This window comes from Absiella sp. AM29-15 (assembly GCF_003434225.1).
Classification (GTDB): Bacteria; Bacillota_I; Bacilli_A; order Erysipelotrichales; family Erysipelotrichaceae; genus Hoskinsella; species Hoskinsella hominis.
The window spans coordinates 1-57,671 of sequence record NZ_QVFL01000011.1 but is presented as its reverse complement, the minus strand read 5'-3'; the positions used below and the strand labels follow the sequence as shown (position 1 = coordinate 57,671).

The 57,671-nt window shown below is 33.1% G+C and carries 56 protein-coding genes (1 of these 56 running past the window's edge); 47 read left to right on the top strand and 9 right to left on the bottom strand.

Annotated elements, in window-relative coordinates; genetic code table 11:
- The 3 genes in view from DW761_RS11955 to DW761_RS11945 are tightly spaced (at most 37 nt apart) and all read left to right on the top strand, a layout consistent with a single transcriptional unit that may run on beyond the window.
- Positions 1-333: the end of a hypothetical protein gene (locus tag DW761_RS11955; protein WP_117518299.1), read on the top strand. 519 nt of this gene lie to the left of the window's left edge; only the last 333 of its 852 coding nucleotides appear in the window; the start codon falls outside the window, past its left edge; it ends in the stop codon at positions 331-333.
- A gap of 17 nt (positions 334-350) precedes the next feature.
- Positions 351-968, top strand: a complete 618-nt coding sequence (locus tag DW761_RS11950) for a hypothetical protein (protein ID WP_117518298.1) — start codon at positions 351-353, stop codon at positions 966-968.
- A 37-nt stretch (positions 969-1,005) separates the two neighbouring features.
- Positions 1,006-1,575: a hypothetical protein gene (locus DW761_RS11945; protein ID WP_117518297.1), complete on the top strand. Its 570-nt coding sequence runs from the start codon at positions 1,006-1,008 to the stop codon at positions 1,573-1,575.
- A 466-nt stretch (positions 1,576-2,041) separates the two neighbouring features.
- On the opposite strand, the gene DW761_RS11940 is transcribed toward DW761_RS11945, so the two are convergent.
- Positions 2,042-2,899 (bottom strand): YitT family protein, encoded by an 858-nt coding sequence (locus DW761_RS11940; RefSeq protein WP_117454802.1) that lies wholly within the window; start codon positions 2,897-2,899, stop codon positions 2,042-2,044.
- A gap of 180 nt (positions 2,900-3,079) precedes the next feature.
- Between DW761_RS11940 and DW761_RS11935 the strand changes: the two genes are divergently transcribed.
- The 11 genes from DW761_RS11935 to DW761_RS11885 all read left to right on the top strand — a co-directional run bounded on the left by DW761_RS11935 (position 3,080) and on the right by DW761_RS11885 (position 14,369).
- A complete protein-coding gene (locus DW761_RS11935) occupies positions 3,080-4,990 on the top strand; it encodes a BglG family transcription antiterminator (protein ID WP_117454803.1) in 1,911 nt (636 codons plus the stop codon).
- Positions 4,991-5,002: 12 nt separating this feature from the next.
- A complete protein-coding gene (locus DW761_RS11930; protein ID WP_233509591.1) occupies positions 5,003-5,710 on the top strand; it encodes an RDD family protein in 708 nt (235 codons plus the stop codon).
- 247 nt (positions 5,711-5,957) lie between these two features.
- Complete coding sequence (locus DW761_RS11925; RefSeq protein ID WP_117518296.1) at positions 5,958-7,322, top strand: PTS sugar transporter subunit IIC; 1,365 nt, start codon at positions 5,958-5,960, stop codon at positions 7,320-7,322.
- Positions 7,323-7,594: 272 nt separating this feature from the next.
- Positions 7,595-7,933: a PTS sugar transporter subunit IIB gene (locus DW761_RS11920; RefSeq protein ID WP_117454805.1), complete on the top strand. Its 339-nt coding sequence runs from the start codon at positions 7,595-7,597 to the stop codon at positions 7,931-7,933.
- A complete protein-coding gene (locus tag DW761_RS11915) occupies positions 7,930-8,454 on the top strand; it encodes a GrdB-related putative oxidoreductase (RefSeq protein WP_117454806.1) in 525 nt (174 codons plus the stop codon). The genes DW761_RS11920 and DW761_RS11915 overlap by 4 nt, the downstream gene beginning before the upstream one ends.
- Before the next feature lie 147 nt (positions 8,455-8,601).
- The gene (locus tag DW761_RS11910) at positions 8,602-9,666 is read left to right on the top strand and encodes a M42 family metallopeptidase (protein WP_117518295.1); all 1,065 of its coding nucleotides are present in this window, start codon (positions 8,602-8,604) and stop codon (positions 9,664-9,666) included.
- A gap of 12 nt (positions 9,667-9,678) precedes the next feature.
- The gene (locus DW761_RS11905) at positions 9,679-10,770 is read left to right on the top strand and encodes a M42 family metallopeptidase (RefSeq protein ID WP_117518294.1); all 1,092 of its coding nucleotides are present in this window, start codon (positions 9,679-9,681) and stop codon (positions 10,768-10,770) included.
- A 398-nt stretch (positions 10,771-11,168) separates the two neighbouring features.
- A complete protein-coding gene (locus DW761_RS11900) occupies positions 11,169-12,440 on the top strand; it encodes an ATP-binding protein (RefSeq protein WP_117454809.1) in 1,272 nt (423 codons plus the stop codon).
- A 119-nt stretch (positions 12,441-12,559) separates the two neighbouring features.
- A complete protein-coding gene (locus DW761_RS11895) occupies positions 12,560-13,216 on the top strand; it encodes a LytTR family DNA-binding domain-containing protein (RefSeq protein ID WP_117518293.1) in 657 nt (218 codons plus the stop codon).
- On the top strand, positions 13,213-13,803 hold the full coding sequence (locus DW761_RS11890) for a hypothetical protein (protein WP_117518292.1): 591 nt from the start codon (positions 13,213-13,215) through the stop codon (positions 13,801-13,803). Before DW761_RS11895 ends, DW761_RS11890 begins: the two co-directional genes overlap by 4 nt.
- Positions 13,800-14,369 (top strand): hypothetical protein, encoded by a 570-nt coding sequence (locus tag DW761_RS11885; RefSeq protein ID WP_117454812.1) that lies wholly within the window; start codon positions 13,800-13,802, stop codon positions 14,367-14,369. Before DW761_RS11890 ends, DW761_RS11885 begins: the two co-directional genes overlap by 4 nt.
- 33 nt (positions 14,370-14,402) lie before the next feature.
- Here the strand turns inward: DW761_RS11885 and DW761_RS11880 are convergent, their stop codons facing one another.
- The 3 genes from DW761_RS11880 to DW761_RS11870 are packed head-to-tail and all read right to left on the bottom strand — an operon-like array spanning position 14,403 to position 16,800.
- Positions 14,403-15,653 (bottom strand): sensor histidine kinase, encoded by a 1,251-nt coding sequence (locus DW761_RS11880; RefSeq protein ID WP_117518291.1) that lies wholly within the window; start codon positions 15,651-15,653, stop codon positions 14,403-14,405.
- Between the two features lie 2 nt (positions 15,654-15,655).
- Positions 15,656-16,357, bottom strand: coding sequence for a LytR/AlgR family response regulator transcription factor (locus DW761_RS11875; protein WP_117518290.1), 702 nt, complete (start codon positions 16,355-16,357; stop codon positions 15,656-15,658).
- A 20-nt stretch (positions 16,358-16,377) separates the two neighbouring features.
- The gene (locus tag DW761_RS11870) at positions 16,378-16,800 is read right to left on the bottom strand and encodes a hypothetical protein (protein WP_117454815.1); all 423 of its coding nucleotides are present in this window, start codon (positions 16,798-16,800) and stop codon (positions 16,378-16,380) included.
- Between the two features lie 249 nt (positions 16,801-17,049).
- Between DW761_RS11870 and DW761_RS11865 the strand changes: the two genes are divergently transcribed.
- Genes DW761_RS11865 through DW761_RS11855 form a run of 3 tightly spaced genes read left to right on the top strand, consistent with a single transcriptional unit; the run spans position 17,050 to position 18,826 of the window.
- Complete coding sequence (locus tag DW761_RS11865) at positions 17,050-17,703, top strand: LytTR family DNA-binding domain-containing protein (RefSeq protein ID WP_117518289.1); 654 nt, start codon at positions 17,050-17,052, stop codon at positions 17,701-17,703.
- Positions 17,700-18,275 (top strand): hypothetical protein, encoded by a 576-nt coding sequence (locus DW761_RS11860; protein WP_117518288.1) that lies wholly within the window; start codon positions 17,700-17,702, stop codon positions 18,273-18,275. Before DW761_RS11865 ends, DW761_RS11860 begins: the two co-directional genes overlap by 4 nt.
- Complete coding sequence (locus DW761_RS11855) at positions 18,275-18,826, top strand: hypothetical protein (protein ID WP_117518287.1); 552 nt, start codon at positions 18,275-18,277, stop codon at positions 18,824-18,826. The genes DW761_RS11860 and DW761_RS11855 overlap by 1 nt, the downstream gene beginning before the upstream one ends.
- Positions 18,827-19,282: 456 nt before the next feature.
- Here DW761_RS11855 and DW761_RS11850 read toward each other — a convergent pair whose 3' ends face one another.
- Together DW761_RS11850 and DW761_RS11845 are read right to left on the bottom strand one after the other, a co-directional pair.
- Positions 19,283-20,197: a dipeptidase gene (locus DW761_RS11850; RefSeq protein WP_117518286.1), complete on the bottom strand. Its 915-nt coding sequence runs from the start codon at positions 20,195-20,197 to the stop codon at positions 19,283-19,285.
- Complete coding sequence (locus DW761_RS11845; protein WP_117518285.1) at positions 20,198-21,964, bottom strand: M3 family oligoendopeptidase; 1,767 nt, start codon at positions 21,962-21,964, stop codon at positions 20,198-20,200.
- Between the two features lie 215 nt (positions 21,965-22,179).
- On the opposite strand from DW761_RS11845, the gene DW761_RS11840 reads away from it, so the two are divergent.
- From DW761_RS11840 to DW761_RS11745, 21 genes are all read left to right on the top strand, one after another.
- A complete protein-coding gene (locus tag DW761_RS11840) occupies positions 22,180-22,509 on the top strand; it encodes a PTS lactose/cellobiose transporter subunit IIA (protein WP_117454818.1) in 330 nt (109 codons plus the stop codon).
- 29 nt (positions 22,510-22,538) lie between these two features.
- Positions 22,539-22,859, top strand: a complete 321-nt coding sequence (locus DW761_RS11835; protein ID WP_117454819.1) for a PTS sugar transporter subunit IIB — start codon at positions 22,539-22,541, stop codon at positions 22,857-22,859.
- Positions 22,860-23,039: 180 nt separating this feature from the next.
- Positions 23,040-24,605 (top strand): AAA family ATPase, encoded by a 1,566-nt coding sequence (locus DW761_RS11830; protein WP_158552730.1) that lies wholly within the window; start codon positions 23,040-23,042, stop codon positions 24,603-24,605.
- A 99-nt stretch (positions 24,606-24,704) separates the two neighbouring features.
- Positions 24,705-26,423: an AAA family ATPase gene (locus tag DW761_RS11825; RefSeq protein WP_117518283.1), complete on the top strand. Its 1,719-nt coding sequence runs from the start codon at positions 24,705-24,707 to the stop codon at positions 26,421-26,423.
- A gap of 245 nt (positions 26,424-26,668) precedes the next feature.
- Positions 26,669-31,642: a M60 family metallopeptidase gene (locus tag DW761_RS11820; RefSeq protein WP_117518282.1), complete on the top strand. Its 4,974-nt coding sequence runs from the start codon at positions 26,669-26,671 to the stop codon at positions 31,640-31,642.
- 4 nt (positions 31,643-31,646) lie between these two features.
- Positions 31,647-32,846, top strand: a complete 1,200-nt coding sequence (locus DW761_RS11815) for a hypothetical protein (RefSeq protein WP_117518281.1) — start codon at positions 31,647-31,649, stop codon at positions 32,844-32,846.
- Positions 32,847-33,076: 230 nt separating this feature from the next.
- Entirely contained in the window at positions 33,077-34,996 is a 1,920-nt protein-coding gene (locus DW761_RS11810; protein ID WP_117454824.1) for a BglG family transcription antiterminator, read from the top strand.
- A gap of 10 nt (positions 34,997-35,006) precedes the next feature.
- On the top strand, positions 35,007-35,630 hold the full coding sequence (locus DW761_RS11805; RefSeq protein WP_117454825.1) for an RDD family protein: 624 nt from the start codon (positions 35,007-35,009) through the stop codon (positions 35,628-35,630).
- An 84-nt stretch (positions 35,631-35,714) separates the two neighbouring features.
- Positions 35,715-36,044, top strand: a complete 330-nt coding sequence (locus DW761_RS11800; protein WP_117454826.1) for a PTS lactose/cellobiose transporter subunit IIA — start codon at positions 35,715-35,717, stop codon at positions 36,042-36,044.
- Positions 36,045-36,125: 81 nt separating this feature from the next.
- Positions 36,126-36,464 carry a PTS sugar transporter subunit IIB gene (locus DW761_RS11795; RefSeq protein ID WP_117454827.1) on the top strand — a complete coding sequence of 113 codons (339 nt, stop codon included), beginning with the start codon at positions 36,126-36,128 and terminating at the stop codon, positions 36,462-36,464.
- A 38-nt stretch (positions 36,465-36,502) separates the two neighbouring features.
- Positions 36,503-37,915 (top strand): PTS sugar transporter subunit IIC, encoded by a 1,413-nt coding sequence (locus DW761_RS11790; protein WP_117454828.1) that lies wholly within the window; start codon positions 36,503-36,505, stop codon positions 37,913-37,915.
- 44 nt (positions 37,916-37,959) lie between these two features.
- A complete protein-coding gene (locus DW761_RS11785; RefSeq protein ID WP_117454829.1) occupies positions 37,960-38,481 on the top strand; it encodes a GrdB-related putative oxidoreductase in 522 nt (173 codons plus the stop codon).
- A gap of 129 nt (positions 38,482-38,610) precedes the next feature.
- Positions 38,611-39,909: an ATP-binding protein gene (locus DW761_RS11780; RefSeq protein WP_117518280.1), complete on the top strand. Its 1,299-nt coding sequence runs from the start codon at positions 38,611-38,613 to the stop codon at positions 39,907-39,909.
- Between the two features lie 83 nt (positions 39,910-39,992).
- Positions 39,993-40,724 (top strand): Fic family protein, encoded by a 732-nt coding sequence (locus tag DW761_RS11775; protein ID WP_117518279.1) that lies wholly within the window; start codon positions 39,993-39,995, stop codon positions 40,722-40,724.
- Positions 40,725-40,837: 113 nt separating this feature from the next.
- Complete coding sequence (locus tag DW761_RS11770; RefSeq protein ID WP_117518278.1) at positions 40,838-41,932, top strand: DUF871 domain-containing protein; 1,095 nt, start codon at positions 40,838-40,840, stop codon at positions 41,930-41,932.
- Positions 41,933-42,077: 145 nt separating this feature from the next.
- Entirely contained in the window at positions 42,078-42,215 is a 138-nt protein-coding gene (locus tag DW761_RS21450; RefSeq protein ID WP_178695039.1) for a hypothetical protein, read from the top strand.
- 91 nt (positions 42,216-42,306) lie between these two features.
- A complete protein-coding gene (locus tag DW761_RS11765) occupies positions 42,307-43,254 on the top strand; it encodes a hypothetical protein (protein WP_117518277.1) in 948 nt (315 codons plus the stop codon).
- 41 nt (positions 43,255-43,295) lie between these two features.
- A complete protein-coding gene (locus DW761_RS11760; RefSeq protein ID WP_117518276.1) occupies positions 43,296-44,261 on the top strand; it encodes a hypothetical protein in 966 nt (321 codons plus the stop codon).
- A gap of 27 nt (positions 44,262-44,288) precedes the next feature.
- Positions 44,289-45,158 carry an ABC transporter ATP-binding protein gene (locus DW761_RS11755; RefSeq protein ID WP_117518275.1) on the top strand — a complete coding sequence of 290 codons (870 nt, stop codon included), beginning with the start codon at positions 44,289-44,291 and terminating at the stop codon, positions 45,156-45,158.
- A complete protein-coding gene (locus DW761_RS11750) occupies positions 45,155-46,267 on the top strand; it encodes a hypothetical protein (protein WP_117518274.1) in 1,113 nt (370 codons plus the stop codon). The genes DW761_RS11755 and DW761_RS11750 overlap by 4 nt, the downstream gene beginning before the upstream one ends.
- Positions 46,264-48,393 carry a hypothetical protein gene (locus tag DW761_RS11745; protein ID WP_117518273.1) on the top strand — a complete coding sequence of 710 codons (2,130 nt, stop codon included), beginning with the start codon at positions 46,264-46,266 and terminating at the stop codon, positions 48,391-48,393. The genes DW761_RS11750 and DW761_RS11745 overlap by 4 nt, the downstream gene beginning before the upstream one ends.
- A gap of 439 nt (positions 48,394-48,832) precedes the next feature.
- Here DW761_RS11745 and DW761_RS11735 read toward each other — a convergent pair whose 3' ends face one another.
- A complete protein-coding gene (locus DW761_RS11735) occupies positions 48,833-49,639 on the bottom strand; it encodes a MerR family transcriptional regulator (protein ID WP_117518271.1) in 807 nt (268 codons plus the stop codon).
- Positions 49,640-49,723: 84 nt separating this feature from the next.
- On the opposite strand from DW761_RS11735, the gene DW761_RS11730 reads away from it, so the two are divergent.
- From DW761_RS11730 to DW761_RS11710, 5 genes are all read left to right on the top strand, one after another.
- Positions 49,724-50,356, top strand: a complete 633-nt coding sequence (locus DW761_RS11730; RefSeq protein ID WP_117518270.1) for a GNAT family N-acetyltransferase — start codon at positions 49,724-49,726, stop codon at positions 50,354-50,356.
- A 5-nt stretch (positions 50,357-50,361) separates the two neighbouring features.
- On the top strand, positions 50,362-51,612 hold the full coding sequence (locus tag DW761_RS11725) for an ATP-binding protein (RefSeq protein WP_199485632.1): 1,251 nt from the start codon (positions 50,362-50,364) through the stop codon (positions 51,610-51,612).
- A gap of 90 nt (positions 51,613-51,702) precedes the next feature.
- Positions 51,703-52,542 carry a prenyltransferase gene (locus DW761_RS11720; protein WP_233513092.1) on the top strand — a complete coding sequence of 280 codons (840 nt, stop codon included), beginning with the start codon at positions 51,703-51,705 and terminating at the stop codon, positions 52,540-52,542.
- Complete coding sequence (locus DW761_RS21445) at positions 52,526-52,861, top strand: transporter (RefSeq protein ID WP_233513091.1); 336 nt, start codon at positions 52,526-52,528, stop codon at positions 52,859-52,861. The genes DW761_RS11720 and DW761_RS21445 overlap by 17 nt, the downstream gene beginning before the upstream one ends.
- Positions 52,862-52,869: 8 nt before the next feature.
- On the top strand, positions 52,870-53,112 hold the full coding sequence (locus DW761_RS11710; protein WP_117518360.1) for a DUF3781 domain-containing protein: 243 nt from the start codon (positions 52,870-52,872) through the stop codon (positions 53,110-53,112).
- A 42-nt stretch (positions 53,113-53,154) separates the two neighbouring features.
- On the opposite strand, the gene DW761_RS11705 is transcribed toward DW761_RS11710, so the two are convergent.
- Both DW761_RS11705 and DW761_RS11700 read right to left on the bottom strand, forming a co-directional pair.
- Positions 53,155-53,427, bottom strand: a complete 273-nt coding sequence (locus tag DW761_RS11705; RefSeq protein WP_117518267.1) for a DUF3795 domain-containing protein — start codon at positions 53,425-53,427, stop codon at positions 53,155-53,157.
- Positions 53,428-53,488: 61 nt separating this feature from the next.
- Complete coding sequence (locus DW761_RS11700; protein WP_117518266.1) at positions 53,489-54,238, bottom strand: RNA polymerase sigma factor; 750 nt, start codon at positions 54,236-54,238, stop codon at positions 53,489-53,491.
- Positions 54,239-54,411: 173 nt separating this feature from the next.
- Between DW761_RS11700 and DW761_RS11695 the strand changes: the two genes are divergently transcribed.
- From DW761_RS11695 to DW761_RS21030, 4 genes are all read left to right on the top strand, one after another.
- Positions 54,412-55,371, top strand: coding sequence for a N(4)-(beta-N-acetylglucosaminyl)-L-asparaginase (locus DW761_RS11695; RefSeq protein WP_117456177.1), 960 nt, complete (start codon positions 54,412-54,414; stop codon positions 55,369-55,371).
- Positions 55,371-56,477 carry a Sapep family Mn(2+)-dependent dipeptidase gene (locus DW761_RS11690; protein WP_117518265.1) on the top strand — a complete coding sequence of 369 codons (1,107 nt, stop codon included), beginning with the start codon at positions 55,371-55,373 and terminating at the stop codon, positions 56,475-56,477. The genes DW761_RS11695 and DW761_RS11690 overlap by 1 nt, the downstream gene beginning before the upstream one ends.
- 11 nt (positions 56,478-56,488) lie before the next feature.
- Positions 56,489-57,229 carry a copper homeostasis protein CutC gene (locus DW761_RS11685; RefSeq protein ID WP_117456181.1) on the top strand — a complete coding sequence of 247 codons (741 nt, stop codon included), beginning with the start codon at positions 56,489-56,491 and terminating at the stop codon, positions 57,227-57,229.
- A 197-nt stretch (positions 57,230-57,426) separates the two neighbouring features.
- The gene (locus DW761_RS21030) at positions 57,427-57,588 is read left to right on the top strand and encodes a hypothetical protein (protein WP_158552370.1); all 162 of its coding nucleotides are present in this window, start codon (positions 57,427-57,429) and stop codon (positions 57,586-57,588) included.
- Positions 57,589-57,671: the final 83 nt, after the last annotated feature.

Below are 57,671 nucleotides of genomic sequence, written 5' to 3'. Positions count from 1 at the left end.
AAGATGGCTCAGGATCCAAGAAATGATGAACGATACAATTTCAATATTGGCTATCTTACCAGATCAAAACAAGCGAAAATTAAGTGGGAGAATGAAATACAAGCTCAAAAAATAGGCAAAGAATATTATCCGCTAATCGAATTAGATGATGGAAGCATATGTCATTTATATGTAGAATTTGATTCCTCACACAAGTATTGTCGAGTAAGCGTTCTATATAAATATGTATATGATGAATTGTTGAAAAGTGGTAGTACATTTACGATTTCAGAAGAAACACGCACGAAAGGAAAAACCGTTTTATGCCCTGTAGGAACCCTGACCATTTTATAGAAGATAGAGAATACAATATGGATGAATTTGAAAATATCATAAATCAAATCAAGACAATTTGTTTATCAGTTGTAAAACATACTTATGAGAAGTCAATGAAGCAAGCATATGATTTAATAAGAAAGCTTCATGATGCAGGATATACAAAAGATGAAGTCTATCAGGCACTGCTTTCCTGTCAGGCAGTATTAAAGGATGGTCTTTCCTATGATTTTATATGTGATTTGATGGATTATGTAGTTGGATGGTGTGCTACAGAGCTTCAAATATGGAAGGATGAAAAAGACAGCTTAAAAGAATTTTACGATTACCTATCATCAGATGAAGAATTGATGTATGATATTCGTATGCATGCGGAATGGAATGAAGCATCTTTTTCTAAATTAAAACAATTGATTTATGCTATCATGCAAGAATACGAAGATAAGCCATATGATCACGAATTGATATCGTATATGCAGAATATTCCAACGATTGTCCATATGTTGTCACAATTTCAAAAATGCTCACAAAAAAATTTAGAAGAAGGATATACACAGGAAACTTATTTGAAAATGATTTCAAATAAAATAGATGAATTAAACCAGTTATATGACATATTTATGAATTCATTAGCGCAAAAAAATGATAAATGAAGGAAAATAAAATTAGAAGGAGAGGAAATATAGTTGTATGAAGCTTTTTATCACAAGTGTTACAGCACAGGGCACCAATTGTGTATCCTCTTTGATACATGAATTATCACCATTAGAAAAACAAGCACAATCCTGGGATTTTCCATACAATATCATGATTTGTATCAGATGTGGAAAAAATGTTGGGAAAACATTTCAACGTTTTGAGAATAAAGATCAGGTCCTTACTTTGGATATACGTGAAGAAGATGAATTATTTCGTGTGATGTCTAAAAATGAACAACGGGAATATTTAGGCAGGCGCATCTTCTCTTATATGGAAGAAAGCATAAAGAAATATCCCAAGGTCGCAACTACACACCAACAGGAAGCATTCATGAAGAATGTGAAGCAATGGATGATGGCACATGACTGGCTGCATGGAAAAATCGACCAGGTAAGAACGCTTCTACAAAAGGAAATGGGAGCTTATGAAATCAGTGAACAAATGCATATGCCACTTGAAGAAGTGGAAGATATTTGGATTCATATGTATGAAGAAGATAAACGAACAACTACACATTCAGATAATATCAAAGAAGGTAAAAATTGGGTGTGGAATGTATGAAAAAAGATTTTTCATATCTTTAGGAGTAATGACATATGAAAATCTATCAGGGAAAAACAGCATGGTGGTTGATACTTATTTTTCTTGTTTATAATCTTTTACTATGATTGACACATATAAAAATTACACCTTTTTTGCGTTGTTATGCTGGTTTTGATTTATGCATTGAATATCTTTTGGATACTTTCAACAGAAACCGGATAGAATTATATGACACATATAATTTTCTATTATGGATTTTCTAAACTAGTCATTCAGATTTCAAATATCAAAAGATAGAAAAAAGCAGAAGTGCGATCGCTTCCTCCGCAAATTCTTTAGACCGTATTCCTATTATCACAAAGGGTATGGATTTCTATGTGTCCTTAAAAGAAATGAAGATTTTATAAATCAAATACAGAAGAAACGATAGGGCAGAAAAACTGCCCTTTTCCGTTATAAAAAAAGAAACAGCGATTTGCTGTTTCTAATCCATTGGCTGTTGATAAAATCCTCCATAGAACTGTTCTGTACGTAAGACATTGACGATTGCGTGTGGATCTACTTCCTGTATACAATGAACAGCATCAGATATTTCATAAGAAGAAATAACGGTAATCAATAGGTACATTTTTTTCTTACTAAACCCACCATATCCCTGGATACAAGAGATACCATGACGGAAATGGTCAACATAGTTATCCACAACATTTTCAGGATCTTGTGTTGTAATCTGCAAGGTTACACGTTCATAACGGTGATGGAAGGTAGAAATCGTCTTAGTGGAAATAAACTGGAATACGATAGAATAACCAGCATAAATCCATCCAAACATATAGCCAAAGATACACAGAATCAAGGCATTGAAGATAAATACCTGTTCCCAGATAGAACGATTGATCTTATTGGATACATAAAGTGCGATAAAGTCAGTACCCCCGGTACTTGCATTGGATTTTAATGCCAGTACTACACTGATACCATATAAGAATCCACCGAATACAACATTTAGAATCAAATCATTGAACAAAGGATTAAATTCACATACTTTCAATAATAAAGATGTCATAAAGAACTGTATTGTGGATAATAAAGTAAACTTCTTGGATATACTTTTATAACAAGCCAGCGCAACTGGGATATTTAGTACCAGAATACATACAGATGTAGAAATAGAATGTCCGTATAAGCTTGCTATTTTATCAATCAGGATCGCTACACCTGTGAAACCGCTGCTTAGTAAATTGCTGGGCTGAATGAATGCTTTGATGACATATGTCTGAAGCAGAGAACTCAGCAATACCCCTCCTAAACACAGCAGAAATCGAATTTTTTTATTTTTCATCTTCTATTCTCCTCTTCTTTTTCATGTACCATTATAATCGTTGAAACGCAAAACAAGTCGAAAACATCTTCCTAGTCCTAGGAAATTCTTACTACGGAAATTTCCTAGCAGTTAGGAAACCAAGTTGGGCTTTTCCCTTTTAAATTTCATTATAATATAAATGGAAGGGGCGTGCATACAATGGCATTGAATAAACGACAAGAGAGAATCATTGCGATGATGAATGACGCGAATGAATGGATTACAGGAAAAGAATTGAGTAAACTTTTGAATGTAAGTGATCGTACCATTCGCAGTGACATGGACGCTATCAACCGATACTATGATGAAAACCTGATAGAAAGCAATTTACGCTATGGATATCATCTGAACACAGAAGTATTTCGTACATTAGATATTGAATTAGCTGAACCCATTCCTCAAACACCGCATGAACGCTGTGTATATATCATACAGGAGTTGTTGTTTGAAAAGAATGAATTAAATATCACATCGTTACAAGATAAAGTTTTTGTGAGTGAATACTCGATTGATAATGACATTAAACGTATCAAAAAAATGATAGAACCATATCCACAGCTGAAATTGGTAAGAAGCAAGAATTTTATCCATTTAGAAGGTGCGGAGGAAAGTAAACGTAAATTATATAAAGACTTGCTGGCAGAAGAAACACAGGGAAATTTCCTGAATTTAAATAACCTTGCGGCATTATATAAGGATTTTGATTTATTATTGATCAAAGATATCCTAGAACAGACATTAGATAAACATAACTATCATGTCAGAGAAATGGCATTTCCAATGTTGATGATTCATGTAGGCATTGCGATAGAACGAATTATCCGAAGAAACTACATACAGACGGATCGCAAAAATGAAGAATTAAAACAAAGTCAAGAATACAAAATTGCAGAAGAATTTTTCCACAGTGTGGCTAAGAAAATCCGTATAGAAATCGTAGATGATGAAGTTGCCTTATTGGCATTATTACTGATGGGAAAGAAAGGAACCAATTATACCAAAGACTTGGTTTCCATGAGTCATTCTATGAGCAGTGATGAAATCGTAGAAGGTATGTTGGAGATTATCCATAATGATTTTGACATCGATTTTTGTCAGGATTCAGATTTAAAGATAGGCTTAAAAATGCATATGCAGTCATTGATGGAACGCCAGATGAAGCATGTGGAAGTATCCAATGTATATTTACAGGAAATCAAACGTAAATATCCTCTGGTATTTGAAATGGGGGTACGTGTTGCCCGTTATCTGGAAGAACAGCTGGGTGAAGAAATTAATGAAAATGAAATTGGTTTCTTATCTTTGCATTTAGGTTCTGCTTTTGAAAGAGCAAACTTATCAGGGAAATACCGTGTTGTTATGATATATCCACATGATCAGGCACTTAGCAATATGTGTGTGCGTAAGGTAGAAACTCGCTTTGGGGAACGAATGGGAATTGTGGAATGCTTGAATTTCTTTGAAGAAAAAGCCATTCTGCGTATCAAACCAGATTTGATTTTAACCACCCTGCCATTAAAACATGACTTAGATATCACAACCATTCAGATTTCACTATTCGTGAATCTAGAAGATGAAAGTCGTATTTTTCAGGCATTAAACTTATTAGATAAAAAACGATTCCAAAAAGAATTTCAGGAAGGAATCAAAGGTATGATCGATCCAAAGTTCTTTTATACTGATTTAGAAGCAGCCAGCAGTGAAGATGTCATCAATTTTATGTGTGATAACTTATATGAAGCAGGCTATACACCAAAGGATTTTAAAGAATCCGTATTAAAAAGGGAATCTATGTCACCAACTTCCTTTACCTATTCCTTTGCGGTACCACACAGCTTTGATGTCTTGAGTAAAAAATCAAATATCTCCGTAGCGGTACTGAAAAAACCGATACCATGGGGTGCATTTGATGTGAAACTGGTTATTCTGTTGGCAATCAATGAAGAAGACCGCTATATGTTAAAGATGTTTTTCGACTGGCTGTCTAATGCAGTATCAGATGCCAATCGCTTTGCGACACTGTTAGAAAGTAAAGACTACAATGATTTTATCAATCGTATCGTAGAATAAGGAGGATATGCGATGATGACAAATACAAAGAAAGCAAACAAAATATATAACGAGCCAAAAGGCAAAAGCAAGAAAGTATATAATGAACCAAAGCTGGGCTTCATTGATCGTTTAACTGTAAAGTTAATGAGTAAACAAGGCTCTAAACTGGATGAAAACTTTCCACCTGTTGGTAATCTTCGCCGTTTCTTTGGCTATCTGATGGATTTCTTTTTAGCGAATGTACTGGCTGTTATTCCTCTTGTATTTATTGAATCAAGAGTAACAGGCTCTACAGAAACCACACAGGTACTTGCTGGGTTGCCATTACCATACGTTTATCTGATAACTGCATTGGTATTCTTATTGTATATCCTGTATTATGTTGTCATTCCTTTAAAGGTATGGCCAGGCCAGACACCCGCAAAACGTTTATTGAATTATAAAATTGTGATGATGGATGGTAGTGATGTCACATTAAAAGCATTGTTATTACGTAATGTATTCGCTATGACATTTGTCGAAGGTGCTGCATTTACCACAACTTATGTGATCCAGCTGGTAGTTTTGACTGCTGGTATCGATTATCCTAAATTTATTTCTTATGTATGTTACTTCATGACATTGTTATCTATTGTTGTAACATGGACAAATCCTAACCGTAGAATGCTGCATGATTTTATCGGCGGTACAAAAGTCTATCAGTTAGAGCATAAAACAGGAAACTATAAAGCATTTTAATCCTAAGGCAGCATTTCCGTGCTGTCTTTTTATTAGGAAAATTTTTGGCAGCCTTATATTATATGATTTCATATATAACCGATAAAATAGGTATATAAAATATATAATAAGAAAGAAAAAATGATTTCCTATAAGTTAGGAAATGTTTTTCATCCCACGGAAGGTATTTACCGATTATAATAGGAGTGTAAAAAATTTAACGCGCGTAAATAAATTTTTTAAACAAACAAAACGAGGAGGAAATAAAATGTTCGACAAGCTAGAAAAACTATTAATGCCAATGTCCGATGTTTTGAGTAAGAATCGTGTCCTGATCGCTATCCGTGATGGTTTCTTGATTGCTACTCCATTATTGATCGTTGGTTCTATCTTCTTGCTGATTGCTAACTTCCCAATTCCAGGATGGGAAAACTTCTGGAATGGCGTATTGGGTGCTGGTTGGGAACAGTGGTTTAAAGCCGTATCACGTGCAACATTCAACTGTACTGGTTTATTAACATGTTTAGGTACTGGTTATGCTATGGCCAGAGAATTTGGTGGAGATAAAATTCAGGGTGCTGCTGTTGCCTTAGTATCTTACTTCATCATGATGCCTACTGTATTAGATGCTGTAAATGACGATGGAAAAGTTGTATTAGAAGGTGCTTTCGCTGGTCTGTCATTTGATTACATCGGACCTGATGGAATCTTCATGGCACTGGTATGTTCTATTCTGTGTGTATTATTGTTCATCTGGGTATACAAAAAGGGATGGACAATCAAAATGCCAAAAGGTGTACCACCTGCAGTAGCTGATTCATTTGCTGCTTTAGTTCCAAGTGCTGTTGTTATGATCGTATGCTTCTTAGTACGTATCTTATTCGAAATGACTCCATTTGAAACTGTTCAGGGATTTGTATTTACAGTATTACAGACACCTATGAAGGGCTTAGGTGACACATTAGGTGCGAACGCATTATATTCCTTCATGTGTACATTCTTATGGTTCTTCGGTATCAATGGTCCAGCTGTAATGAACTCTGTATACTTCATTGGTAACGTATTAACTGCTGATCAGTTATTAGCATTTGAAGCTGGTGTACCAAATGAAAAATTACCATATATCTTTACAAACCCATTCTCTAACTTCTTCTGTAACTTCGGTGGTGGAGGAAGTACCTTGTCACTAGTTATCTGTATGTTGTTGTTCTGTAAATCAGAACGTATCACAAAACTTGGAAAATTAAGTATCGTTCCTGGTATTTTCGGTATCAATGAACCAATCATCTTCGGTCTTCCTATCGTATTAAACCCAGTTATTATCGTACCATTCATCGTTGTTCCAATGATGAACCTGATCTTATCTTACTTAGTTGTCAGCTGGGGTATCGTACCTAAGACAACTGGTGTTAACCTTCCTTGGACTACTCCAATTGGATTCTCTGGATGGTTATCAACAGGTAGCTGGATCGCATCTGTATGGCAGTTCATTCTGTTATTCTTAGGATGCTGTATCTACTATCCATTCATCAAGGCACTTGATAAGACATACCTTGCTGAAGAAGCTGAAATGGAAAATACTGAAGAAGAAGATGACTTCTCATTTGATGATCTGTCACTAGACGATCTATAAGATAAAAACGTATACGATTTGAGTTATCGATAAATTTTGGAAATTTGCTTAAAAATGTGCGTTTAAGTAAAAAAAACATCCATTTATCTGAAAAATGAACGTGTATACAAACCTATACTTTATGAGACAGGTAGTGCTTGCTGCCTGTCTTTCTTATGAAAGTACATCGTTTTGATGTAAAATATGACTTCCTAAGTATTAGGAAACATAATTGAAGTTATCCCTTAAAAAAAGGGTTATAATGATAATGTAAAAAGGAGGTGCCTCATCACATGAAACGTATCTATCTATTCTGTGATCAGGGAATGTCAACAAGCCTATTGGCCAGTCGTATGCAGGATGTCGCAAATACACATTTGCTGCCAATTGAAATCTTAGCATTTTCCAATAAGAAAATACAAAAGATTGTGGATGAAAAACATCCAGATGTTATTTTACTTGGACCGCAGGTAAAATACATGTTTCAGCAGGTTGTTGATAAATATGACAAAGAAACGCCAGTTATGCTGATTGATCAGGATGATTATGGCATGATGGATGGAGAAAAAGTGCTGAAGAAGGCATTGCTTCTATTGAAAAAGAGAAAAGAACAAGGAGAACAGGAAAAATGAAAGTATTAATGATATTTGACCAGACACAGGCTGGATTAGGTGGAAAAGAAAGTCCAGATCTAAAAATGGGTGGTAAACCAATGCCTATCGGTTCTTGCAACATGTTTGAAAAAACTTTAAAAGATATGGGTGGTACAATCTGTGCAACATTATGGTGTGGAGATGGAACTTTTGCGGAAGATCCAGACACAAATGCTAAGAAATTTGCCGCAATGGTTAAGAAAATCAACCCAGATGTTGTTATCTGTGGACCTTGCTTCAACTATGGTAATTATGCAATGATGGCAGCAAAAACAGCTGAAACCATCAATGCTCACTTAGATGTTCCTGCATTTGCAATCATGTCACAGGAATGTGAAAAAGCAATCAACGAATTTAAAGATAAAGTAACAATTCTGAAAATGCCTAAAAAAGGTGGCACAGGCTTGCCTCAGGCATTAACAGTAATGTGTGAATTAGCAAAAGCATTAGTAGAAAAAACAGATACAAGTGCAATTATCGCAGAACACGCATATCACTAATCGTATCCAATTTAACCAAGGAAGGACAGCTGCTAAAAGCTGTTTTTCTTTTTGTTTTCACTTCCTAATCTTTAGGAAACGATATTCAAATACGCCCCTGAAAAAGGTCGTATAATACATATGTAAAAGGAAAGAAGGTAACATGATATGTTAGAAAAACAAACACTGGATTTAATGGAAGAATTAACACAACTGATTGGTATTGCAGGGGATGAAAGAGCAGTATCTCAGGCAATGAAAAAACATATGGAGGCATATGCAGATGAAATCATTTATGATAATTTAGGATCAATATTCGCAATAAAAAAATCTAAGAAAACAAACGCACCAAAAGTAATGGTATGTGGACATATGGATGAAGTAGGATTTATGATCACAAGCATCAAGAAAAACGGGCTGCTTGGTTTTATCACCATTGGTGGAATTGATGCCCAAAGTCTTCACTCACAAAGAGTAAGAATCAAAGCAAGCAATGGAAAAGAATATGTAGGTACCATCGTTGCGGATAATGATGATATTAAAGCATGTGATATCAAGAAAATGCTGATTGATTTAGGCGCAGAAAGTGATGAAATGGTAAGTGAATGGGGAATCCATGTAGGAGATAGTGCAGTATTAGATGGACCTTTCACTGTGTTGCCTGGTGGTAATCGTATCCTTTCTAAAGCATGGGATGATCGTTATGGCTGCATTATGGCAATTGAGCTGCTACAGGCATTAAAAGATGTAGAATTAGATGTTGATTTATATATCGGTGCTACCGTTATGGAAGAAGTAGGTATGCGTGGAGGAACAACTGCTACTGGATTAATTCATCCAGATATGGGAATTGTGATGGATTGCTCCTTTGCTAATGATGTAACAGGTAAAGAAAATGCCGTTGGACAAATGGGTAAAGGTATCCTTGTTCGTTATTATGATAAAGGAATGATGCCAAATCGTATGTTGTTGGATACATTGGTAGAAACATGTGAAAAAGAAAATCTGCCATATCAGTACTTCTATAATATGGGACAAACGGATGCTGCATGGGTACACAAATTATTTGCAGGATGCCCTACTTTAAGTGCATGTATCTGTGGAAGAAATGTACATACAGGAAACTCTATGATTGATGTACGTGATTATGAAAGTGCAAAAGCTGCTGTACTTTCTATCATCAAATCTTTGGATGAAGAAAAAATCAATGCGTTCAAAGCAGAAAACCGATAAGAGGTGAGTGCAATGAAAGAAGCTTATGGAGAAATGAATCTAGAAATGATCAAAGAGCTGAGCGAAGCTCATGGTATTTCTGGATGTGAAAAAGAAGTCAGCCGTGTTATGAAAAAATGGCTGGAGCCTGTCGCAGATGAAATCACTTATGATAACATTGGTTCTATCATTGGTCTACAAAAAGGAAAAGAAAATGGACCAAAAGTAATGATTTGTGGACACATGGATGAAGTAGGGTTCCTGGTAAGAGAAATTGATGAAAACGGCTTTATCAGAATGCTTCCAGTTGGTGGCTGGTGGGGACATGTATTACCTGCACAAACATTATATGTTACCACCAAAGAAGGTAAACGATACCATGGTGTGGTAGGTTCTAGTGCACCTCATGGATTACCTGCGGAAGTAAAAGAAAAGGTCATCAAACCAATCGATATGTTCTTAGATCTAGGTGTAGAAAGCCGTGAGGAAGTATTAGAATTAGGTATTCAGATTGGTGATATGATCACACCAGATACCAAATTTGAAGTCATGAATAATCCAAACTATCTGATGGGAAAAGCATGGGATGACCGCTTGTGTGCAGCACTTGCTGTAGATGTATTATATCGTATTCAAAAGGATGCACATGATGCCAATGTATATGCGGTAGGTACTGTGCAGGAGGAAGTTGGTTTGCGTGGCGCAAGAACAGCGGGTAATATGATTCATCCTGATGTTGCGATTGCATTAGATGTCACAACGGCTATGGATACACCAGTAGATCAAGGCGATATCAAACTTGGCGGCGGTGTTGTATTAAGTGTTATGGACGCCGGTATTATTGGACATAAAGCATTACTTCATGAAATGGAAGATATCTGCCGTGATTTAAATTTAGATATCAATTATGATATGATGACTGTTGGTGGTACAGATGCGGATAATATTCATAAAGCACATGCTGGAATCATTACAATGACTTTGAGTATTCCAACACGTTATATGCACTCTCATCGTTTGATTATCCATCGTAAAGACTATGTGCAGACAGTAGAAGCAATCGCAGAATTCTGTCGCAGAGTCAACTGGGATAAAATCAAAGAAATGAATCAGGGCATTCGTTAAATAGAATAAAAGAAAAGGTGGCAATGAAGTTTGTCACCTTTTGGCTTTATATAGGAATCATATGTTGTAATCGTTTTTATCAAAAGCATCTTTCGCTGGTTTTGTTCGACCTTCGATCATATCTTTATAGCCTATTTCTGATTCTGAATTTAAATCATCTTCTGATATAGTATTCATATTCACGATTTTGCATGTTTTAATGAAACATCACAAAGTACTTTAGTGAAATACCACAAAACACTTTAATGAAATACCACAAAGTACTTTAATGAAATGCCACAAAATACTTTAGTGAAATACCACAAAGTACTTTAATGAAATGCCACAAAGTACTTTGATTACTGTTGACATGCCTTTAATAAAAGAATAAAATAAAGCTAAGAATGGAGGATATCATCATGAAAGAAAAAGTATATTTACCAAGAATAATTGACGATATTCTTCCTAATTACCTTGAGGCTTTTGGTGCAGTTTTAATTGTAGGCCCAAAATGGTGTGGGAAGACAACAACAGCAATGCGATTTGCGAAAAGTGATATCAAAATGCAAGATGTGGAGAAGTCAAACGATTACTTGAAGTTAGCTGAATTAGCACCAAAAAGACTGCTAGCTGGAGAACCTCCACATTTGATTGATGAATGGCAAATGGCTCCGGTTTTATGGGATGCAGTAAGAAATGAAGTAGATGCCAGAGGAGAACCAGGTCAATTTATATTAACAGGATCGGCAGTACCTAAAGATGATGGCATGCATCATACTGGTACAGGAAGAATTGCAAGGATTGTCATGCATCCTATGAGTTTATTTGAATCAAAAGAATCAAATGGTAAAATTTCATTAGTAAATTTACTGAATGGAAATATCGATGTGAATGGTATTGAATCACAATTAGATATTGAAAGTTTGGTTTATGCGATATGTCGGGGAGGATGGCCTGCATCCATGGGTATATCAAAACAAGCTGCATTGTTAATACCTCAAGCATATATTGATGCTGTATGTGAAAGTGATGTTTCAAGAATACAAGAAGAATTAAAAAATCCTACAAGGATACGGGCGATTTTACGCTCATATGCAAGGAATATATCAACATTGGCATCTAAAACCTCTATAAGAAAAGATGTAATTGCGAATGATATAAACATTTCAGAAACAACATTTTTTAATTATATAACAGCATTACAACGACTATATATCATAAAGGATATTGAGGCATGGTGTCCTTCAATACGTTCAAAAACTGCTATACGTTCTAATACAAAGAAGGGTTTTGTGGATCCATCATTGGCAGTAGCTGCATTGGGGTTATCTCCTGATCAATTATTGAATGATATGAATACACTTGGCTTTATGTTTGAATCATTATGTATTAGAGATTTACGAATTTATTCACAAAAGCTAGGAGGAGAAATATCTTATTATCATGATCGATATGGTTTAGAATGTGATGCTGTTATTCATATGCGTGATGGAAGATATATATTAATTGAAATGAAATTAGGAAGTCGTGAGATTGAGGAAGGGGCTTCACATTTATTAAAACTTTCAACACTAATAAATGATAATGGATTAACACCACCAAGTGTTTGTATGGTGTTGACAGGTGGAAAGTATGCATACAAGAGAGAAGATGGTGTTTACGTGATACCAATTGGTTGTTTAAGAGATTAATAATGGCGATTTGCCATTATTTTTTTGCCATTCAGGTACAAGAAAATACCGCTCATTAGAAAATATATTTACAAGCTTAAAAATCTGATATACTTAAGTCAGGAAGGGAGGAGGATACCATGTTTGATATAGGGATATGGTGTGATGATGAAAATTTAAAAGCTGAAATCAACGCACAGGTGGAAGCATTTGAAGATTTTCGTATTCAAAATGAAACAGCACGTTTTGATATTCTCATCATTAATATATCTGATGAAAACTATTCATTAGCGAAGATTTCCTCGATTCTTCAAGAAATGAATGGTAAAACGATTTTGGTGTTACTAGCAAAAGACAGCGCACCATTATTAGATATTATGGGTTTATATGTATATCAATATATCCTCCATGAACAGCTTGTCGAACGGCTTCCTTCCTGTTTAAACAGCATTCAATCCTATCTGATGAATATTACGTCTGTTTGTATACATCATGCACAGGGAAAACAATATATCGCAATTCATGATATTTATGCATTTACATATGAAGAGGGATTCGTCTATCTTTATCTTCAAAATAAAAAAATATCAACACAATTTACTTCTTTGGAAAAAGCCATGAATCTATTGAATAGTGATTTCGTATTTGTCAGCCGGCAGACAATTGTATCACTGCCAAAAATAGATTTGATTCAAAAAGATCGTGTGATATTAAACAATGGAGAATCATTTGGTTTAAGTAGAAGAAGAAAATCACAAGTGATTGCGCAATGGGAAAAAAGAGGTGAGCTTAAATGAAAAAGATTTCATATGGTGAGATACCAACAAAAGAAAAAATACGTCATAGTTTATTCGTTTCAACTGCGATATTATTATTTGTAGGTGATATGTTCTTGATATTGATCTGGGGATTATTTGAAAACTATTTTCCATATTCAAGTGCATTGGCATTGCTTATTGTGATTGGATGTCCATTTATATATTTCTATAAACAGCATAAAGAAAATAAACAGGTGATTGAATTTGATGAAGAAGGGTATACCATTTATCGATATCCTAATCAATTGTATTTAGCGATATTCCAAAAGAGAGAACCGAAGCAAGAATATCATCGTTATGATGAGAGTACGTATTGTAAATTATCTTATGAAAAAGCAGACAACCATCATCATAATGATTACAGCATTCGTATTGAATTTGAGGGTAAACAACCTATACGGTTATTGCCAGGATATTTATCAAAAACCAATCTGAAATATTTACTGCTGTTACTATCAAGCAAGAATAAAAATTTTGAAGATCCTTATCAGTTACAATTATGTCTAACACAAGAGCATGTACAGATTGATACATATATCCATCGGATTGAGGAGGAATTCGCATGAAAACTACAGATTTTTTACAAAAAGCAAAGAAATATATTATCTATGCTAATATTTTGCCAAAAGGGCAACATCGTTTGTATACGACGCCACTTATGATTCAATATACAGTAAATACGATGCGCTTTGTTTTGATGTCAAGGATTACATATGATGAACAGGAAATGATTTTATATGATTATGGTGGAAAAGAACCATATATCACAATTGATTATTCTGAAATCAAAAAAGTCGGTGTTTTTGCGACAGCAAGAATCGTGAATACTGGACACTTACCTGGGCAACAGTTTCATGTTGTATTAAGAATTATATGTGATCAGGGGGATTTTGAAATAGAAACATGTGATGAAGATCACGCTTTACAGATCCTTCATTACATACATAGCAGGGATATTCCAATTGTGGATCCATATAAGATTGTGAAAATCATGATGATGACAAAAGATGAGAACCATGGGTTTTATAATTATATGATAAAACATTTCACGGAAATGGCAAAAACATATGGCTTGGAAAATCCAACAATTGATATTACAAGGAAAGCTAGAAAGTTCAATAAGCAAGAATAGACGAAAAGAAAAAGCAACGAATGTTGCTTTTCTTTAGCTATTGTTGAAGATGATTGTAGATATGAATACACTCTGCTCTTTATCAAATTTAAATGTAGCACTTCCATCATATTTTTCTACAATTTTCTTTATATTTGAAATACCATAACCATGTTCGTTTTCATCCTTTAATGTTTCAAAGTTTTCTTTTACTTCAAGGCAGGGATTGATGACTTTTAACACAACCAGATCATTGGTTTTATCAAGCTTGATTTTGATAAAATGACCATTTGTACGGATACAGCTTTCTATAGCATTGTCCAATATGTTAGAAAATACAATGTTGAAATCAAATTCAGTAACTGGAGATACATCCTTAATCTTTATATCATGCTTAATTTCTATTGTGTTTGTTGTCAATGCATCCTTATTTGCATGTAAACATAAATCGATTAACTTATTGCCTGTTAAAACGAAACTTTCATCTTTTTTTATTTCTGTGGATAACTCATTCAGATATACTTTTAATTTATCCCAATCTTCATCATACACATATGCATTGATCATATTGATATGTTTCTTAAAATCATGAATAAATTTCTTTGAGCTTTCTACTTTCTCTTCCAATAACATATAATGTAATTCCTGACTTTTTTGTTCTTCATCTTTAATTTGTCGATCTTTAGATTGCATTACATGCGTGAATTTGATACTGATTAAAACATTGAGGACAACGATAATACAAGAAATAATTCTACAGATAATAGAAAGCATTGGTTCCATATCAAATAGATTAGATTGCATCATCGTATAGATGATAAATACAGATATGGTAGGAATAGATAGAAAATATCCATAATGAATCTTATCATCGTTCCTCTTCACATTGCTTAATTTCGCAATTAAATAAGCTAGTACGCCAAGTATCGTTTTATTATAAACGATGATCAAGAGCGATTGTAAGATATCATTATAAGAACTGATGAATTTGTAAGATATCTCTATTAAAACATAAGAATTGATATCTGCAAGGAAAGTTGAGATTAAGAATAAAATAATGAAAAATATTTCTTTTTTTAAGGTATCATGAAAGAAAAGATAAATAATACCTATATAAGTCAAAATACTAAATACAAAATTGACGAGTGTTAAATGAAATATACCCGCAAAAGTCTTTAACAATACAAACGCAATAAGAAATACATAATCTGTTTTATTTGAAGATACCTGTGTAAATAATTTTTTACCGTACCAATAAAATATCAATGCGAACAGTAAATTGTCTATGAAATTCGTGATTAACATAATTAAAACCTCTCTCCAATAGAATTAAAATAATCCGCTTTAAATTCTATTTTATATTTTCTACTTAATATTAGTTCTTCATCATTAGATAGAATGATTGAATCACTATTTAGTTTACGAATCATGCGAAGATTAACAATATAAGCTTTATGGCATTGAGAAAAATAATAATTACCCAATAAAGATTCCCATTCCTTTAAAGTTAAAGTCGTAGCGATTTCATGATCTTTGAAGTGAATGATGGTTTTTCTATCACGATATTCAATATATAAAATTGCATTGATATATATTTTATAAGGACTAATTCGTTTATCTAAAATAAACTTACTATCTATCATATCCTCTTTTAGAATGTTTGTTAGTTCATAATTAAATTCAATTTTATCTATTGGTTTTAAGAAATAACCATCTGCTTTCACACTATATCCAGTGCGCATATATTTCGGGGAATTGGTAATGAAAATAATCTTAGAATCACGATTATATACTCTTAATTTACGAGCGACTTCAATGCCATTCATCTTTTCCATTTCGATATCTAATAAAATGATATCAAAGCTGATGACAGAATCTAATAAAAGAGAACCATCTAAAAACTCTTCAATTTCATATGTCAATTGTAAAGCGTCTAACAAATTTACTGTCAGTTCTTTTATGATTTTTATATCTTTGATTTCATCATCACAAATCGCAATTCTTAGCATTCATACCACTCCCCATGTTGTTAATTTATTATATTCGCATCTAGTACAAAATCACAAGCGATATCTCTATCAAAAGCAATTGTTTCTCCCTCAAATGTTGTAACGGTACCTGTGTATTTTAAAATTGTTTGCTTGTCTGTTACTTCTATTGCTAGTTTTACATCAGAACCTTTGTAGTTCTCAATGATATCATGATAAATCTTTTCGTATTGACTTTTAAATTGAAGCAACTTCACATCTACAGCAGATGCGATTTTAGGTGTTCCTCGCGGCGCAATTACAATAGAAGGCATTTGAATTTTATACTCATCGCCTTTGCCAAAATCAGTGACCTGAATATCAATTTCCGGATGATATGCACACCATACATAATAGCCACCCGTTCCACCTATTAAAATGATAATGATCCCAATGATCAGGATATACTTTTTATGTTTTTTCATGTTGTTCACCTTTTCATTTCTTTTAAATCTCTTTTGTAATAAGCTTTATATCTTGTGTTTGAAGTACTTCTATAAGTATCTTACACTATATGTTTTATATTTAAAATAGCGATTGTACAAAATACAGGCGGGATGTACAAGATACAATAGAAACCACTTGTTGGAAATTATCTACCACTGATAGGTATTTTATGCGTTATCTTTCTATATTTCTGTTATACTTTCTGTAGAAGAAAGGAGGGAGGCTATATGTTTACCATAAGGATTTGGTGTGACCATAAGGAACGCTATCAACAAATGAGAAAAATTATATCATCCATTGAAATATTTCGAGTACTAGATTCCGATAAAAGGTGTGATGTTTTACTGGTAGATATTGCGGATACCACACATACGCCAAATCAAGTTCTTCCAATTTTAGAAAAATTAAATGGAAAAACGATATATATACTTTTTGCTGATGATAGCGCAAAACTTTTGGATATAATGGGTTTATATGTATATCAATATATCCTACATGATCAGATAGAACAAAGGCTTCCTTCCTGTTTAGAAAGTATCTCAGCCTTTCTAATGAATGTTTCTACCATATGTGTACACCAACATGGAGAAATCATGTATATCAAAATTAAAGAAATCTATGATATCCAATATGAAGATGGAATCGTCTATATTGATATGGAACATGAACGCTATACTACACAATATACATCATTAGAAAAAATAAAGAAGCAGTTGGATGACAGCTTTCTTTTCGCAAACCGTAATACGATTATACAAGTAGGATTCATTACTGCAATTGATGCTGTTAGTATCACATTATCCAATCAGAAAAAAGTCACTTTATCAAGAAGACGAAAGAAACAAATTAGTGATGAATGTGCCAGGAGGTGGAAGAAATGAGACCCATCATTTATGGAACTGTACCATCTAAGAAAAAAATACATAGTGATATTTTAATGCAAAGTGGAATTGAAATACTAGCTTTATCGATGTTCTATGTATTTTACAGCCTCGTATTTCCGCTTCCAATCTATTGTTTCTGGATACTTTTCATAAGTGTTATGATAGGAGGCGTTTTAATTAAACAGCATCGGCAAAATAAAGTGATATATGAATTTGATGAAGAGAAAATCAAATTCATAAAATACTCAGATTGGCTGTATTTTGATTATAGAAATGAAATAGAAATGATACCTTACAAAGATATCGTGAAGTGTGATATCGGATATTGTAGAAATCATAAAAAATCTAAATATGGATATAGTGTACAATTAATACTATATCTGGAAAATAGATCAAAGATTATAGTATTAAATCCTGCAAAATTAAGTGAAACAAAAATGCGGGAATTATTAAGAATATTGAATGAAAAAATGAAATATGTAAACGATCCATATCAAATTTATTTATGTTTGCTTCAAAATTATATACGCTTTGATATGTATATAGAGCGTATCGAAGGGAGGAAATGATGATGAACATCAATGAATTTATACAAGAAGCGAAACGCAGTATTATTCTCGCAAATATTCTGCCTAAAGGAGAACATAAAATATATCAAAATCCTTTGTTTATACAATATTCTTTGACAACGATTACCCATAATATCAAAGTGAATATTGTTTTTGACCAAGATGAAATGGTGATATCTGATTTTTTTAGCAATGAAACGTATGCGACTATAGATTATAAAGAATTGACGTATGTAAAAGTGAGTGCATGTGAACGAATATATAGTATTCCACATGTACAGCAATTGATTGTTTTACATTTGAAAACAAAAGTTTTGGATATGCTAATCGAAACAAAGGATACAGATTATGTGCTTTACTTAATATCTGCAATTCATAAAAAAGGAATCGCCATTGATGATCCATATGGAATTGTTCAAATTTTGTTGAAAACGATAAAAGAAGAAGATGGATACTACCAATATATGAATGAACATTATCGAGAAATTGCTAAAAAATATGATTTGGATCTTCCTAGAATCAGTGTATATCGTAAGGATGCAAAAGGATGAAAAAGCACATAAAAAGAGCAGATTTAAATTTCTGCTCTTTTTCTACTTCAGTAGGTCATTCAATGTATATTCATTAGAACTAATTTTAGAAATTCTTGTATACTCTTTTATAGAACGTATCAAATCCTCAGAATTTTGGAAATAATTATATACGAAATCATAGCTTTTCACGTTTTTTAATTTTAAAAAATCTTTGCAGAAAATACTGCGTTTCTTTCCTGATTTCTTATATTCATTATATTTGTTTTTTTTCTAAAATCCTTATAATGTAATTTTATTTTTAAAACATTTGAATACACCTTTTTGTGATTATCTACAGATATCATGTTAATAATTATCAAATATGAGCAGTGTAGACGATAATTTGAAAAATAACAACGACTTTTCCGTTGTTATTTAAAAAAACTTGATAGAAAAAACCAGAAGCGATATCTGTGTATTACTTCTGGTTCATTTCTAATATTTAAGATATGTTTCCATATAACGATTTGCATTATAGAAACAAATATCTTCAACTTCTTCCTGACTATATCCACGCTCAATAAGTCTGTTCGCAAGATTTTGTATATGGGCAACACTGTCTAATCCTTTTACCATGCAGGTAGGATCATCCATGTAATCCATAAAATCAAATCCTAGGGCAATCTGTTTTGTGCCATATTTCTCTTTTATATAATCAATGATATTGATAAATTCATCTAATGTTTGTTTACTTTCATCTCTTGTCACAAACCAGCGAACAGGCAAACCACCAATCACACCACCATGTTCCATAATCATTTGAATTTGAGGATCACTTAAGTTGCGATAGTGATTAAATAAGCCTTTCACATTACTGTGTGTTGCTAAGATTGGTGTTGTGGAAATACGCTGGATATCATAAAAATTCCATTCACAGCAATGAGAAACATCCACAGCCATATGTACTTCATTCATTGCCTTTACACATTCAATTCCAAGGGGTGTTAATGGCATATTTCCACTTTTTGCACCACATGCAAGGGCATTGTGATCATTCCAGCATAAACTTGCACATCTTACATTATGCTCATACAGCCAATGTATTTTTTCACGGGCACCTTCTTTGATGCCGCACATCCCTTCTATGGCGATAAACACGCGGATATCTTTAGAATAATCGAAGGCATAATGTTTGCTTTCTTTGATTTTTTCATTTACATAAAGCACCTGATCTACCATATCTTGCCATGTAGTTTCTGCATCCGCAAAGCAACATACAATCGCAGTTGTATCAATACCACCCTGTTTCATTTTTGGATAATGATAATCATCTAAACGATTTGGTTTACTATCACGATGATCAAAGATATCTGTACCAATATCATCATGCAGATTAAAAAACTTTACCATTTATTTCATCTCCTTTACCAGGTTTAAGAAGGCATCCATCTGATTTGTAATAGATTGTAAGGAAGCTTCCCAGAAATCAGGTTTTGTAAGATCAATGCCAGCTACCATCGCAGTATCTTCTACCGTATTGGTTGTGGATGCTTTTAACAACGCACGATATTTTGGTAAGAAGTCTTTGCCTTCTTTTTCATACATTGCATACAAGCCACGAGAGAACAATGCGCCAAAGGTATATGGGAAGTTGTAATATGCGATATCTGGAATGTAATAATGCACTTTGGTAATCCAACGGAATGGGTGTAACCAATCATGATCCATACCATTTCCAAAACATTTCTTTTCTGCATCTAACATTAGCTCTTCTAAATCTGTAGCGAACATAAAGCGACTTTCACAGTTATCGAAGATTGATTTTTCAAAAGTAAATCGTGTATAAATATCACAGATATTCTGACATAATGCCGCAAGCTGTGTATCCATTAGGAATAATTTATTTTTTGGATCAGCATCATTGATCAATGCATTATACATAATATTTTCATTGAATGTAGACGCAGTTTCCGCAAGTGGCATACAATATTCACGATTCAAAGGCTGTTGATCTTCAATCATCATACCATGGTAAGCATGTCCAAGTTCATGAGCAACCGTGATGACATCACTTAACGTATCAGCATAATTTGTGATTATACGGCTTTGTTTAATCCATCCTAAATTTTCACAGAACGCACCACTTTGTTTGCCCGTGTGACTTGGATAATCAATCCAGTGTTCATCCATTGCCTGTTTTGCCATTCCATATAAATCATCAGAGAAGTTTTTGAAATGTTTTAAAATATAAGCTTCACAATCATCTATTGTAAACGTCATATTGCTTTCACCAATGGTTGCGTAAATATCATACCATGGAAGACCATTGTCATATCCCAGCATGCTTGCTTTTGTACGTAAATATTCATGGAATTTAGGCAGATATTTATCCACTGCACCATACATTGCATCTAGTGTTTCTCTTTGCATACGGGAATCTATCAACATCTTTTCTAAAGGATCAGCGTAGCCGCGAAGTTTTGCTTCCATCAACTGCTGACGTTTGATATTATTCACAGAGAAGGCTAATGGTTCTTTGATTTGTTCATAAGCTTTCATTTCACAAAGGAAAGCTTCCTTACGAACTTCTTTGCTGGTAGAATGACATAAGTTTTTTACTTCTGTTAATGTCATTGTTTTACCAAGGCATTCTACATTCACATGTGAAGTTAAGTGATAATACATATCAGAGAAAGCTTTTACACTGGTTGTCGCAACATTTGCTAAAATACCTTCTGCTTCTTTACTTAAACTGTGACTTGCTTTATCCTGCATTTCATGAAGAATAAAAGAATAACCTTTCAGCATATCGTTTCCTTTGATAATATCATCCAGATGTTTTGCATGTGCAATCACATCCTTTAATTGCGCTTTGTATACGGAAAAGCTTGAGATACGTGTATTCACAATATTCAAATAGCTTAAGGTTTCTTTATCTGTAGTATCAACGGATTGACGTAAAATACAGTATAAACGTAAACGGTAAGATAAATCATATTCCTTTTCTAACAGCTTTACACTTTCAATTACCTGAATTTGTTCATCATATGTAGACAATTCTTTACAAAAATGCTGAAAATTGTCGTATAATAGATGTAGGTCGTTTAGATCTTTCTGAAATTTGTCATCATGAAATCCTTTATATAAGGAATCCAATGACCAAGTATGTTCTAACATTTCTTTACCCTCTTTCTTATCTATACTCATTATAGAGAGAAACTTGGCTGCTGGAATACAAATTCCTTTCCTAGGCGATTAGGAAGATGTTTTCCATAAACTGACACTCATAAGATTTTTCCTAATGGCTAGGAAGTTGTGTTAAAAACAAAATCTTTCATTTCAACGTATAATGATAGTGCGTGATAGAGAGGTTACTGATAGGAGGGTACATAATGGAAGGCTTAGAACTGCAGTGCTTTCAAATCATATCTGCGGTTGGAATGGCACGTTCCAGCTATATTGAAGCAATACAGGAAGCAAAGAAAGGGAATTTTGAAGAAGCAAAGAACATGATTGCTGAAGGAGAAAAAAGTTTTCTTCAGGGACATGAAGTGCATGCTTCTATGATTCAGCAGGAGGCAAGCGGTCAGAAAGTAGAACCATGTTTATTGTTGATTCATGCAGAAGACCAGCTAATGAGTGCTGAAGGATTCAAGATTATTGCGGAAGAAATGATCGCAAATTATGAAAGAATTACAGCTCTTGAAGCAAAGAGCAAGTAATAAAAAAAAACTAGAGAGGAGAGTTTAAAATGAAAAGAATTTATTTGTTTTGTAGCGCCGGAATGTCAACAAGTATGTTAGCACAGAAAATGCAGGAAGTAGGAGATGCTCATCAGCTTCCAGTTGAAGTAAAAGCATTCTCTCATGCAAAAATCCAGGACATCGTTGATGAATTACACCCTGACTGCATCCTTCTTGGACCACAGGTAAAATACCTGTTCGAAGAAACTAACAAAAAATTTGGTGACAAGACTCCAGTTGCAGTAATTGATTCTGCTGCTTATGGTATGATGGATGGAGAAAAAGTTTTAAAGACAGCTATCAAACTAATCAAAACATTCGGTAAATAAGAAATCATGGATGCTTCGGCATCCTTTTCTTTTTGTAAAAAGGTATGCATATCGAGTAGGGGGTGTGATTACAAATCAATGATATCAGAGCATTCCAGCAACAGTATAAAAAGCAACTTTTATACTGTTTTATAAAAGAATTTAGGGTATAATGAAAGAGAAGAAATGAGGTGCTTATATATGTATTACCTGGATACAAATAATCCTGTAGAATTATTTAAACGTGTCTTGAAAAATAAAATCTATGTTGATAAGAGTATGTTAATTAATAAACTGAATGATTTCATTGGTAGTGAAGATTGTTATTTTTGTATTACACGTCCTAGAAGATTTGGAAAAACAATCAATGCAAATATGCTAGGCGCATATTATACACAAGGTTATGATACACACGATTTATTTAAAGATTTAAAGATAGTACAAACAGCCTCTTATGAAGAACATATCAATAAACACCATGTGATTTATATTGATTTTAGTAATGTTCCACAAAATTGTAATTCTTATGAACAGTATATTGATAGTATTTATAAAAAAATGAGAAAAGATTTAATAGATTATTTTCATATCGAAGTTCATGAAACTGATGATTCTTTAAGTGATTTTTTTCTTGCAAGCCAAGAAAAATTTATCTTCATCATAGATGAATGGGATAGTATCTTTTACGAAGATTTTATGCAGGAAAAAGATAAATTTGAATATCTGAAATTTTTGAAGAGATTATTAAAAAGTAAGACATATGTTGAATTAGTATACATGACGGGTGTTTTGCCAATCGCAAAATATTCAACAGGTTCAGAATTAAATATGTTTAAAGAATATAATTTCATGAATGATAGCACTTATGAAGATTATTTTGGCTTTGATGAAAAAGAAGTAAAAGAATTAACACAGCATTTTTCAAAACCATCATATGAAGTATTAAAAGAATGGTATGATGGTTACTATAAATCTGATGATACTAGCTTATTTAATCCACGTTCTGTATCCTTCGCATTAAGAGATGGAGTATGTAAGAATTATTGGACAGAAACAGGACCAATGAATGAAATCGCAGAATATATTGAACATAATGTAGGTGCGGTAAGAGAAGACATTGTGAAAATGGTGGCAGGTATTCCAATAAGAGTAAAATTAAAAGGATACAGTGCTTCAGACTTAAGATTAAACAGTCGAGATGAAATATTATCTGCCATGGTAGTATTTGGCTTTTTGTCCTATCATAATGGTTACTTGCGTATCCCTAATTTTGAATTGATGGAAAAATTTGAAGCAACACTAGAAAGAAAGAGTATGGGTGGTGTTGCGGAAGTTGTAGAAAACTCTGAGAAAATATTGGAAGAAACCATAAATGGCAATGCAGAAAAGGTTGCTGAAATGATTGAATTAGCGCATGATAAAGAAATACCGTTTATACAGTATAATGATGAAAATAGTATGTCATGCCTAATAACATTATGTTATTTGAAAGCAAGAGATGATTATGAAGTCACAAGGGAAGATAAATCAGGCAAAGGATATGTAGATTTCTTATTTAAACCAAAGAATTATGGTGATCCAGCAATCATATTAGAGCTGAAATATGACAAAAATGCCCAAGAAGCTATAAATCAAATTAAGGAAAAAAACTATATTGAAAAAGTAAAAAATGTAAGAGAGTGTTTGCTTGTAGGAATCAATTACGACAAAAAGAATAAGGAACATACCTGTATTATCGAAAAGATGATACAAGAAGTTTATGAATAAAGATGTGTTTCGTGCACATCTTTTTATAATTGATACCACTGCAAATTAGAAAATGATATAGTAAGAAGATAATTACTAAATATTTCACGATTCAAATGAATGAGCAATGGTTTATGGTATAATAAAGTACAGAAAGAAGGTAGTTTTATGCTGAAACTACCAAAAGGAAATTCGAATTTTGTCGATATTGTTACAAAAGGGTTTGTCTATGTAGATAAGACGAAGTATATAGAAATGTTAGAAAATGGAAATGACAAGTTTGTTCATTTTCTTCGTCCTAGAAGATTTGGAAAAACTTTATTTATATCCATGCTTTCTTGTTATTACGATATTTTAACAAAAGATAATTTTGATGTTTATTTCAAGGATACATATATACATGAACATCCAACAGTAGAAAAAAATAGTTATCTAATTTTACCTTTTGATTTTTCGGGTTTAAATGATACATCATCAGATATGTTAGAAAGAGAGTTTACACAAAGGATAGAAGACCAATGCAAAGAATTTTTAAACAAATATAAAATTGATATAGAATTGGAAAAAAGATCTGCAGCAGGAATTATTTCTCAATTACTATATGAATTGCCTAGCAAAACTGATATTCCGATTTATGCTATCATTGATGAATATGACCAGTTTTCTAATGAGTTAATATCATTTGATTTAAAAGGGTTTAAAAATATTGTTTCAAAAAACGGATATGTTAGGAAGTTTTATGAAACATTGAAAATTGGAACATCAAAAGGTGTTGTGAAACGTATCTTTATGACAGGTGTTTCTCCAATTACCTTAGATTCTATGACTTCAGGATTTAATATTAGTACCAATCTTTCTTTAGATCCACGATACCATAGTATGATGGGATTTGATAAAGATGAAATGTATAAATTAATTCTTGAAATTGATGAAATTGTAAACAAACAGGCAGTATTACAAGACATGAAAATCATGTATGATGGCTATTGTTTTACAAAGAAAAAAAAGGAATGCTTATTTAATCCTAATATGGTATTTTACTATTTTGATCAACGGCAAATTTATCACGAAGCACCTATTGATATGATTGATTCGAATATGCTTTCAGATTATAACAAGTTAGAAAGCTTGCTTATGATAAATTCGGATCAAAAACATAAGGATATATTACTTGAAATTTTGTCAAAAGAAAAAATAACCTGTGAATTGACTACTTCATTTTGTTTAGATGTTGCGTTTACAAGAGATGATTTCATTTCTCTTTTGTACTATTTAGGATATTTGACAATTCATAGTGTATATAGAGATATGATTGAATTTACAGTTCCTAATACATTCATAAAAAAGATATATTTTGATTATTTTAGAAAAATGATACAATTGGATTTTCATGTGAATACTTCTAATTATGCAGAATCCATAAATCGAATCATAGACCAAAAAGATAATAGTCTTTTCGTTTCTAATATAGAAGGTATCTTAAAGAGTTTGGATAATCGAGATTTTAGAGGATTTTCAGAATCTAAAGTAAAAATAGCAGCTGCAGCAATTGCGCAATCTAATAAGTATGTCTTATTGAAAAGCGAATACCCAGTAGAGGAAGGCTATGTAGATATCGTATTATTCCCATATCATACGCAAGGAATAACGGCATTGTTTGAATTAAAGTATATTAAGAAAGAAAACTTAAATCAAGCTACGCTAGAGGAAAAACGTAAAGAAGCATATCTTCAGTTAAAAAAATATGGAGAAGCAAAAGAGTTTGCTAATCAAGATATCGTGAAATGGATTTTGATTTTTTCAAAAGATGAATGCGTTTGTAATGAAATTGTAGATTGATGATTATACAAGCTTCAAAAAATTGTTAGGTATGAAACTGAGGACTAGATAGGTTCTCAGTTTTTGGTTTAAAAAAAGAAAAAATAAAGTTTCACCTCATATATAACAACATAAATTATTATAAAGATATAAAACATCATAAATTTGTCACACGAAAATGCATCTTTCTGGAAGAATATGGTAAAATATGGTATAAGTAGTTTGTGAGATGTAACCTACCTTATGAGGGATGAAGGAGAAACTTTATGAAAAAAATAGTTAGTTTGCTGGTGGCAGCCGCAATGTTATTGCCAATCAATACATTTCAGAAAAGCAAAAGCATTTCCGCAGAAGATGTGACCACAACCACAACAACAAGCGGTTCTTTGCGTGCGGATATCGTATTTCATCAGCCAATCAAGAAAACAAAACAAGGCATAAGCGCCTCAATTCATGTTGGTGATGAAGTGGTTTCTGTGAATTTGGGTGGTGAGGATACTACATTTGAAGGTATTATCCAGAATCAAAAAGTCACAGGATATACAAGGGTCACTACTGATCAGGATGATATCAGGCGTATTTCTATCGTATTTGATGGGCTTCCTTTAAATACTTATCATTTCCAGTTGAAAGGAAATGGTTTTCATACTGTCGAACAGGACGTAGAGATTAAGGACTACAGTAAATATTTATACATTGATACCAGTTCTGTATTTTTATGTGGAGATCTAAATGATGATGGTATGGTCAATGATATGGACTATAATTTAGAATTAGATCAAATTGATCAGGATTCCACAGATTTAACTTATGATATCAATGGGGATGGCATTGTGGATATTTTAGATTTAAGCTATATTCATAAGACTTTAAGTATGAAAGCAGAAGATGCTTTAGAATCTTTAGGCAATGCGATATTAAAACCAGAAAATATCACAATAGAAACAACGCCAGAAGTAACCTTGCAGGGTACTGTGGAAAATCTGATAAATCCAGAGAATGAAGAACCACTAACCTTTGGCTTTAAGGATGAAACACAAACCATAAGTAAAGATACCCCAATAGAAATACCTTTAGCACTTACGACACCAGTGAAAATGAATAAAATTGAAATTGATGCAGGTGAGGGTGAATCAGCAATCACATCAGGAACAGCAGATGTTACGATTATAGATGAACAAAGTGGTGCGGAAATTGTCATAGAAAAACCATTTGGGATGAAGCAATATCGTTCTGCTCGTGCACAAGATTCAAATATTGTGATCGATTTAGGTGGACAAGTCGCAGTCAAGCATATCAAAATCAAGGTTACAGGAACCAGAACAAATCGTCATTTAGCGGAAATTACAAAAGTAGAATTTTTAAATGATGTATATGATACGATTCCAGTACCAGAAGCAGCTTATCCAAAAAATGTTTCTGTAACATCTAAAGACAGTTCGCTGGATGTTGCTTGGGATAACGTTGTAAATGTGAATGGGTATCAAGTTAAATATGTTGGTTATGATAGCAAAACGAAAGATATTGCAGAAAAAATAGTAAATGTAACCGATAATCATACGACATTATCCAATCTTACAAACTTTATGAGTTATACCATCTCTGTACAATCCATTACGGATGATGGCTGGTCAAGTGGCTATGGAGAAAGCGTAATTGGTATGCCAAAGCCTACCAGCGTACCGAAAACGGTAGAAAATGTGAATGTAAAAGGTGGATATCGAAATATTACAGTATCATGGGGAAAATCAGAAAACGCATTAACCTATAATGTATATTATCGTATAAAAGGTACAGAAGATTATAAAAAGATTTCAGGTATTAAGGATAAAACTATTAAGATAGATGATTTAGCGGATGCGACAACATATCAGGTATGTGTCAGTGGTAGTAATGATTTAGGTGAAGGTGGAAAATCGGCTGTATCTATTGGCACGACAACCAATCTTGCGCCAACGATTACACCTAATTATCATTTAATTAATTTCTCATTAGGCGAAGATAAAACAACAGCCGGTATCAAAGATGTGACTTATCCATCTGCCAATCCAGAAGGCTATGACAAATTTGATATCGTAGATAATGATCAAACTAGTTATTGGCAGTTCAACAGCTGGGATGCTGGAGGATACAATAAAGGAAAACCAAGTCCTATCGTAACATTTAAAGAAGCACATACCTTTGGAGAATTTGTAGTGATTCCTAGTTATAATTTTGTAGGGGATCTGACCTATGTCAAGGTTCAGTATTGGGATGAAAATGGAAAAGGTATACTTGTAAATGATGCGCAGATACAGAAATGTTATGATACAAATAAGAATCTTTATTATCGTATCAAACTGAAAACACCGATCACATCTGATAAAATTCAAATCAATCTTGCCCAGTATTGGTCTGGTAATAATGATATCAAAATCAGTGAATTGAAATATTATACATACGATACACTAGCAGAAGATATACAAAATTTGTTTGGGGATGATTTACAAATTACATTAAAAGAAAATGTAACGCAGAAAACAATTGATGAATTATCAGAAAGATTAGAAACAAAGGATCAAAGTGAATTACATCCTGATTATGTGTCATTGAAGAAAGATTTAGATTATGCCCAACAGATTCTGCAAGATAAAGACTTAAGTAAGGAAATCACAACGGTTGATCAAAAAATGTCCACAAAAAATGATGTGGGAAAAGGTTTCTCTTATAACATTAGCGATTTACAACCATTAGGCATTGCTGCCAGAGCAGGTGATCAAATCGCAGTATATCTTGGTAAAAGTAAAAATGCGACAGGAAATGTACAGCTGGTTATGACACAGCCATATGCAACGCCAAATAAATGGAGTGTTGTTTCAACATTACAGCCGGGTAAAAATGACATCACAATTCCAGATATTACGTCTAAGGATATTGAACATGGAGGTTCTTTATATTTAAGGTATGTAGGAAAAGAACCAGGCTATGATATGGAAAAGAATCCGATTCGAGTACGTGTCAGTGGAGGCATTAAGATTCCTTATTTAAAACTTGATGGAATCCATAAAGAAAGTGAAATGAAGGCTCTTATATCTGATTATATTGATGATTTAAATAACTATGTTTCATATCTGGATAAGGAATATAAAGACAGTGCATACAGTGCAGCTCATCAGGCATTAAATGTCACAGAGATTGCATCTGATCAAATGCTGTTCTCTATACCAGCAACGCAGGCACTTTCTGGTATCAAAAATGGGACAGCCACAAAAGCAGAATGGATAGAAAATCTATATCAGAACGAACTTGCGGCAGAGCAGTTGATGGATTTAACCTATGCGCAAAAAGGTTTTTCAGATAACGCCAAAGATGCAGTTGATCAAAAACCACATACAAGAATCAATATCCGTTATATGGATGTACAAAATGCATTTATGTACGCAGGCGGCGGTCACGTGGGGATTCCTTTTGGTTCAGGTGCAGGTCTGATGAAAGGAAAACCTGCAAAATGTCCTGTAGATACAAGTGAAAAATGCAGTACAGGTGCTTTATATGGCTGGGGTATTGCCCATGAAATTGGTCATGAATTAGATCAGCAGGGTGGTGCTTATGCGGAAGTATCCAACAATGTTGTGGCACAGTTTGCGATGACATTGGATGAAGAAAGATTTTCAAGAATCGGTGGATATAAAGACGACTATACAAATATTTATCAAAAAGTAACCAGTGGCAGTAAAGGCTATGCATCAAGTGTATTTACAACTTTAGGCATGTATTGGCAGTTACATCTGGCATATGATGATGCATGGATTCGCCCAGATGATACCAATATGTTTACATCCCGCATGTATCAAGCATATCGTCATGCGGACAGAACAAATGTAGATTATCAAAATCTCTTGATTCGTATGGCTTCTTTGGCAGCTGAAAAAGATTTAACGGACTATTTTGAACACTGGGGATTAAGTGCAAGTGATGAAACAAAAGCTTGGTTAAAGGCACAAAAACTAGAACCTGAAACAAAACCAATCTATTATCTGAATGAAACAGCAAGAAGAAAACGTATCGAGCATCAGGCAGATATGGCAGAAGATACAGTACTATCCGCTGAATTAACACATGATACTGCGCATGGTAATGATGATAAACGTGCAGTTTTACATATGTCTGTGAATAAAGATCAAGATAAGATTTTAGGATATGAAATTATCCGTAATGGAAAAGTTATCGCCTTTACCAATGATGATACGTATACCGATACCATTACCACAACAAACAATCGTGTATTCACATATGAAGTCATCGCATACGATTATAATTTAAATCCAACCAACAAGGTAACACTTGATCAGGTAAAAATCAGCCATGATGGAAGCATTGTGAAAAACAACTGGGAAATTTCCAGTAACGTTGCCGATGATCAAATCATGGAAGGTGATGAACAGGACAACAACACATTAAAAACTTTGATTGATCAGGATTATTCCTCTGTTTATCATGGTGAAACGAATAAGAATATAGAATTCATTCTGAATATGAATGCCTCTCAACAGGTTGTAGGATTCAAATATACAGGAGTAGAAAACGCAAAAGATAATCTAAAAAATTATGAAATTGCATTATCCGATGATGGTAAAGAGTGGACAACCGTAGCTTTGGGCAGTTTACAGGCAAGTCCAATCACACAAACCGTGTTCTTTTCCAGTGATAAAGATTACACAAGCAATAAACTGGAAATCTTTGATGCACGTTATGTAAAAATCATTGCGAAACAGAAAACGTTAAGTGCCGCTGAAATTGATATCTTAGCGCCTCCAGGAGATAACGTTGATTTAACTGATTCTGGAATTGGTATTTTAAAAGAAGCGTATACATACGCACCAGGTAAGAGTATTCCAAAAGGTTCTTTGTTGTTCACAGGAGAATATCGTGGAAATCCAGCATTTAATTCTGTACTTGTGATTGATGAAAACAATAAAGTTGTCGCAGGAACAGGTGAAAATGGTAACGCAGATGCAATCCTGCTGGCAAAGATTCCTGAAAATGCACCATTGAATGAAATCGCAAAAGGCACATGGATCTATTGGATAGAACCAGAAAACCTGCCACAACAATTACCTGAGAAAGTAAAAGTAGAATTATATCGTGTAGATGATGCACTAAATAGTGAAGGACAACGATTGGTAAGTGATACATTATATGTCACATTGCCAAAAAAGCTTCCAAGTATCACGTTAAACAATCAGGCATATGGGGAGTAAGATTATGAAAAAGATGAAAATATTTATTGCGGCGTTTATGGTATGCAGTATGTTTATGATGCCAGTAAAAGCCAATGATACAGTTACTGTTAGCTTTGAGGCAACAGACAATAAGAATGAAGGAGTGCTTTCTATTGAAAATATTGAATCCGTAAATGCACTTTCTTTAAATATCACGCTAGATACGAACGCAAAATTGATAGAAGTGGTACCAAATGAGGACTTATTAAAACAGGGCGCAAAATTTAACTATCGATATCATGAAGATACAAAAGCGTTAAATCTGTATATAACAGGGAAACAAGCATTTGCATATGATCAAAAACTTCCACTTGCCTATCTACATTTTGAAAATGAAGAAAATACTTCCGTAAAGCTTTCCTTGAATCCAGATAAAGCAGGTCTAAAGCTGGTATATGATACCTTTGCGCAAACCCTAAATGAATCAAATGGTTTGGTATTTACAGCTTCACAATTATCAGTATCTGGTAGTAAAACAGAAGAAGAAATACCCGATAAAGAAGAAGTAAGTTATCCAGCTGCACAGGTAATTGATAAAACAACAAATGTAACAATTGAAGCAGAAGAAGGTATTCTTCCTAAAGGTACAAACGCAAACATATCACAAATGAAAGATGAAAAGAAGCTGGAAACGATTAAGAAAAAGCTAAGTGAATTAAGTGAAAAGTTTACAGTGTATGACATTACTTTAACGCATAATCAAACATTGATTCAGCCAAAAGATGGCAAATTGGTAAGTGTTCGCCTACCGATACCAAGAGGATACGATCATGATAAACTTGCGGTTTATTGTGTTGATCAGGAGGAAGTAGAAGTATTTCAGGTAGAAGTCATAAATGGCATGGCGCAATTTAAAACCAATCATTTCTCTACTTATGTATTAGCACAAACAGGTGTAACGCCAAAGGATGATCCAGAAGGAAACAATGGGGAAACTACAAATGATCAAAATCATCATGATGACGCCAATCCCGATGATGATAATCAGAAAAATGATGCGGTAACACCAAATGGAGAAAGTCAAAACAACGCTTCTACAGATGATAAGAAAACTAACAACACTACAGCACAAACAAGTGATACAACACAAAGTGAATTATTGCTTGCGGCATGTTTTGTGTCTATCGGCATTCTTGGGATATTAGCTTATAAAAGAAAGCTGTGGAAAAAAGTAAATAAATAAGGCATAGAAGGATGATAAATAAAAAAAGCTTATCATCCTTTTGTTTATAAATACTTTAGGAAATATTATTCCATATTCTAATTGATTTTCTTCCTAATATAGTTAAATTATAATGCTTTGCTTTTCAATTGATATATAAATATGGTAAAATTTCCTAGCAGTTAGGAAAAACTATGCAAATAAATCCTACGACAACACTTTATAATGGTACATAGAGAGGGTGTGAGAATATGGCATTAAACAAGCGGCAGGAGAAAATCATTGCGATGATGAATGATATGAATGAATGGATTACTGGAAAAGAATTAAGCAAACTCTTAAATGTCAGTGATCGTACCATTCGCTCTGATGTAGATGTCATTAATCGTACATATGAGAATGAATTGATTGAGAGTAATCTTCGTTATGGATATCATCTGAATCAGAGTATATTTCGTACACTGGATATCAAAATTGAAGATACAATTCCACAGACACCGCAGGAACGCTGTGTATATATTATTCAGGAATTGTTATTTCAAAGAAATGAATTAAATATCATAGACCTGCAGAATAAAGTATATGTCAGTGGATATTCCATCGATAATGATATTAAACGTATCAAAAAGATGGTAGAACCCTATGATGATTTAAAACTGGTGCGATCAAAAAGCTTTATTCATTTAGAAGGAAGCGAAGAAAGCAAACGTAAATTATATAAGGACATGCTGGCAGAAGAAACTAAGGGAAACTTCTTAAACATGAACAAGCTTGCTTCCTTATATAAAGACTTTGATTTACTGGAAGTTAAGCAGATACTGGATGATACTTTACAAAAATATGATTTCCATATTCGTGAAATGGCAATGCCATTATTAATGATGCATGTAGGTATCGCAATTGAACGTATTATTCATCGTAACTTTATTGTCACAGACCGTAAAAATCCGGAACTGGCAAAAAGTGTAGAATATATTATCGCAGAAGAATTCTTCCATAAGGTTGCTGGAAAAATCCGTATTGAAGTGGTAGAAGATGAAATCGCATTACTGGCATTATTGCTGCTGGGGAAACGAAGCAGTGATTATACCGGGGATAATATTAAAATAGAAAATCGCGATTACAATGTGAAAAAACTTGTAGAAGATTTGTTGGCAGATATCTATACCATGTTCGATATTGACTTCCGTAATGATACGGATTTAAAAGTGGGTTTACAAATGCATTTACAATCTTTAATTGAACGGCAATCACGTAATGTAGAAGTAGACAATGTGTATCTGGAAGAAATCAAAAAGAAATATCCACTGGTATTTGAAATGGGTGTACGTGCAGGCAATTTCCTAAGTGAACAAACAAATCTTGAAATTAATGAAAATGAAATAGGTTTCTTTGCGTTACATCTGGGAAGTGCATACGATCGTAGCTCAGCTTCTGGCAAATACAAAGTATTGATGATATATCCGGATGATCAGGCATTAAGTAAACTGTGTGCCCAGAAAGTAGAAACAAGGTTTTCTGAGCGTATGGAAATCATTGATCATATGAGTTTCTTTGAAGAAGCACAGGTGGAAGCCTTACAACCGGATATGATTCTGACAACCCTTCCATTGATGCACAGCCTTGGTATTCCCACTATTCAAATATCACTATTCGTGAATTTTGAAGATGAAAGCAGAATCTTTCATGCCTTGAATCAATTGGATAAGGTAAAGAGTAAAAAGGAATTTAAAGAACGCATTGTACATTTAATTAAACCACAATTCTTCTATACGGATTTAAATGTATCTACACCAGAAGAACTAATCAGTTATATGTGTGAACAATTAGACAATGAAGGATATACACCAGTTGGTTTTAAGGATAGCGTTCTACAAAGAGAATCTATGTCATCGACATCATTCACCTATGGATTTGCTCTTCCACACACCTTCAATGTTGCCGCAAACTACTCTTGTTTATCCGTTGCCATATTGAAAAATCCAATCAAATGGGGAGATTTTGATGTACAGCTAGTCATATTGCTCGCAATACGTAATGAAGATCGAAAATTATTACGGGTATTCTTCGACTGGTTAAGCAGTATCGTTATCAATTCCAGCAAGTTCGCAAGTCTGTTGGAGGCTAAGAATCAAAAAGAGTTTATCATGCAGATTCAAGAGGAATCATAAGGAGGAAAACATGAATATTTTCTTTAATTTATATATGAAATTAGATCACAGTGAATGCAATGTCGCAAATGGAAAGCGATTATTTGCTTATATTATTGACTGGTTTTTAGGAAGTCTTTGTACACTGCTTCCAATGTGTTTACTATGGATGATGTGGACAAAAGATATGGAAACAATGGCAGGCGTTAATGTATTGGTTATTGCAGGTAGGCTTGGAGATGGAAAAGCATATCTTGCAGGCACCTTAAGTATTTTGTTTGCGTTATTCTATTATGTATACATACCTTTAAAAATCTATCCGGGACAAACACCTGGAAAACGTGCCATGGGCTTTAAAATTGTAAAAAAAGATGATTCAAAAGCAGATTTAAAAACACTGTTGATCAGAGAAGTGATTGGTGTCATGATCATTGAAGGAAGTCTTTATACCGTATCTGGTGTATGGCATTCCATGTTATCTTTGGCATTAAACCTGAATCTGGTAGGAATTTTAATGTATGCAGGACTTGCTGTAGGTATCCTGAGTGGTTTTATGATTCTTAAAATAAACAGTCGCAGAATGTTCCATGATTACCTTGCGAAAACAAAAGTTGTAGAATATGAAGAATATATGGGAGAAAATAAAAGCATTTAAATTTCCTAGGACTAGGTAAATACTTCCATGTAATTATATAAGATAAACGATATAATGATATTGTAAGAAAAGGAGGGCGCTTTTATGGAAGGCTTAGAATTACAGTGCTTTCAGATTATTTCAGCCGTAGGAACAGCAAGAAGTACCTACATTGAAGCAATTCAGGAGGCAAAACGTGGAGATTTCAAACGTGCTGAGGAACTGATCAAAGAAGGAGAACAAAACTTCAATCAGGGACACCAGGCACACGCATCCATGATTCAGCAGGAAGCAAGTGGAAATCCTGTACAGCCAAACCTGTTGCTGATTCACGCTGAAGACCAGCTTATGAGTGCAGAAGCATTCAAAATCATTGCTCAGGAAATGATCGATAATTACAAACGCATTGCAGAATTAGAAGCGAAATTGAAATAATTCCTAGTACTAGGAAAACGCTTCAAGATTATCATTTTCGAAAGAAGATATAATGAGTATGCTATGAAAGGAGATAGTCGTATGAGAAAAATCTACCTGTTCTGCAGTGCTGGAATGTCTACAAGTATGTTAGCAAGCAGTATGCAGATGGAGGCAGATATACGTGATTTGCCAATCACCGTGGAAGCATTTCCAATCAATCAAATGGGTGACATCATAAAATATGATCGTCCTGACTGCATATTACTTGGTCCACAATCTAAACACTTATACAAAGAAATGTTAGATCAGTTTGGCCATGAAGGGATCCCAATGGCAGTCATTGACTCAGAAGCATATGGCATGATGAATGGAAACAAGGTTCTCGCAATGGCTATCAAATTGATACAGCAGAAAAGTAACAAAAAAGAAGAATCATAAGAGGGTATAATGATTCTAACGAAAAAGGAGAGAAAGAGATGTTAAAAACATTAGAAAAATACTTGATGCCTCTTGCAGAGATGATTGGCAGAAACAAGTACTTAATTGCTATTCGTGATGGTTTCCTAGTATCAACTCCATTGTTGATCGTAGGTTCTATCTTCTTGTTGATTGCTAACTTCCCTATTAATGCATGGACAGATTTCATCAATAACTTCATGATTGGATCACAGTCATTAGGTGCATTATTAGGAAAACAATCTGATGCAACATTTACAATTATGGCTATCTTTGCAACTATGGGTATTGGTTACTCATTCGCAAAAGAAATGAAAACTACACCAATTTTCGGTGCTGCTGTTTCATTGATGTCTTGGTTCATCTTAATGCCATATGCTTTAACTAACTCAATCAAAGCATTATTTGATGCAAATGGTGCAGCAATGGAAGTAGCTGAAGGCATGAAAGCTACAGTTAGTGGTATTGATTTGGGATGGTTAGGTGCCAAAGGTATCTTCATGGGTATCATTTGTGCATTAGTTAGTGTTCATATTTATGCTTGGGTAGAACGTAAAGGTTGGATCATCAAGATGCCAGCTGGTGTACCTCCAACAGTTGTACAGTCATTCGCTGCTTTAATTCCAGCAGGTATCGTTATGACAGTATTCTTTGTAGTAAATATGATTTTCGTTGGATGTGGTACAGATGCATTTACATTCATCTTCACATTCTTACAGACTCCATTACTTGGATTAGGTGATACATTAGGTGCTATGATTATCGCATACATCTTCTTACACTTATTCTGGTTCTTCGGTGTTAACGGTGGTTCTGTTGTTGGTGCTGTATTCAACCCAATCCTTCAGACATTATCTCTTGAAAACTTGAATCTGTTTAAAGAAGTTGGTGCAACAGGTGGATATACAGTAGCAAATGGTGCTCACGTTATCTCTCAGCAGTTCCAGGACTTATTCGCAACATTCGGTGGATGTGGTTCTACATTATCATTATTGATCGCAATGTTATTATTCTGTAAATCTAAACGTATTACAGAATTAGGTAAATTAGCATTAGTTCCAGGTATCTTCGGTATCAACGAACCAATCGTATTCGGTTTACCAATCGTATTGAACCCAACAATTGTTATTCCATTTGTATTGGTTCCTACAGTAAACATTATCTTATCTTACTTCGCTATGGACTTCGGTTTATTCCCACCATGTAACGGTGTAAATATTCCTTGGACAACTCCAGTTATCATTTCTGGTTTCTTGGCTACTAACTGGGTTGGTGCTGCATTCCAGGCATTCTTACTTGTACTTGGTGTATTCATTTACATGCCATTCATCAAAACAATGGACAAACAGTACTTGGAAGATGAAGCAAAAGCAGTTGCTGCTCAAGAAGAAGACGATATTAGCTTAGACGATCTGTCATTTGACGATCTGTAAGATTAAAATTGTAGTATAATACAGTTGAAAGAGGTGTTTCGTAAATGAAAATTATTATGATTTATGACCAGATTCAGGCTGGTGCAGGAACAAAAGACGACAAGATGGTACCACTTGCTGCAAAGAAAGAACCAGTAGGTCCAGCAGTTATGATGGAGCCTTTCCTGAAAGAAATCGATGGACGTGTAGTTGCATGTCTATACTGTGGTAATGGTTACTATCTGGAAAACAAAGAAGAAGTAACAAGAAAGCTTGTTGCAATGGTCAACAAACTGCAGCCGGATGTGGTTATGTGCGGACCTGCTTTCAACTATGCTGATTATGCAGGTATGGCTGCTCATATTGCTACTGAAATCAATGCGAATACAAGTGTTCCAGCATTTGCTGCAATGTCAGTTGAAAATGAAGCTACAATCAATGAATATAAAGATAAAGTCATGATTGTAAAAACACCTAAAAAAGGTGGTACTGGCTTGAATGAAGCATTGAAAAACATGTGTACACTTGCAAAAGCACTGCATGAGAAAGCTGATACAACAAAATTAAAAGAAGACGTTTGCTTCTAATACATAGAAAAGGATGAGCGAAGATTGAATCGTTCATCTTTTTTTTGATTGATGAAATTCAGTTTTAGGAATATAATATATGTAAGAAAGAAAAATGTGCAAATGCACAGTTTTGTAACGAGGTGACATATGGAAATTCAAAGAGATAAATACTTGAATAAGCTAATATCTAAAAAGGATAATGGCTATATTAAAATAATAACGGGAATAAGAAGGTCTGGAAAATCATATTTATTATTTCATATCTATTATAAATATCTAAAAAGTATAGGTGTAAACGAAAATCAAATCATTAAAATAGCACTAGATGAATTAAGTAATATGCAATATCGTAATCCTTTTGAACTAGATAAATATATACACAGTTTATGTGAGAATCCAAACGAAAAATATTATATCTTCATAGATGAAATCCAGTTGGTTAGCGCAATCCAAAACCCTTATGTAGATGATGAAGAAGCTAAAATTACATTTGTGGATGTATTATTGGGTTTAATGAAAATAGAAAATTTAGATATTTATGTAACAGGCAGTAATTCAAAAATGCTTTCTTCAGATATATTAACGCAATTTAAGGATAGAGGTGATGAAGTACGCGTTTTTCCACTATCTTATCAGGAATTTTATAATGCTTTTGATAAAAAAGAAGAGGCATGGATGAATTATTTTACATATGGAGGAATGCCGCGATTATTGAGCTTTCATACACATGAAGAAAAAAGTAAATATCTAAAAGAGCTTTTTTCTAAGACGTATATTAGCGATGTAGTGGAACGAAATCAAATATCAAATGATATTGATGTTTTAGATGATTTACTAAACATTGTTTCATCAAGTGTAGGTTCACTTACAAATCCCAATAAACTATCGAATACGTTCAGGAGTGTAAAACATGTTTCTATTGGTAATCATACAATAAGTAAATACTTAGATTATTTCATAGATGCGTTTGTTTTAGAAAAAGCAATACGATATGATGTAAAAGGAAAAAAATATATAGATACACCACTAAAGTATTATTTTACAGATATAGGATTGCGCAATGCCCGATTGAATTTTAGGCAAACAGAAGAAAATCATATCATGGAAAACATCATTTTCAATGAACTTGTGCGCAGAGAATTTGATGTGGATGTTGGAATGGTAGAAGCTTATACAAATGATGAACAGGGAAAAAGGAAACGGCAACAATTGGAAATTGATTTTGTCGCAAGTAAAAACAGTAAGCGATATTATATACAATCAGCGCTAACTGTAGGATTAGAAGAAAAGCGGCAACAGGAAATCAATTCCTTCCTTAAAGTGAATGATTCTTTTAAGAAAATTGTTGTTGTGAAAGATAAAATGATACCATGGTACGATGATTTTGGAATCTTATATATTGGTATTGAGCAATTCCTTTTAGATCAGAATTCTTTAGATATCTAAATTTGAGAAGCATCTTTGCTTCTTTTTCTTTTTTTGCATAAGGAGCGTGCTATAATGAATTTTAAAAGAGGTGTAAAGGAAATATGTATAGACTAAAACTTGATACACAAGAAGAAATGAATAAACAGTTATATGAATTTAAAATACTCTTTGCATATCATTCAAACAAAATAGAGAATGAAAAAGTAAATCTTGATATTACAAGAGAAATATTTGAAAAGGGTAGTGTGACAGGATATACAGGTGATTTGAAAACATTGTTTGAAATAGAAAATCAAGTACACTGTTTTGAATATTTAAAACAATTTATCATCAAAAAATATCCTATGGATATATCTTTTATAAAAGAAGTACATTATAAATTGACAAAAGGGACTTATGATGATAGAAGATATCACATAAATAATGAAAGACCTGGTGAATTTAAAAAACATGATTATGTTACAGGAGTATATGAAGTAGGAAGTTATCCTGAAAATGTAGAGGTTGATTTACAAGATTTATTAAATGAAGTCAATGAATATCAAGGGGATGATTTTTTTACTGTATATTTCCATGCCATGTTTGAAAATATTCATGCTTTTGCGGATGGCAATGGTCGCGTGGGAAGAACCTTAATGAATTATTATTTTATGATACATGAGATAGCGCCAGTCATTATTTATGATGAAGATAAGAAACAGTATTATCAAGCATTAGAAGCTTTTGATCAAAATGATACATTGAAACCATTAAAACAACTGATACTACAACAACAGAAAAAAACATGGGAAAGAAATATAGGTGAACGTCCTAAACTACATAAGTTTATATAAATAGGAAACTTTCCTAAACACTAGGAAATATTTCCGTAAACAAAACATATAGAAACAGAGTATAATAGAATCATAGGAAATGGGAAAAATCCCATGAAACAAGGAGGCATTATATGCATAGATTAGGTATTAGTATTTATCCAGAACATTCTACACAGGAAAAAGATTTCGCTTATATGGAGCTTGCCGCTAAATATGGCTTTACTCGTATATTTACATGTTTGTTATCTGTAGATAAAGAAAAGGATGAAATTGTAAAAGAATTTAAAACATTTATGGATAAAGCACATGAATTAGGCTTTATTGTTAGTGTGGATACAAATCCACAGGTATTCAAACACTTAGGTGCTACACCAATGGATGTTTCTGTATTCCATGAAATTGGTGTGGATATTATCCGTTTAGATGGACATTTTGATGATTTCCAGGATGCATTATTAACACACAATCCATATCAAATTAAAATTGAATTTAATGGAAGCAGTGATGCAAGTGTAGATCATTTATTAAGACATGGTGCTGATAAGCACAATATGACAATTTGTCATAATTTCTATCCAGAACGTTATAGTGGTTTAGGCTGGAATGTATTCATGAACTTTAACAAAAAATGGACAGCTTTAGGATTACCTATTGCGGCATTTGTTTCCAGTAATAATACCAATACATTTGGTCCTTGGCCAGTATATAAAGGATTGCCAACTGTAGAATTACATCGTGGAAAAGCTATTGATTTACAGGTACGTCACTTCTTATCATGTGAAGTCATTGATGATATTTTAATTGGCAATGCATACGCAACGGAAGAAGAATTAAAGGCAATGTCAGAAGTAGATTTCACAAAGACCACCATTCGTATTGATACAGTAGATGGCTTAAGTGATCTTGAAAAACAGATTTTATTTGAAATGCCACATGCTGGAAGAAGTGATGCAAGTGATTATTATATCAGAAGTAGTTTACCTCGTTTCGCGTGTAGAGGAAAGAGCATTCCTGTAAGAAATCATGATGATCACATGTTCCACAGAGGAGATGTTGTTATTGTAAATGATAATCTAAAACACTATTTAGGTGAATGTGAAATTATCTTACAGGATATTGAAAACGATGGCGAAAGAAACTTTGTTGGACGTATCCCAGAAGATGAAATGATGATTCTTGATCAGATGGAATTACATCCTGATCATATCTTTGGATTCTTAAAATAATGAAAATACAGCTGATTCGATTTGAATCAGTTGTTTTTTATATATCTTGTGTTTATAAAAGGTTGTTTTATTTTTTTAATTTGTATTGAATATTAGCTACTTATAGGAAGAGGGGATACTTCATGAAAATGAATTATCTATTATTATGGAATGTGAAAGAGAAAATTTAGTAAAAGAAAATTTTGAATTACAATATATAAATGAGATTGTGGAAAAGTATCATGGTGTGATGAATCAGGTGTTGAAGGATTCTTATGAATGCAGGATTTTATTATTTTATTGACCGCTTACTGTAAATATTGACCACTTACTGTTTTTAAATTGAAAAGAATGGAAATCAGATGAATAATGATGATAGATGGAGGTCTTTTCATATGAAAAAAATAATGGTGAGTATACTTATGATCATGGTGGTTTTGAGTGGATGCAGTGTAAAAAAAGATAATATAGATAAAGTAGTAGAGAATCCTAAAGAAGATGCTGTAGAAAGTCATGGACCATTTATTGAAAGTGAAATTAAGGACATTAAGATTTTAAAAGATAGCGTTGTTTTGTCTGCCGATATATCAATGGGACCAATTAACACAAAATATTATTTTCATGCATATCAAAACGGGGTCCCAATAGAATTCTCTTTTGATAAAGATGGGGATAAAAGAATTACGCAGGAGATAACATTAACAAAAGAAAAGAATAGTTATACATTTTATATGAATGCGGGGAGCTTTAAAAAAGGAGATACAGTGAATTTTGGTTATGGAGTTGTCGTAAATCCTGATTATTTTCCTGAGATAATAGAGTTTACAAGGTTTGATATTATGAAATCTAATGTAAGTGCTATTTGCCGTGATTTTAATGTTGATAAAGATTTTATTGGAAATCAATCAGATAAAAAAATTTTAGATGATTTAGAGTGGACGGATATGAAAGTCACGGATGATAAAAATATAATAAGCTCATATGCACTGGATACAAATGAAAAAATACTTGAACAGGTGGTGCGTAATGAACCTGTGAATGATCTTATGGTGATGCACGCGAAAAAAGGAAAATTGTTTAAGATATTTTTCGTTAAGGATGGATTAGATGCAAATGCAATCATAACATTTTATATTGACCATAAGCCAGTCATGATAAAAGGTGATTATGTGGCAGGAAAACTAGATTATACCAATGAAACATTTGGTATGACAAGTTTTGAATTAGAGATACCTCAGGATGTAAAAGAAGGAAATCATACATTTTATGCAATGATTTTTACGAACAGTAATAATAGAAATCATTATGAAAATACAGAACCGCGGGTTTTGGAAGTTGAATAGCTAGTTTATGAATGTGGCATAAGGAAAAGAGGCGTAAGATTATGAATACATATCTAAAATCAGCAACAATATTATTAAGTCTGGTATTGATAATAGGTGGATGTAGTGTAAAAAAAGAGAATGTAGAAGATGATGTAGGAAATAAGATAAAAGATGAAACAAATGATCAGGGACCATTTTTAACATCAGAAATTCAAAATATAGAGATAAAAAATGATAGTGTAGCTTTACATGTAAATTTGGAAGTAGGGCCAACAAATGTAAATCATAAACTATATGCATTTCAAAATGGTATTCCTGTGGAGTTTTCTTTAGAAGAATCTCAAAAGCCTTCTTTTGTTCAGACAATAAAACCAGCTAATGAAAAAAATCAAATCACATTGTATATGAAAACAAAGGATTTTAAAAAAGGTGAAAAAATTAATTTAGGCTTTGGGATTGTGATAAATGCAGATTATTTACCTGAAGTATCAAATTTTATTATGTTTAATGATTCTATGATCCAGGCTTATGGAAAAGACTTTATCGCAGATCAGGATTATCAAAATCAGAATATAGATACGAAAGTAATGAATAATCTAAAATGGACAAGTACTGGTAAAAAAGATGAAAAAAATTTAATGCCATCCTATCTTTTAGATACGGATAAAAAAGTATTTGATGACATGTTCAGCGGTAAATCATATAATTCTGGAAAAGCAATACAAACGAAAAAAGGTGAAACATTACATATCAGCTTAACAAAAAATGGCCTTGCGCCGAATGGAACGATTTCCTTTTATCTAAATCATAAACCTTTAAAGCTTGTGGGAGGATATGATGCGGCAATACTGACTTATCCAAATGATGATTATGGAATAGCGGATTTTGATTTAATAATACCAGATGATATAGAAAAAGGTAACTACGCTTTTTATGCAATCATTGCACAAACAGAAGAAGCACAAGGATCTGGTGGAGTATATGCGTTTAAGATCTCAGATGAGCGTTTGGTACAAATTGAGTAAATTTATCCTATGACTGGAGGCTTTCATATGGAAGTAGAAATTAAAGATATAACGAAATATTATAAAAAACATATGGCTTTGGATCATGTGAATTTGTGTTTGCATCATGGTGTCTATGGCTTTGTAGGACCAAATGGGGCAGGGAAAACGACTTTAATCAATATCCTGGTAAATGTATTAGATCCTTCTGGTGGGAATATCTTTTATGATGGAAAAAATATCAAAGATGATATAGAAAGTTATCTTGATCAGGTAGGGTATCTCCCACAATATCCAAAGTTTTATGGTGATTTTACATGTGCGGAATTTTTAAAATATATGTGTGTATTAAAAGATATTAAAAAAAGTAAAATAGCTTCTAAAGTTAAGGAAGTCTTGCAGTTATGCAATTTAGAGGATGTACAAAATAGAAAAATCAAAGAATTCTCAGGCGGTATGCGACAGCGTTTAGGCATTGCGCAGGCAATCTTAAATGATCCTAAATTATTAATTTTAGATGAGCCGACAGCTGGTTTAGATCCCAAAGAGCGCATCCGATTTCGGAATGTAATTTCCAATTTATCCACTGATCGTATTGTTATTCTAGCAACTCATATCATGGAAGATGTAGAAAGTATCGCAAATGAAGTAATTTTAATACAAAAAGGAAAATTGCTGGGTTTAAAACGTACAGAGGATATGCTAGAAGAAATCAAAGGAAAAGTATGGTTGAGAAAAATCTTGCAATCATCTTTATCAGATTATGAAAACAAGTATATGATTAGTAGTATCATACATGAAAATGAATATGTTTCCATTCGATATATCAGTGATCAAGAAGAAACAGGTGCTTTATCTGTAGAACCAAAATTAGAAGAAGTATATTTATACTACTTTCAATCAGGTGAACATGTATGAAATTATTACGATATGAATGGAAGAAATTATTAAAAAGCAAACTATTTATTTTCTCGTTTATTGTATTATTTGGTGTGCATTTGTTGTATAGTTTTGTGCCATATGTAATGGATTATCATAATAATGGAGAGGTTCTTCAGATAGAAAAAAGCTTAAAACAAAAAGTGAGTGGACCAATTACAAGTGAAACATTTGAAAAAATAAATGCACTGAAACAAAAGATAAATCCCCAAGGGGAAACCAATGACACACAAGCTGATAAAATCTATCTAAATTTGATTGAAACAGAAGTGAATAATCAAATTGACTATAGCCAGCAAATGAAAGATTATTGTCAGAATATCAAAGATAATATTGTGTATTTAGAAACACATCATGAAAAAAGACAGGTCTTAAAGTATGAAAAGTTATATCAAACATATGAAGGAAGAACACTGTCTTATTACGATAATCAAAAAGGATGGGATAAGTTATTAGATAATCAAACATCAGTTATTTTTATCTTACTCATCATGATGATCACATTACCTATGGTTTACTCACGTGAAAAAGAAAGTGATATGGAACTGATTCTGTATTCCACAAAGATTGGAAATCAACAGATTCAGAGAGGGAAGCTTTATTTTACAATCAGCTTTGTGATGGTATTGGTTGTTTTGTTTTCTTTGATAGATGCGATCCTTACACTTAGTATATATGGTTTTGATGGTGCACAACTGCCTGTTTATACAAATGCGGCATATCACTTTTCCACAATGAATGTCACAATGCTTGGTTATTGGTTATATCGTGTTTTGTTTCAACTAATAGCATTATGCTGTATGGGCGTTATTATTTTGACAATATCCAGAAGAATAAAGAATCCTATGATGTCAATTATGATTACATTTGCGTTTGTATCAGGATTGTTGCTGCTGGGGGAAACAGGCTTTACAACATGGAATCCCTGTGGATTACTATATCTGAATAAAACAGTAAATGATGTCACGTGTATCACGATTTACCATCACAGCTTTTATACATATCAAATCACACTACTATTGGATGTATGTATATTACTTATGATATTCCTATATACGCGATACACACGTAGGAGGAAAAGCCTATGATGTACGAAATAAGAAAAATATGTAAACAGAAATTAATGATGATATTATTGGTTTTAATGTTTTTTGTGATGCTCATACAAAGTATCACCTTTCATCCAATACATCGATTTACACAGTCGAACAGCCAAGAGATATATGAAGAACAATTGGCTGTATATCGTGGAAAACTGACAGAAGATAAAAAGAACCAGTTTCATCAGGAGTATATGAAAATCATAGATTTAAAAACAAAACGTGATGATTTATATGATACTATCCATCAAAAATCTTATGAATTATCTGATGCATCAGTGAAAGAAATGAAGCAGAACTTAGAACAGGTGAATTCTGGTTTACTAAAGATGGAAGCATATCAAACGCTCAAAGATGAAATAGATTATGTAAAAGAAAATCCAAAAGAAAGAGAAGTTATCGATCCCATTGGTTGGAAGAGTGTTATACAAGATGATGGCCTATCCTATCCCTTGATCATTTGCCTGTTATTGATCAATATCACGCTTTTCACAATGGAATATGAAAATGAAATGCATAGCCTTACCATTAGTACAAAAAAAGGCAAGAAATATACGTTTAGAAGTAAATGTTATGCAGGATTATTATGCAGTTTCCTGTGTATTTTAATTGCTTTGTTTCTACATGATATCCCATATTTTTTACACTATGATTTTTCAGATATCTTTGCGCCCATTCACAGTGTACCTGCGTTTGCGCACATGAGCTTAAATATTAGTTGTATACAAATACTGCTCATCATACAATTGATGAAAGTCATTGGTTATTTATCCTTTAGTGTTTTGATATGGATTATATCTATTTGCCTGAAAAAGTTTATCTCTGTGTTTTCTATTTTACTGTCCACAATTTTATTAATGGACTTTTGTATTTCATTACCATATATCTATTATGTGCCATTTTCGCTGTCTTTCATGAAAGCTACTGGTTTTTTCAGAGGAAATGAACAGATTGTATTAAATAAAGGCAGTGATGGGGAATTCATTGTACAGACCTATGTAGGAGGCAATAAATTATTAGAAATCATCATGGCAATCATATGGATATTTGTGATATTATATGCTTTATACAAGGTATATCAAAGCTTTTGTAATATACATAAAAAAATAAAAATTAAGAAAAAGGTAATAGCTTTATTCATCATTTGCTTATTGAGTGGATGTAGTAACAAAGTATCAATAAAAGATACGATAAAGATGAATATTAATGATACATTCTTACCTTATCGAGATGGTGTATTATTTATTGACCAAAACAAAATCAAATATATAAATTTAAAGAACCAAGAAATAGAAGATTTTATCAAAGATACTTCTCCACAGGTATTTGAAGGACAAAAAGAAAAAATGATTGTGCAAGAAAATGTTGTCTGTTATATGAACCAACAAAATTCTTCTATTCGTCAGGGATATGATGTGGATTGTTATGATATAGACAAGCATAAAGTGAAAACAATCTATACAAGTCGTAAAGATTATCAATCAGAAATGTTGTTTGGATTAGTAAAACAATACCATGTTGGATTAGAAGATGCACCTCGTTTAACAGGTATGAGAGGAATCTTTATATATCATAACCAGTTATATTACTTTGATGAAGAAAACCATTTAATGAATGTGGATATAAATGATACTAAAAAGATAAATGTTATGCTTTCAGATTACTCAGGCAATGGAATTTTAGATGGTGATAATTTTTATTACATCAGTACGACATTGGATTTAAAAAAATATGATTTATCTGAAAGAAAGTCGACGATCATATCAAAAGATTTTGTATCACAAGTATCGTCATACAATAATACATTATATTTCACGACATTAAATAAAAAAGGTGTCTTTACATATCATGATGGAAAAATTGAACATATCATAAAAGAAAATGTACGTTTGATAGCAGTCAATGATTCCTACATTTATACACAGGATATAAATGGTGTATGTGTGATTTATGATAAAACAACACATCAACAGGTAAAAACTGTATCTATATCTTTTGACGTAATACAAGGAATAAATGATATTGTGTTAACATCGGAAACAGTTGAAGGAGTACAGACGATATTTCAATACGATGGTTTATTAAGTCATAAAATAAAGCTGATGTCTAATTGATATCAGCTTTTCATTACTCACTTACCATTCTTATACGCTCTATTTTATGTATCAAAACATCTTTGTTCTTACGCATATCCACATAGAGAAATAGCATATTCAATATGAATAATATAATGCTTATGGAAAAAGCTTGAGAAATATTCAAAGCAGTAAAAACAAAATAACTAATACATGATATGATCATGGATGTAATTACCGCAATGAGGAAAAATCTAAAAAAATAACCTTGATTAGTGATAGATTGAAAATAAAGGTCCCAGCTTTTTTCATCCATATGGGACAAACCTTTCTTTATATAAAATGACAGTAATATAAAGCCAATTAATAAAAAGCGCGTCACTATCATAAAAACAAACATCAAGAAACATAAACGTATCATAAAATCACTTCCTTATTGATATCTATTATAAACGATACAGTTACTGTAGAGTCAAGATTAATCTTCAATTTCAATGGTTATTTCGCTAACATAATCTTCGATTGTATGAATAGCGAAGTCATTTAATCCAGTTTCAAAAGCATATTTACCAAGTTTGATATGATGAGCATCCGCATAAGCAATGATATCTTCATAAAAAGCTGGAATTTGATTCCAATCACCTTTGATATAAGCACAAAGATAATATCCTTTAGGACGAATCATTACAGATTTGGATTTTAAGGATTTCTTAATAGGAAGATAAAGTCCATCATATGCATCGTATTCATGATTTCTTATTTTATTTAATGCAATATAACTACCATATCCGATAGAATTTCCTTCGGAAATATTCAACTCTAATAATTTTTGCGCAATCGTATCCAATTGGTCGTCACGAAAGGAAAATGGTGTTGTGAGTATGATTTCTTTGTTTCTTTGTTCCACGCGGATTTCTCTGTCATGAATCTGTTCACTGATTAGAAGCATTTTTAAGCGTTTTTGTAGTATTTCCCGTGTTTGTTTTAATTGCTGGATCTGTTGATCAATCATGGCAATTTTATCATTAGCGATGGATTTAAATCCTTCACTACTAGGGTGTTTTAGATAATCAGCAATTTCATCAAGACTCATATGTAAATCTTTCAACATTAATATAAATTGAAGCTCAATGCTTTGCGATTCTGTATAATAACGGTACTGATTATCTCCTTTATGTTTTGGAGAAAATAAGCCAATATCATCATAATAATGCAGTGTGCGTTTATTAATGCCATGTAGTTTCGCAAATTGCGCTGTTGTATAATAGGTGTTTGAATGATACATGAAAGTACCTCCTTGACTTTACAGTAACTGTATACTTTAAGATAAGTATACATGATAATTTCATGTAAGAAAAGGAGTATGTTTATGAACAAAATTACGTTACGAACAATACAGAAAAAAGATTTTTCAAGAATTCAGAAAATGATTAAGCAGGCATGGAAATACGAAGAAATGAGCAGCCCTAAAACAGCAGATCATATGGCAAAAGCATTTTTAAGCAGTTGTTTATGTAATCAGACATTTACAGCTGTTGCGGTGAATGCACAGGATCAGGCAATTGGTGTTATTATGGGAAATGATAGAAAACATCATCATTGTCCTTTGAAATATCGTATCCGACAGATACAATCCATCTTGTCTTTGTTTCTACATAAAGAAGGAAGAAGAATTGCTATGATGTTTAAAGATATCAGCACAATTGACAGTGAATTATTGAAAGAAAGTAAAATGGAATATGATGGAGAAATTGCTTTTTTTGTTATGGATGAAGCATATCGTGGAAAAGGTATTGGTAAACAATTGTTTACTGAACTTCAAGAATATATGAAAAACGCAAATGTGGAAAAGTACTTTCTGTACACGGATACAAGCTGTAACTATCCTTTTTATGAACATCAAGGATTGATTCGCAGAGGAGAAAAGAAACATGCATTTCATATCAATGGACAAAAGGTAATAATGTCCTTTTTCATCTATGATAATTTGAATGATCTATAAATAACTTGAACAACTTGCAGTTATGTGCGAAACACAATAAACATGAATATAAAAGTTATCTAATAATAGACTTTGGTAATGTATCAAATGAAATTATTGATTTATTTGAAAATGAAAGTAGTAATTTGGATTTTTTCTTTATTAAGCTATCAGCATATTATGGTATTCAATTTTATGAAAGAGATACACTAATTGTATTTGATGAAGTACAACAATTTCCACGCGCTAGACAATTGATTAAATATTTAGTAAAAGATGGGCGATATGATTATATTGAAACAGGTTCTTTATTGTCATTAAAACGAAATGTGAAAGACATTATAATACCATCAGAAGAAGAACACATTCGATTATATCCATTAGATTTCGAGGAATTTTTGTGGGCATTAGGTGATAAAACGACCACTCCATTTTTAAAACTCTGTTTTCAAGAAAAAAAGCCATTAGGACAGGCTATGCATAGGAAAGTTATGAATGATTTTAGACAATATATATTAGTTGGTGGAATGCCCCAGGCTGTTAATGAATATGTGAAATCAAAAAATTTCGCAAACGTAGATAAAATCAAAAAAAATATCTTGACCTTATATAGAAATGATGTAAGTAAGTTTGCTACTGGTTATGAAAATAAAGTACTGATGATTTTTGATCATATTTCTGGTCAATTATCAAAAAAGGAGAAAAAATATAAGATATCTTCTATTCGTAAAGGCGCAAGATTTCGCGATTATGAAAATGCTTTTATGTGGTTAAATGATGCAATGATTGTGAACTCTTGTTATAATTGTACAGATCCTAATGTGGGGTTTGCATTAAGCATTGATTTTAGAACAAGAAAATGTTATTTGGCCGATACCGGATTGCTGATAAGTCAAACATTCATGGATAACGATTATACGAGTAATGATTTGTATAAAGCTGTCTTATTTAATAGATTGAATATCAATGAAGGCATGCTCATGGAAAATGTTGTTGCTCAAATATTAAGAACAAATGGTCATAAATTATACTTTTATTCAAGAGTGGATGTAGATCATCGAGAAAATCATATGGAAATTGATTTTGTAATTAGTGATGGAAGAAAAATATATCCTATAGAAGTAAAATCTTCCATATATAAAAAACATAGTTCATTAGATAAATTTAAAACTAAGTTTGGTAAGCGTATAGGAACATCATATATTTTATATCAAAAAGATCTTATGATTAGAGATGGTGTAGTACACCTACCGATTTACATGGCAATGTTTTTATAATTTATATAAAAGGTTTTTGATTTTCTATGTCAAAAACTTTTTCTTTTTCTTACTATCCATGATATTATGAGAGTAAGGCAGGTGGTGCATGTGATTTTTCAAGAGGATATAAATGCTATCTTTTCACATCGCTATGATCAGGGAGCAGATCTATGGACAACACCAGATCATAAATTATTAAAAGGAGCGCCATTTACAACCTTGGAATGTGCAACATATCTTATTGAATTAGGTATGTCACAGAATGATGAAATCATAAAACAACTTGCGGAATTGATTTTTTCTGTATGGAAAGAAGATGGCCGATTTCGTATTTCGCCCAATGGGGGTATCTATCCATGTCAAAGTGCGTTAGCCTGGCAGGTATTATGCAGAATGGGATATGCAAGTGATGAACGTTTAATAAGAACTTGTACATATTTCCTAAATACACAAGAGGATGATGGTGGTTGGATTTGTAAGAAATATAGCTTTGGCAAAGGTGAGGAAACAATGTTTTCTACGCCTTATACAACTCTTTTGGTGTTAGATGCACTTCGTTTTTATGATATAGATTCTTTGGTGGTAAATAGAGCAGTTGATTTCTTATTAAATCATTGGAAAATAAAAAGACCAATTAGCCCATGTCATTATGGGATTGGTACATTATTTATGCAGGTAGAGTATCCATTTCGTGGATATAATATATTCTATTATGTATATATTTTATCTTTTTATGAAACGGCTATTAAAGATTCGCGTTTTAAAGAAGCATTTGAGGCATTGTCATCAACATTACAAGATGGAAAAATCGTTGTTCAGCGAGTAGTACCAAAACTGGCAAAGCTATCTTTTTGTCAAAAAGGTAAAATAAGTGAACTTGCGACAAAGCATTATTTAGAGATTGTGGAAAACTTAAAGGGAGATAGAAAAAATGAAGCTAGTATATGATATATGTATGGGTTTAAGTATTGGGACATGCATTGGTATTTGTATAGGATTATTTAGAAAAACAAGATATAAGCATTATACACCAGAGCGTTTAGAAAAAGCGAAGCGAATGTCAGCTTTCATGCTACAAACTTTAAAATATGTAACATTGACATGCTTGGCATTGGGACTGATATGGTGTGTTTATTTCCTTGTATTGGCAATGATGAAACCTGAACTTGCGGATTACGCAGATAATATGTCAGAATTAATTGTATCTGTATTAACTGTGATTTCTATTATTTTTGCGTTCTTTGAATTTATAAGAAGAAAGGATTAGTAATGATCATGAACAATGAACTAATAGAGCATTTAGAAATGATACATACCACCCCTATGGGAGAAGTACGTATCAAAAAGAATTTACAGATATCCTGTGATGATACTGTGGAGTGGTGTAAACAACAAATAATGAACATGGATACCAGATTTGAAAGAAAAGGAAAAAACTGGTATGTCTATATCAAACAAGGCATCCTTACCATCAATGCCAGTGCTTATACAATTATCACAGCACATCCTTATAAGTAAAAATGTGTAATTCATTTTGAAATACACATTTTTACTTATGATTTATTCTTTTTTTAATTCTTCATTACGCCATACACGACATTGTGCAATCTTGATTCTTGGATCAAAGCCTTCTTTTACACCCATGTTTGACAACAACGTACATGGAAATACATCACATTGACCACAATGATCAAGATGTTTAGATTCAACACAGGATTTCACTTCACAAACACCGCCCCAAAATGGCTTGTCCATATGGATACATCCTCGACAATGTACAGCTTCTTTACGTTCACATAAATCACAACGAACGCCACATCTTGATGAAAACATATGCTCACCTCCTCAATACTTAGATGATTGTGAAGCTAAAAAGATGCGGGTAGTTAGTAAATTATTTGTTTTTTACAAAATCTATCAAATTTGTATACCAGGAATCTTCAGGATATTGTACCGGCATTTGACGATAATAAGCCAAAAGTTTTTCATGAATATCTTTTTGATAGGAGTGATCCTTTTCACGAAATTCCTGAGCAGAGAAGGTCATCTTTAACTGATGCTGTAGTTTTGAACGCTTTTGCGCAAAATCAATCCATGCCTGACAATGACAAGGATTTTCTTCTTTCATAAACATACAATGATTTGCAAAAAAAGAAGATAAATTCATTCTAGCACGATAGCGTAAACCTTTTACCGCAGACTCACTTATATCCATTAATAATGCAGTTTCTTCAATTGTGCAGCCAAACATATCCGATAAAGAAAAAGCCATGCGCTGTAGTATGGTTAATTTCCTTACCATACTCAAAAAACATCCATTACGAAGGTTCTCTATTTCTTTAGATACACTAACTTCCATGACGCCATCGATTTCTTCCTCATGAAAATATATGCCATCTGCCTCTAGTTCCTCAATAGATTCCATTGGCCTTTCTTTACGCATCATCATACGATATTCATTGATACAGATTTTTTTCAAATAGGCATGTAGATAGGTCACATTAACCAATTGATCCTGATGCTTCATCACCTGTAGCCATGTTTGTTGAACAAGGTCCTTCGCAATATCTGGATGCGCAGACAAATACATTGCATAGCGATACAGATAAGCTTGATTTTCTTGTATGATTTTTTCTAATTCCATAAGAACACCTCTTAGCTTTAGTGTATCAGCTGATCATAAATATTACAATCATTATCCTTCATTTCCTAAGACTAGGAAATGCTTTTCAACAGGTGCATAGAAAAATGCGTTATAATAACAATGTAAGTAAAGGCAGGAATATGTCCTGTATAAAAGAAAGGTAGGTATTTACTATGTGGGGTATGATCGCAACTTGGAGAATGGCTTTAGAAGGAGTTACAAAAGGATGTGACTTGCTGAAAGAAAATGGTGATGCAGGTGACGCTATTGAAACAGCAATTAAAGAGGTAGAGGACTTCCCATTCTATAAATCAGTAGGATATGGTGGACTTCCAAATGAAGAAATGGAAGTTGAATTGGATGCTGCTTATATGGATGGAACAACATTTGATTTAGGTGCAGTTGCTGCTGTAAAGGATTTTGCTAATCCAATCAGTATTGCACGTCGTTTAAGTAAAGAAAAAGTAAACAATCTGTTAGTTGGAGAAGGTGCTGAAAAATTTGCACACAAAGAAGGTTTTGAACGTAAAAATATGTTAACTGACCGTGCAAAAATCCACTATAAAAACCGTGTAAAAGAAGTACAAGAATTGGAATTAAAACCATATAGTGGACATGATACAGTTGGTATGGTTGCATTAGATAGCAATGTACATATGACTGCTGCAACAAGTACAAGTGGTTTATTCATGAAGAAAAAAGGTAGAGTTGGTGACTCTCCAATCAGTGGTTCAGGTTTCTATGTAGATAGTGAAATCGGTGGTGCAAGTGCAACAGGTCTTGGAGAAGACTTGATGAAAGGCTGTATTTCTTATGAAATCGTTCGTTTAATGGGCGAAGGAATGCACCCACAAGAAGCTTGTGAAACAGCTGTAAATAAATTAGACAAAGAATTGATTCGTCGTCGTGGAAAAGCTGGTGACTTATCATTAATTGCTATGAACAATAAAGGTGAATGGGGATGTGCAACAAACATTGAGGGATTCTCATTTGTTGTTGCGACAGAAAAAGAAGCGCCAACAGTTTATCTTGTAACTCGTGATGAAAACGGAAAGAACCACTTTGAAGTAGCTAGCAAAGAATGGATGGACAACTATATGGCTACACGTACTGCACCATTGGTGGAAAAATAATGGAACAAAAGATTATTGCTCAGGTAGAATCTAATCGTGATTCTATGATTGAAGATATCCTGAAAGTTGTTCGTATTGACAGTGTGGAAAGTGAAGCATTACCCGGCAAGCCATTTGGAGAAGGCGTGGCTGCAGCTTTAGACATGGCACTATCTATTGCGGATACATTAGGATTTGAAACAAAGAATATCGATGGCTACATGGGATATGCACAATATGGTGAAGGGGAAGACTATGTAGGAATCATTGGACATTTAGATGTTGTACCAGTCGGGGATGGTTGGAAACAGCCACCTTTCAGCGGATACGTAGATGAGAACGGCCGCATTTTCTCAAGAGGAATCCTCGATAATAAAGGCCCTGTCATGAGCTGTTTATATGCATTATATGCAATTAAACAATTACAAATCAAATTATCAAAACCTGTACGAATTCTGTTTGGTACAGATGAAGAAACAGGATTTAAAGATCTGGAATATTATTTAAGTAAAGAAAAACCTCCTGTTATGGGATGGACACCAGACTGTAAATATCCTGTCGTGTATGGAGAAAGAGGTCGTGCAACCGTTATGATCTCTACAGATGATACACAAATGAAAGAATTCTTTGACTTTGTGAATACATATTTCTTACAGAGTAAAGATAATGGAGATCGTTTGGGCATCAATTTTGAAGATAAAGAATTTGGTGTTATGCAGATGCGTGGATACAAGTTGCACAAGGAAGAAAATAAAGTGTGTTTTGATGTGACATTAAGCTATCCAGGTGTTGTGACAATCGATGAAATCATTACGCAGATACAAAGCAAAGCAGGAAATCTGGAAGTAAGCTTAACAAGCAATATGAATCCGGTACATTTTGAAAAAGACTGCTTCATGGTAAAATGTTTACAAGATGCTTATGAAGAAGTAACCGGTATGGATGGTACACCAGTGACAACCACTGGTGGAACTTACGCAAAAATGATGCCAAATATCGTACCATTCGGTCCAAGCTTCCCTGGACAAAAGGGAATTGGACATAATCCAAATGAATGGATGGATATCGAAGATTTGATGACAAATGCCAAAATCTATGCTTTAGGTATCTATAAACTGGCAAAATAGCGAGGTAAATTATGGAAAGAATGATAGAAATCTGTTGCGGAAGCTATTATGATGCATTACAGGCATATAAAGGCGGCGCAAAAAGAGTAGAATTAAACAGTGCTTTACACTTAGGAGGGTTAACACCAAGTGTGGCAGCTTTACGTTTAACAAAAGAAAATACAGATGTTAAAGTCATCACAATGGTAAGACCACGTGGTGCAGGCTTCTGTTACAACGAAGAAGACTTTGCAGCTATGGTTATGGATACAGAAGTCATGCTGGAAAACGGTGCAGATGGTATTGCATTTGGTTGTCTGGATGAAGCGGGAAACATCCATATAGAACAGACAAAGAAAATTATTGATATTATCAAAAAAGCAGGAGGAGAAGTTGTTTTCCATCGTGCATTTGACTGTACAAGCGATCCTTATAAAGCAATGGAAACATTAATTGCATTAGGCGTAGATCGTGTATTGACCAGTGGTTTAAAACCTAAAGCAATGCAGGGTAAGGATTTAATCAAAGAACTACAGGAAAAATATGGTGATAAAATTGAATTATTAGCAGGAAGTGGAATGAATGCAGGCAATGCAAAAGAAATGATGGATTATACAGGCATTTATCAAGTACACTCTTCTTGTAAAGACTGGTTACATGATTCAACTACTTCATTAGGGGATGTAAGCTACTCCTATGCAGAAGGTGAACACGCTGATGATTATGATGTCGTTAGTAAAGAACTGGTAGAAAAATTAGTAAGCAGTATATAAATACATATTTAAATAAACAGCATGAGCTAAAATGTTCGATAGCCATGCTGTTTTCTTATGAAAAAAGGCTGAAATTTTGTCTTTAAAATACCATTCTATATTCTTTTAAGGTATAATAAAAGAGTCGCTTTAGATATATAAAAAAGGAGAAAGTATACAGCTAAAAACTGTTGAAAGGAGTAAATCGAGAGGGAATTATGAGTTTGTTTAAAAAGAAGGATAGTAATAAGAAAAATTCAAATGAAAGAATCATTGTGAAAAGTGGGAAAAATGATTATCGAAGTTATCCAAAACCTGGTACGTTACTCAAAATGGATTTACAAAAAGATGACGCAGGTAAATGTAAAACAGAAAACTAGACAAGGAAAGATAGTGAATGACTATCTTTTTTTTGCGAAAAGTAATGATTTATTTTAAGATTTCAGAAAAAAATATAAGAATT

Coding starts and splice junctions, on each gene's coding strand:
- DW761_RS11950 (WP_117518298.1), top strand. CDS start 351: ATGGATGAATTTGAAAATATCATAAATCAAATCAAGACAATTTGTTTA.
- DW761_RS11945 (WP_117518297.1), top strand. CDS start 1,006: ATGAAGCTTTTTATCACAAGTGTTACAGCACAGGGCACCAATTGTGTA.
- DW761_RS11940 (WP_117454802.1), bottom strand. CDS start 2,899: ATGAAAAATAAAAAAATTCGATTTCTGCTGTGTTTAGGAGGGGTATTG.
- DW761_RS11935 (WP_117454803.1), top strand. CDS start 3,080: ATGGCATTGAATAAACGACAAGAGAGAATCATTGCGATGATGAATGAC.
- DW761_RS11930 (WP_233509591.1), top strand. CDS start 5,003: ATGATGACAAATACAAAGAAAGCAAACAAAATATATAACGAGCCAAAA.
- DW761_RS11925 (WP_117518296.1), top strand. CDS start 5,958: ATGTTCGACAAGCTAGAAAAACTATTAATGCCAATGTCCGATGTTTTG.
- DW761_RS11920 (WP_117454805.1), top strand. CDS start 7,595: ATGAAACGTATCTATCTATTCTGTGATCAGGGAATGTCAACAAGCCTA.
- DW761_RS11915 (WP_117454806.1), top strand. CDS start 7,930: ATGAAAGTATTAATGATATTTGACCAGACACAGGCTGGATTAGGTGGA.
- DW761_RS11910 (WP_117518295.1), top strand. CDS start 8,602: ATGTTAGAAAAACAAACACTGGATTTAATGGAAGAATTAACACAACTG.
- DW761_RS11905 (WP_117518294.1), top strand. CDS start 9,679: ATGAAAGAAGCTTATGGAGAAATGAATCTAGAAATGATCAAAGAGCTG.
- DW761_RS11900 (WP_117454809.1), top strand. CDS start 11,169: ATGAAAGAAAAAGTATATTTACCAAGAATAATTGACGATATTCTTCCT.
- DW761_RS11895 (WP_117518293.1), top strand. CDS start 12,560: ATGTTTGATATAGGGATATGGTGTGATGATGAAAATTTAAAAGCTGAA.
- DW761_RS11890 (WP_117518292.1), top strand. CDS start 13,213: ATGAAAAAGATTTCATATGGTGAGATACCAACAAAAGAAAAAATACGT.
- DW761_RS11885 (WP_117454812.1), top strand. CDS start 13,800: ATGAAAACTACAGATTTTTTACAAAAAGCAAAGAAATATATTATCTAT.
- DW761_RS11880 (WP_117518291.1), bottom strand. CDS start 15,653: ATGTTAATCACGAATTTCATAGACAATTTACTGTTCGCATTGATATTT.
- DW761_RS11875 (WP_117518290.1), bottom strand. CDS start 16,357: ATGCTAAGAATTGCGATTTGTGATGATGAAATCAAAGATATAAAAATC.
- DW761_RS11870 (WP_117454815.1), bottom strand. CDS start 16,800: ATGAAAAAACATAAAAAGTATATCCTGATCATTGGGATCATTATCATT.
- DW761_RS11865 (WP_117518289.1), top strand. CDS start 17,050: ATGTTTACCATAAGGATTTGGTGTGACCATAAGGAACGCTATCAACAA.
- DW761_RS11860 (WP_117518288.1), top strand. CDS start 17,700: ATGAGACCCATCATTTATGGAACTGTACCATCTAAGAAAAAAATACAT.
- DW761_RS11855 (WP_117518287.1), top strand. CDS start 18,275: ATGATGAACATCAATGAATTTATACAAGAAGCGAAACGCAGTATTATT.
- DW761_RS11850 (WP_117518286.1), bottom strand. CDS start 20,197: ATGGTAAAGTTTTTTAATCTGCATGATGATATTGGTACAGATATCTTT.
- DW761_RS11845 (WP_117518285.1), bottom strand. CDS start 21,964: ATGTTAGAACATACTTGGTCATTGGATTCCTTATATAAAGGATTTCAT.
- DW761_RS11840 (WP_117454818.1), top strand. CDS start 22,180: ATGGAAGGCTTAGAACTGCAGTGCTTTCAAATCATATCTGCGGTTGGA.
- DW761_RS11835 (WP_117454819.1), top strand. CDS start 22,539: ATGAAAAGAATTTATTTGTTTTGTAGCGCCGGAATGTCAACAAGTATG.
- DW761_RS11830 (WP_158552730.1), top strand. CDS start 23,040: ATGTATTACCTGGATACAAATAATCCTGTAGAATTATTTAAACGTGTC.
- DW761_RS11825 (WP_117518283.1), top strand. CDS start 24,705: ATGAGCAATGGTTTATGGTATAATAAAGTACAGAAAGAAGGTAGTTTT.
- DW761_RS11820 (WP_117518282.1), top strand. CDS start 26,669: ATGAAAAAAATAGTTAGTTTGCTGGTGGCAGCCGCAATGTTATTGCCA.
- DW761_RS11815 (WP_117518281.1), top strand. CDS start 31,647: ATGAAAAAGATGAAAATATTTATTGCGGCGTTTATGGTATGCAGTATG.
- DW761_RS11810 (WP_117454824.1), top strand. CDS start 33,077: ATGGCATTAAACAAGCGGCAGGAGAAAATCATTGCGATGATGAATGAT.
- DW761_RS11805 (WP_117454825.1), top strand. CDS start 35,007: ATGAATATTTTCTTTAATTTATATATGAAATTAGATCACAGTGAATGC.
- DW761_RS11800 (WP_117454826.1), top strand. CDS start 35,715: ATGGAAGGCTTAGAATTACAGTGCTTTCAGATTATTTCAGCCGTAGGA.
- DW761_RS11795 (WP_117454827.1), top strand. CDS start 36,126: ATGAGAAAAATCTACCTGTTCTGCAGTGCTGGAATGTCTACAAGTATG.
- DW761_RS11790 (WP_117454828.1), top strand. CDS start 36,503: ATGTTAAAAACATTAGAAAAATACTTGATGCCTCTTGCAGAGATGATT.
- DW761_RS11785 (WP_117454829.1), top strand. CDS start 37,960: ATGAAAATTATTATGATTTATGACCAGATTCAGGCTGGTGCAGGAACA.
- DW761_RS11780 (WP_117518280.1), top strand. CDS start 38,611: ATGGAAATTCAAAGAGATAAATACTTGAATAAGCTAATATCTAAAAAG.
- DW761_RS11775 (WP_117518279.1), top strand. CDS start 39,993: ATGTATAGACTAAAACTTGATACACAAGAAGAAATGAATAAACAGTTA.
- DW761_RS11770 (WP_117518278.1), top strand. CDS start 40,838: ATGCATAGATTAGGTATTAGTATTTATCCAGAACATTCTACACAGGAA.
- DW761_RS21450 (WP_178695039.1), top strand. CDS start 42,078: ATGGAATGTGAAAGAGAAAATTTAGTAAAAGAAAATTTTGAATTACAA.
- DW761_RS11765 (WP_117518277.1), top strand. CDS start 42,307: ATGAAAAAAATAATGGTGAGTATACTTATGATCATGGTGGTTTTGAGT.
- DW761_RS11760 (WP_117518276.1), top strand. CDS start 43,296: ATGAATACATATCTAAAATCAGCAACAATATTATTAAGTCTGGTATTG.
- DW761_RS11755 (WP_117518275.1), top strand. CDS start 44,289: ATGGAAGTAGAAATTAAAGATATAACGAAATATTATAAAAAACATATG.
- DW761_RS11750 (WP_117518274.1), top strand. CDS start 45,155: ATGAAATTATTACGATATGAATGGAAGAAATTATTAAAAAGCAAACTA.
- DW761_RS11745 (WP_117518273.1), top strand. CDS start 46,264: ATGATGTACGAAATAAGAAAAATATGTAAACAGAAATTAATGATGATA.
- DW761_RS11735 (WP_117518271.1), bottom strand. CDS start 49,639: ATGTATCATTCAAACACCTATTATACAACAGCGCAATTTGCGAAACTA.
- DW761_RS11730 (WP_117518270.1), top strand. CDS start 49,724: ATGAACAAAATTACGTTACGAACAATACAGAAAAAAGATTTTTCAAGA.
- DW761_RS21445 (WP_233513091.1), top strand. CDS start 52,526: ATGAAGCTAGTATATGATATATGTATGGGTTTAAGTATTGGGACATGC.
- DW761_RS11710 (WP_117518360.1), top strand. CDS start 52,870: ATGAACAATGAACTAATAGAGCATTTAGAAATGATACATACCACCCCT.
- DW761_RS11705 (WP_117518267.1), bottom strand. CDS start 53,427: ATGTTTTCATCAAGATGTGGCGTTCGTTGTGATTTATGTGAACGTAAA.
- DW761_RS11700 (WP_117518266.1), bottom strand. CDS start 54,238: ATGGAATTAGAAAAAATCATACAAGAAAATCAAGCTTATCTGTATCGC.
- DW761_RS11695 (WP_117456177.1), top strand. CDS start 54,412: ATGTGGGGTATGATCGCAACTTGGAGAATGGCTTTAGAAGGAGTTACA.
- DW761_RS11690 (WP_117518265.1), top strand. CDS start 55,371: ATGGAACAAAAGATTATTGCTCAGGTAGAATCTAATCGTGATTCTATG.
- DW761_RS11685 (WP_117456181.1), top strand. CDS start 56,489: ATGGAAAGAATGATAGAAATCTGTTGCGGAAGCTATTATGATGCATTA.
- DW761_RS21030 (WP_158552370.1), top strand. CDS start 57,427: ATGAGTTTGTTTAAAAAGAAGGATAGTAATAAGAAAAATTCAAATGAA.